The sequence below is a fragment of the Zoogloea sp. genome (assembly GCF_028689785.1).
Lineage (GTDB): Bacteria > Pseudomonadota > Gammaproteobacteria > Burkholderiales > Rhodocyclaceae > Zoogloea.
In genome coordinates, this window is record NZ_JAQVCN010000007.1 from 1 (window position 1) to 56963 (window position 56963).

Sequence of the window (56963 nt, forward strand, 5' to 3'; positions counted from 1 at the left end):
CAGCTGGTCCAGCGTCACCATTTCCAGTTCGGTCTGAGCGGAGGCGGCGGCAGGCTTGAGCATGCCGCTATTATAAAAAAACGAAGCCCCCGACGGGCGGGGGCTTGGGGCTTTGTCAGCAGTCTGACGCCCCTTTCGGGGCGTTTTTGCTTTCTAGTTCCGACTGTTGCAATCGCGCAGCCTCTGTTAGGTCTGCGCGGTCCTCGTCGTCACGAACTTCGTACCATCTTCGTCGAGACCGGGGCGAAGCTGCTGCCAGAGATTTGCGCATCGGAACGCTGCGGCAACAGAATTCTGTCTAAAATATCAGCTCGTTTTTTTAGTTGATTTTCTATTCATTTTTTCATGCGTCAACGAGACCTGCGCCCAGATGCCATCCGGCGAAGCCTTTCCGCGGGTCTGCGGTCTGCTAGGCAACTTGCTGATATTATTGAAGTAAGTCAGCCAACCATTTCTCGCATACTCGCCGAGTTAAGCGATGAAATTGTACGAGTCGGTGCCACGCGATCTATTCAGTACGCGCTTCGCGACACCGTGCGCGGGCTGCCTGATATCCCGATCTACCGCGTCGACTCTGCGGGCCTGATCCGGAGGCTGGGGGTGCTCATCCCTGTTCGTCCGGAAGGGTTCGTGATGCGCCAAGACAACGGAGTCACCATTCATAGTGATGGACTTCCGTGGTGGCTGTTTGACATGCGCCCACAAGGATACGTAGGCCGGGCTTACGCGACTCGACATGGCGGCGAGCTTGGGTTGCCTGAGCGGCTCAACGATTGGACGGATACGCATGCATTGCGCGCGCTGCTTGCACACGGACATGATGCTGTGGGAAATCTTCTACTCGGAGATGCCGCGCGAGACTGCTTTCTGAACGTAGCGCCTCCGTATCTGATTGCAGAAGAGCTCAAGGCTGAGGCGTATTCCCGTCTGGCACGCGAAGCAGCATATGGTGAGCTGCCTGGGTCTTCAGCTGGCGGTGAGCAGCCCAAGTTCATGGCTTTTGCCATGACTTCGAGCGGGCCACGGCACGTCATTGTGAAGTTCAGTGAGTCGGAGGAAGGCCCGGTGACCGAGCGCTGGCGTGACCTGCTGCTGGCTGAACACCTCGCATTGAATACGCTGCGGGAGGCAGGCGTCCCCGCAGCCACAACGCGGATTCTTGACCACGGGAACCAGCGCTTTCTTGAGGTCGAGCGTTTTGACCGCAGTGGCGAAAGGGGGCGGAGTGCGCTCATTTCCCTGGCGGCGATGGATGCCGAGTTTGTTGGCTCCGGTGGCGACTGGTCGTCGATTACGCATCAACTTGTGGCGGGCGGACAGGTGCATCCGGGCGCCGCCGATGGAGCAGATCTCCTGTGGGCCTTCGGAACATTGATAGGCAACTCTGACATGCACAGCGGCAACCTGTCCTTCGTTTCCGAGCATGGCCGTCCCTATCATCTGGCGCCGGCCTACGATATGACACCGATGGCATTTCAGCCTCGAAGCGGCGGGGGGCTTCCGGACGCCATCCCTGAGGCATCAATCCGGAGCGGCATACCCAACGAAATATGGCGGCGTGCCCACGAACTGGCGCGCATCTTTCTTGGCAGTGTGTTGGCGTCTACTGCGTTCAGTCATCGATTCGGACCCTGTATCGATGCGCTGGCGCGGCACATTGATACAGCCTCCGTCAAGATTGCTCGGCTGGGCTGAATGTCATGCGGCAGTCGGGGCAAGCTTCACCAGCATGACTGTTGCCCAGAATGTACTCCCCTGGCCCGGGGTGCTCTCACAGCCTGCATTGCCGCCCATCATTCTGGCCAACTGCCTTGCGATGGCCAGACCGACCCCCGCACCACCGTAACGTCGGGAGTTGGCGTTGTCTGCCTGCTCGAAGTGTTCAAACAGGCGGGCGATGTGCTCCTGCGCCACGCCGATCCCCTCGTCATGTACTTCGAGGCGAATCAGTGCGTTGCCGGCTTCTTCCCGCAGGCAGGAGACGGTGAGCCGGATGATGCCCTTGTCGGAGAAACTGATGGCGTTGTTACAGAAGCACTCGAGAATCGTGACGATGTGATCCGGATCGCCCTGGAGAGGGGAGGGCAGTTCCGCCACCTGATGTTCGATGCTCAGTCCCTTGGCCATGGCCTTGTCCATCATGGTGCTTGCCACACCCTGGATCAGGGTTTCCATGTCGATCATTCGCAACCGGACGTCGGTCGAACCCGATTCGATATCTACCAGGGTCAGGATGCCTCCAATGACCGTATCAAGCCGCTTTACACCCGCCTCCAGCATGGTGAGGCGCTTGGCCTGCTTGTCGGTGAGCGGATCCCGGCGGAACAGGCTGGCTGCACTGGCAATGTGGTGCAAGGGCGTCCGCATCTCGTGGGACATGTTTCCAAGGAACAGGGTTTTGGCACGGTTGGCGGCCTCTGCCCTTTCCCGGGCGACTTCAAGGGCTGCCATCAGTGTGCGGCGCTGGGTAATGTCCTCGATCACCGCGGATGTGAACTTGATCGTACCCGCGCTGTCCCGCACCGCGTTGGCGAAGACATGCACCCAGATGGTGATGCCAGACCGGGAGATCATGCGTTTTTCGATGTCGAGGACATTGCTCTCTCCGGCCAAGAAAGCACGCCGTTTGCTGAGTTCAAGCTCGATGTCATCCGGGTGGGTCAGGTCGGACGGGCGTTTCTTTCCCAATAGCTCCTCGGCGGAATAGCCCGTCATTTCACAGTAGCGCTCATTGACCAGTTGAAACAGGCCATTCGCGTCGAGTTGTACCGCCCCCACGGCAAGGTTGTTGAAGTAGGCCCGGAACTGCTCGTTCTTCTCCTGAATCTGCTCCTCGGCTCCTTTTTCGATGGCCGCCTTTTGGGCATGCAGGTCTTTCAGGGCATGTTTTCGCCTGCCGAGGAGGATGAGTCCGGCGGTGGTGCCTGCAATACAGATTGCGTAAAGAACGCCAACTTCGATGGCTGTGCGGTACCACTCGGCAAAGACGCCATTCACGCCCCTGCTGACACCGAGTACCAGGGGTTTGTCGGCAAGCGCACCGGTTGGAAGAACCGTGTGAATTGCGAAGAAGCGTTCATCACCGGTGGCGGTTGCCTTGTTCACCGTGAAACTGTTCTGGCGCCCACTTTGCAGGTGTCTTCGAAAGGGTGAGTCGGCCTTCTTGGCGAGATCCACGCCACGGATATCCGGGACCGTCTGCGTGCTATAGATAATCTGTCCATCCCCGTGTGCGACGGAGAGGCGCATGTCCGGTGCATAGAGCATGGACTTCATCAGCACGCCAAAGAAATCCGGGTCTACGATGGCAAGTAGATACCCCTTGAAGGGGCCGGGTTGGGTATTCAGCGTTTTGCCGAGGCTGATCGTGAAATTGCCCAGTGGTGTGACGAAGGGGCGTGAGACGTAGAGCTTTTCAGGCTGATTGTCTTCCCGGATGGTGGTGTAGCGTTCGCTGTGGAGAAAGTTCTTTCCGATCAGGCTGGGTCTGTTGCTTGCCACCACTTCGCCGTCAGGGGCGACATAGACGAGGGTCTTGATGCCGCTTACCGCCTCGGCCAGTATTTCCATGCGCCTGTTGATGCGCTGAATGCCTCCCGGCATGCTCAGCAGGGTTGGCGTATCCTCCCGCAGGGCGTCCAGCATCCGGGAGGTCGAGCGTAGTTGCTCACCGATATTGGCATTCAATCCGGCGGCAAGCAGCGAAAGTCGCTCCTGCTCTTGCTCTGCCGTGATCCGGTAGTCAAGGAAAAGTTTACTGCCGCTAAGGATGCCGAGGACGGCAAGGGTGGCTGCGCTGACTTTCCAGGATCGCGACATGTGGTCTGACTTTTTGCTCTGCGTAATACAGGCGTGGCTGTCGGGCCCTAACTATATCGTCGGAGTGGCGTCTGATGAGCACCGTGAGTGGCTGAGGCGTCGTTGCCAGGGGAGAGGCTGCGTCTTTTTGGGTGCGGTTCAGCGCCGCCCTGCCAGATAGCGAACGCCGTCTGGCCCGTAGGATTCTGAATGGGCTTCTTCGGCGGCCAGATGGAAGGTGTCACCTGCCTGGTAGACCCGGGTCTGCCCTTCCGTCTCGATGGCGATCCAGCCGTTCAGGATCAGTGCCTTGGCTTCGAAGGGGTGGGTATGGCGGCCAAGGCGGCCGTTGGGCTCCCGTTCGACAATGACAGGCTGTTGGTAGCCTTCATCGCGCAGCAGATTCTCGAATGTGCGTTGGTCCATGCGAATCATCCCGGCGATGAAGGCCGGCGCCGGAAAGGCGCCTGCGGGATGGGACGTCAGTTGCGCAGCAGGGCGTCCAGCATTTCCACCATCTGGTCGATCTCGCCCTCGCTCACGTTGAGCGCCGGCATGAAGCGCAGCAGGTTGGGGCGGGGGGCGTTGAGGAGCAGGCCGACCGGGGCTTGTTCGAGCGCGGCTTTGACCAGCGCTGGGCCGCGGTCGCTGTCGAGCACCAGCGCACGCAACATGCCGGTGCCCCGTTCACCGCCCAGGCTGTGGCGGGCCGAGAGCGCCTGCAGGCGGCTGGAAAGATATTCACCCCGGGCGCGCACGCCGGCCAGGAAACCATCGGCCAGCAGGGTGCGCAGGACCGCTACGCCCACGGCAGTCATCAGTGGGTTGCCGTTGTAGGTTCCACCCTGATCGCCGGGCACGAAGCAGCAGACATCCTCGCGGGCGAGGAGGGCGGCCAGGGGCGCGCCGCCGCCGATGCCTTTGCCCAAAGTCATGATGTCGGGCTCGATGCCGGCCTGTTCGTAGGCGAAAAGGGTGCCGGTGCGGCCGACGCCGGTTTGAACCTCGTCCACGATCAGCAGCAGGCCGTGTTCCCGGGTCAGTTGGCGCAGGGCCTGCAGGAAGGCAGGGCTGGCGGGAATCACGCCGCCTTCGCCTTGTACGGGCTCCAGCATGACGGCCACGGTGCGCTCGTTGATCAGGGCCTTCACCGATTCGATGTCATTCAGCCCGGCCTTGGGGAAGCCCGGCACCTGGGGCGCAAACAGGGTGTCCCAGCCGGCCTTGCCGGAGGCCGACATGGTGGCCAGGGTGCGGCCGTGGAAGCTGTGGTCAAAGGTGATGATCTCGTAGGCGCCGCCCTTGTGTACCTGCCCCCACTTGCGGGCGAGCTTGATGGCGCCCTCGTTGGCTTCGGCGCCGGTGTTTGCGAAAAACACCCGGTCGAAGACGGAGTTGGCAGTAAGGATGCCGGCCAGCTCGATCATCGGGCCGTTGTAGAAGGCCGGGCTGGGGTTGAGCAGGGTGCTGGCCTGGTTTACCAGGGCGTCGCGGATCTGGGGCGGACAGTGGCCGAGGCAATTGACCGCCCAGCCCTGGATGAAGTCCAGGTAGCGCTTGCCCTGATGGTCGAACAGCCAGCTACCTTCGCCTCGCACGAAGACGAGGTCTGGCCGGTTGGTGATGGTCATGAGGGCGTCGGTACTGTAATCGCCGTAGTGCACTGTTTTACTCCGCGTTCTTGGGGGGTTGAGGGCGATGGGGCGCCCGGAGCCGAAAAGTGTAAACCTTAAGGCTTGGCCGTTGCGCGCGTATTGCTGCGGGGCGCGCGTTTGCGCTTCTCCGCCGTGGCCGGGGCCGGGCTGGCCGGCGGCAGGGTAATACGTTCAACGGGCGCACGGGTGCCGCTGATGACCTTGTCGAGCACGGTGTACAACTCGTCGATCAACTCACGTCCGAGGGCTTCCTCAAGCTTGTGGTACTGGGCCTGGATCAAGGGGGCGATCTCTTCTACCAGTGCGCTGCCCTGGGGGCTCAGCCGCACGATCACCCGGCGCTGGTCTTCGGGCACGCGGTTGCGGCTGATCACCCCCATGTCGTCCATGCGCGACAGCACTCCGGCCAGGCTGGGGCTGAGGATCTGGCAGATGTCGCAGATCTCCCAGGGTTCGAGCTGCTCGCGTTCACTGAGCACGCGCAGGATGCGCCACTGTTGCTCGGTGAGCCCGAAGTGGTTGAGGATGGGGCGGAAGTGGCAGATCAGCTCCTCCCGGGCTTTCAGGAAAAGCTGGGGCAGGTTGCGGTAGGAAATCCTGCTCTGCATGGGGTGTCGTGCTCCTGTGATGGGGGAGCGGAGGCTCCGGTGTCCAAGGTTCAATGATACCTGTTGACTCCCTAACATCGAAGTGATCTTCTTGCGGGATGTCCGTTGCCGACCCTGCAGGCCGCTCCGTGGAGCGCCCCCAGTCCATCCCCGATATCCATATCACCCGGATCTATGAGGGGGATCCTGAGTGCGACGTGCATTACGAGACCTTCGGCCGGCTGGCCGAGATTTTCGGCCGCAACACGCCGGCCCACCGCCATTCGCGCTTCTTTCAGGTGCATCTGTTGGTGCGCGGCAGCATCAGCCTGCAACTGGATGACCAGGCCTATTGTGCCGAGGCGCCGCTGGTCTTCATCACCCCGCCGGCTATCCCTCACGCCTTCTATTCCGAAGAGCACACCGACGGTCATGTCATCACCGTGCGCCAGGATGTGGTGCGGGCCTGGTACGCGTCCCTGCCTGGGCAGTGGCCCGATGCCCAACTGCGTGAGCCGGCATTCCTGCCCCTGGGCGGGGCCGCCGACGAGGTGCAGGCCGAGGCGGCCCGCCTGATCCAGCTGGCCGAGCTGCTGCAGCAGGAGTTCGGTGGGCGGGGCAAGGGGCGTTCCGCGGCGGTGCAGGCCCTGGGCCTGTGCTTCTTCATCAGCCTCAACCGCTTGGTGGCCAGCCACGTGCCGGCAGCCCCCCTGAAGCGTGAGCGGGGCGAGGATCTGCGCATTTTCCTGAGTTTCTGCGACCTGGTGGAGCTGCACTTCCGTGACCATTTGACCTTGCCCGACTACGCCCGCCAGCTGGCCATCACCGAGGCCCGCCTCAACGACGTGTGCCGGCGCATGGCCAACCTGCCGTCCAAGGAGGTGGTGCACGACCGCCTGCTCCAGGAGGCGCGGCGCCTGCTGCGCTTCTCCACCACGCCGGTGGGCGAGCTGTCCTACCAGCTGGGTTTTGCCGACCCGGCCTATTTCTCGCGCTTCTTCACCCGGCGGGTGGGGATGACGCCGAGCCAGTTCCGTATCCAGCACCAGGATCAGATTCGCTGATCCACCCATCAGCCGGGCTTTGAAAAGTACAAGCCAAGGCGCTGATCGTCCATTCACTAATATATTACTGTTTGGTGTAATGCCTCCCACGCCGGCCCGTGTTGCCGCCGGCCGCATAACCAGGAGGCGGGGCCATGGAAGATCAGCAATTCGACGTGACGCGCAAGTTCGTGCGGGTGACTGGCGAGCGCGAAGGTGGACTGATCGAGTTCGAGTTTTCGGTGGGCGACCCCGAGCTGGTCGTGGAACTGATCATGCCCCGCGCCGCCTTTGCCGCCTTCTGCGCCGACAACCGGGTGACGCTACTGGAAGCGGCCTCGGCCCGCTCCGACAGCGACTTCGCCTGGACGCTCCACGACGCCACCCACCAGCGTTTCCGCTGAGCCCGCCGCAGGCCCCGCGCACCCGACACCCGAGGAAGAGGAGAACACAATGAGCATGGATCTTCGCACCATCACCATCGAGCCCCTGCGGCAGACCTTCGGCCACCTGGCCCGGCGGATGGGGGCGGACAAGCCGGCCTCCCGCTACATGGAAGGCACCATGGACCTGCAGCCGGTGGAGAACTACCACTACCGCCCCACCTGGGACCCGTCCCACGACATCTTCGACCCGGCCCGCACCCGCATCACCATGAGGGACTGGTACGCGCTGAAGGACCCGCGCCAGTTCTACTACGGTGCCTGGACCCTGGCCCGGGGCCGCATGCAGGAAACCGCTACCGCCGACTTCGACCTGGCCGAGGAGATGGGGCTTGCCGCCGGCTACCCGGGGGCCGGCAAGGTCGTGGTCAACCAGGTGCTGCTACCCCTGCGCCACGTGGCCTGGGGTTCCAACATCAACAACTCCTACATCGCCGCCTACAGCTACGGTATCGCCATCTCCCAGGCCGCCGCCTACGCCTGCATGGATCAGCTGGGGATTGCCCAGTTCATCACCCGTCTGGCCATCTCCCTCGACGAGATCGACGCCCTGGCCGAGGCCAAACAGGCCTGGCTGGCGGCGCCGACCTGGCAGGGCTTGCGTCACTACATCGAAGACCAGATGGTCATGGACGACTGGTTCGAGCTCTTCGTGGCCCAGAACTTCGCCCTCGAAGGCCTGCTCTTTCCACTCATCTACGACAAGCTCACTGACCGCCTCAATGCCGCCCATGGCCCGGTGCTGACCCTGCTCACCCGCTTCCAGCGAGAGTGGTACGCCGAGAACGTGAAATGGGTGGATGCCGTGCTGAAGGCCGCCGCTGCCGACAACCCCGCCAACAAGGCTCTGCTCGCCGAGTGGGTCCGCGCGGCCCGCCAGCGCTCCATTGAGGTGCTCGCCCCGGTGGCGGAGCTGGGTTTCGGTGCCGAGGGCGCCGCCGTCCTGGACGAAGTCGTCCAGCAACTTGATGCCCGCGCTGCCAAGGCCGGCATCCCCCTTTAAAGAGGCTCGCCCATGACATCCAACGCCTTCATTGCCTTTCAGAAGAACGAAGAAACCCGCTGCATCGTCGAGGCCATCGTCGACGACAACCCGGCTGCCGTGGTGGTGGATCAGCCCGCCATGGTCAAGGTGGATGTGCCCGGCCGCCTGGTCATCAAGCGCGCCACCGTGGAAGAGAAGATGGGCCGCGATTTCGATCTGCAGGAGCTGCAGCTGCACCTGATCACCATCTCCGGCCACCTGGACGAGAGCGACGACGAATTCACCCTGAGCTGGGAAGCCTGACCCGGACACCCAAGGAGAGACAGCATGGACATGAAAGTATCCAAGAAGCTCGGCCTCAAAGAGCGTTACACCATGATGACCCGGGACCTGGCCTGGGACACCACCTTCCAGCCTATGGACAAGGTTTTCCCGCAGGTAGGCTACGAAGGCATCAAGATCCACGACTGGAACGCCTGGGAAGACCCCTTCCGGCTGACCATGGACGCCTACTGGAAATATCAGGCCGAGAAGGAGCGCAAGCTCTACGCCATCCTCGACGCCTTCAACCAGAACAACGGCCACCTGTCGGTGACCGACGCCCGCTACATCAACGTGCTCAAGCTCTTTCTGGGCTCCACCCCGCCCCTGGAGCTGATGGCTGCACGCGGCTTCAGCATGGTGGCCCGGCAGATGGTGGGCGCCGGCCCCCGTGTGGCCTGCATGATGCAGTCGGTGGATGAGTACCGCCACTTCCAGACCCAGATCCACTCCATCAGCAACTACAACCGCTTCTACAACGGCCTGGACGAGTTCGCCCACCAGCAGTCGCGCATGTGGTACCTGTCGGACGGCAAGTCCTTCTTCGACGACGCCATCACCGCCGGCCCCTTCGAGTTCATGGTGGCCATCGGCTTCGCCTTCGAGTACGTGCTGACCAACATCCTGTTCGTGCCCTTCATCTCGGGCGCCGCCTACAACGGCGACATGGCAGCCATGACCGTGGGTTTCTCGGCCCAGTCTGACGAGGCCCGCCACATGACCCTGGGCCTGGAGTGCATCAAGTTCATGCTTGAGCAGGACCCGGACAATCTGCCCATCGTGCAACGCTGGATCGACAAATGGACCTGGCGCGGCACCCGCAAGCTGGCCTCGGTGGGCATGATGATGGACTACATGCTGCCCAAGCGGATCATGAGCTTCAAGGAAGCCTGGGAGATCTACTTCGAGCAGAACGGCACCGCCCTGTTCACCGACCTGGCCCGTTACGGCGTCAAGGTGCCCAAGTGCTTCGACCAAACCATCGAAGAGAAGGAGCACATCACCCACCAGTCGTGGATCGGCTTCTACATGAAGCCCGACGCCACGCCCTTCCACACCTGGATGCCCCAGCCCGAAGAGCTCGACTGGCTGTCCGAGAAGTACCCCAACACCTTCGACACGTATTACCGCCCGGTGTACGAGCACTGGATCGCCCAGGAGAAGGCCGGCAAGCGCTTCAACAACAAGACCCAGCCCATGAACTGCCAGGTCTGCGTGTCCACCATCAAGTTCAACGAGCCCGGCGACCCGATGGAGATGTGCTTCCGCGAGACGGTGTACAAGGGCGAGAAATTCCATTTCTGCTCGGACCACTGCAGGGAGATCTTCGAGGACGAACCCGAAAAGTACGTGCAGACCTTCATCTCCTCCCACGCCGCCCTGCAGGGCAAGTGCGAGCCAGAGGGCACTGACGTCAACGCCCACGACTACCGCCCGGGTGCCCGCATGCACGCCTACTGGCGCATGGACAAGCGCGCCAGCGGTGACTTCAACGGCTCGGAAGATCAGAAGAACTTTGCCAAATGGCGTGCCCAGGCCACCCAGAACTGAGGAACGGATCATGACCCTGCTGAAAACCCTGGCCCCTTACGATTTTCCCTCCAGCGACGCCGTCGAGAACTACGCCGGCCGCCAGCTCCTGTACATCAATTGGGAGCGCCACCGCATGTTCTCCCGGCCGTTCGTGCTGGCCCTGGCGCCCGAGACGCTCTTTGGCGAGATCATCGACACCCACATGACCGACTGCTTCAGCTACCACCCCGACTGGGCGCAGATCGACTGGCGCGCGGTGCGTTGGCTCAACGGCAGTCGCCCCGTCGTGCTCGACCGCAACAAGAGCCTGGCCGACAACGGCATCGGCCACAAGGACCTGATCCGCCTCATCACCCCGGGGCTGGACGGCATCGCTGGCTCGGGCTATTGAGGACGGCGCCATGAGCTACGAGCTGACCATCGAACCCCTCGGCCGCAGCATCGAGGTCGAGGAGGGCCAGACCATCCTCGACGCCGCCCTGCGCGCCGGTATATTCCTGCCCCACGCCTGTGGCCAGGGCTACTGTGCCACCTGCAAGGTCACCGTAACCGACGGAGAGGTGGACCACGGCAACGCATCCAACTTTGCCCTGATGGACTACGAGCGGGACGAAGGCAAGGTGCTGGCCTGCTGCGCAAGGCTGGAGTCCGACCTGGTCATCGAGGCCGAGATCGAGACCGACGACGACGCCCGCGACATCCCCGTGCGGGACTACCACGGCGTCGTCAGCCGCATCGAGAACCTCACCCCCACCATCAAGGGCATCTGGATCAAGCTGGATGAGGGCGAAACCCTGGATTTCCAGGCCGGCCAGTACGTCAACCTCAACCTGCCCGGCGAGCTGGGCTTCCGCGCCTTCTCCCTGGCCAGCCCGCCCTCCGCCGGCAACGAGATCGAGCTGAATATCCGCATCGTTCCCGGTGGTGCCGGCACCACCTGGATACACCAGACGCTGCAGGTGGGGGACCGCCTGACTCTGACCGGGCCCTATGGCCGCTTCTTCGTGCATCGCTCGGCGGGCCTGCCGTCCCTGTTCATGGCCGGCGGCTCGGGGCTGTCCAGCCCACGCGCGATGATTCTCGGCCTGCTGGAGGAGGGCTCGGTCTTGCCCATCACCCTGGTCTACGGCGCCCGCAACCAGGCCGAGCTGTACTACCACCAGGAGTTCGTCGAGTTGGCCGCCCGGCATCCGCACTTCAGTTATGTGCCCGCGCTCTCCGAAGAGCCGGCCGGCAGCGATTGGCAGGGCTTCCGCGGCTATGTGCACGAGGCTGCCAAAGCCCACTTCGACAATGACTTCCGCGGTCGAAAGGCCTATCTGTGTGGTCCCCCGATCATGATCGAAGCCTGCATCTCGACGCTGATGCAGGGGCGCCTGTTCGAGCGGGATATCTACACCGAAAAATTCTTCTCCGCTGCCGACGCCCAGCAGGTGCGCAGCCCGCTGTTCAAACGCGTCTGATCTCCCTTCTTCCCTGTGTCGTCCCCTCCCGGGGGGCGGCTTGAATCGGGTATCCGCCCTGGTGGCGGGTACCCGCTTTTTTTTGGTTCATCGCGGGATCTGGGGGAAGTAGTGGTTGGCGGTTCGCTGCTTCCGTCCCTCACTGAAGGCCTTTCGCACCGCCCCCGATGTGGGCGCTGCGGCAGCGACTGTGTCCTGCTTCGCGAGCGCCAGCAAGGCTTGGTGCGCGATCGAGACTGGTTCGATCGACGCGTTTGGCTGGATGTGCCACCGAGGGGCTTTTACGTGCATTCCGAAGTCCTCTGCAGCTCCTTCAGAAAGCAGTCCTGCCGCCGTAAATGGATCATTCCCAACGAGGAGTGTTGTCATGCTGCAGGCTGCCCAGACCGCGACCGGTCAGGAGTCGGATGAGTCCGGCTTCGCCCAGGAACTCCTGACTTTTACCCTTGGTGCCGAGGAGTATGCGATCGATATCCTGAAGGTTCAGGAGATTCGTGGCTACGACGCCGTCACAACCATCGCGAATGCTCCAGGCTTCATAAAGGGCGTCATCAATCTCCGCGGCACCATCGTCCCAATCGTTGATCTGCGTATCAAGTTTGCCGTCGGCGTGGCGGAGTACACGCCCTTCACGGTCGTGATCATCCTGAACATCGGGGGGCGGGTCGTCGGCATGGTCGTGGATGCCGTTTCTGATGTGATCGCCCTTAAGGCGGATCAGATCCGTCCTGCGCCAGATTTTGCGTCTTCTGTCGATACGGCGTACATCATGGGCCTGGGGGCGCTTGGGGAGCGGATGCTGATCGTCGTGGATATCGAGCGACTGATGCTTTCTAGCGAGATGGCGCTGGTTGACGAAGCGACCCACTGAGCGCAGGTGCAACCATGAGTGCATTTTTCTCTCCAGCAGTTGGCGTAATGAACCGGCTGTCTGTTCAAGGAAAGCTTTTCCTGCTCGGGCTGATTGCTTTGATTCCCGTTGTGGTACTGGCTTTCATGCTGCTTGGTCGGATCAATACCGACATCGATTTCACCGTTAAGGAAACCCAGGCGGTTCCAATGGTGATGCCTGCACGGCAGTTGATGCAGGCTGTGCAAGCCCATCGGGGTGTATCGCAGAGCGTCATTGGCGGTGATACATCTCTTTCGGCCCGGCTTGGAGATCTTCGCGCACAGGTTGAACAGGCTCTCCAGGCGGGTGATTTGGTGAACGAGCGCTTGGGCGTGGCCCTTGGGACGACGTCTGAGTGGAGCGCGATCCGCAAGGGGTGGGCTGAGCTCCAGGCAAAGGCGGTGGCCGTTGGTGCTGTCGATAGTTTCCGCCTCCACTCCGACTACATCCAGGCTGTCAGGGCCTTCGTTGCGCTCGTTGCGGACAATACCAACGCGACGCTGGATCCTGAGCTGGAAAGCTACTACCTGATGGATCTCTTCGTCAGTCGTCTTCCTGATCTGACCGAAGATGCGGGGCGCTTGCGAGCCTTGGGTACGGCTTTGGCGTTTCGGCGGCAGAGTACGGAGAACGAGCGCATTGAGATGCATGTGCTGCTCCGGCGCATCTCGGACGGCCGTGGTGCGATTGATTCCTCGGCCGTGAAGGCGGGTGCCAATGATGCGGTTCTCCGTGCGACTCTTGAGGCGCCTCGGAAGCAGGTGGATGCCGACGTCCGCGCATTGGTGTCGCTGGTTGAGGAGCGCCTTCTCAAGCCGGCGGAGATCGCCGTTGCTCCTCCACAGGTGTTTGAGGTGGGTTCGAAGGCAGTCGATGGCGCCTACGCCTTCCTTGATGTGGCTGCCAGGGAGTTTGACCAGCACCTCGCCCGTCGCCTTGCACGCCTGGAGAATGCCCGCCTGACGGCGATTGGCGTGATTGTGGGGAGCATCGTGCTGGCGCTCTACCTCTTCCTGGGCTTTCGCCGCGCGATGCTCCACGGCATCGAGCAGATCCAGGGGGGGCTGGAAAGGATGGGGCAAGGGGCTCTCGACGTGCCTTTGGCTGTTGTGTCCCGGGATGCCTTTGGCGAAATTGCCAATTCCCTGAACGAGATGCAGACCAATCTGCGCGTGCGCCTGAACGAAGAGTACGAAGCTGCTGCGGGGAATTTGCGAATCCGTAACGCCCTCGACAAGGCGTCAACCAACATCATGCTGGCCGATAACGACGGTCAGATCGTCTATTGCAACAACTCCGTTCTTGCGATGCTCCAGGATGCTGAAGGCGATATCCGCAAGGAACTGCCGGAGTTCTCGGTCAAAGAGCTGCTCGGGCGCAATTTCGATTCCTTCCACAAGAATCCTGCCCACCAGAGGGGCCTCCTTGGCGCCCTGAAGGCTGAGCATCGGGCTACGGTGCGTGTCGGGGGGAGAGTCTTTTCCCTGGTGGCGAACCCGGTGATGAACGCGCAAGGCGTACGTCTTGGGTCTGTGGTCGAGTGGCAGGATCGGACTGGCGAGGTGCGTATCGAGCAGGAACTGGCGGATCTCCTCACGGGCGCTTTGGGGGGGGACTTCGCGCGCAGGCTGAGCCTTGAGGGCAAGAGCGGCTTCCTGGCTACCTTGTCGGAAGGCATGAACAACCTGATGGGGATTGTTTCCACCAATCTCGAGGACATCGCCCGAGTGTTGAATGCGATAGCGCGGGGCGATCTGACGGAGAAGATCACGGCGGAGTACGGAGGAACGTTCGGGCAGTTGAAGGACGACACGAACACGACGGTTGAGCGGCTGCGGGAGGTAGTGGGTCAGATCAAGGAGGCGTCGGAGTCGATCAACGTTGCGGCGCAGGAGATCTCTGCGGGGAACTCGGATCTTTCGTCACGTACGGAAGAGCAGGCCAGTAGCCTGGAAGAGACGGCGAGCTCGATGGAGCAGCTGAACGCGACGGTACGTCAGAACGCGGACAACGCTCGGCAGGCGAAGGAGCTCGCGGGTTCGAGCAACGAAGTGGCGGAGCAGGGCGGTGCGATGGTGGGTCGTGTGGTCGAGACGATGGGCTCGATCCAGGAAAGCGCGAAGAAGATCGCCGACATCATCGGTGTGATCGATTCGATCGCGTTCCAGACGAACATTCTGGCGCTCAACGCGGCGGTGGAAGCGGCGCGTGCGGGCGAGCAGGGGCGCGGGTTTGCGGTGGTGGCGAGCGAAGTGCGTAGCCTTGCCCAGCGCAGCGCGCAGGCGGCGCGTGAGATCAAGGCGCTGATCGCCGACAGCGTGGACAAGGTGGAGGATGGTGCGAAGCTGGTGAATGAGGCGGGTCAGACGATGGAGGAAGTGGTGTCGAACTTCCAGAAGCTGTCGTCGCTGGTGACGGAGATAGCGGAGGCGAGCTCGGAGCAGAGCAGCGGGATTGAGCAGGTGACGCAGGCCGTGGGCCAGATGGACGAGGTGACGCAGCAGAATGCGGCGCTGGTCGAAGAGGCCGCGGCAGCAGCCGAGAGCCTTGAAGATCAGGCTCAGAATCTGGTCCGTGCGGTGAGCCGTTTCCGTCTGGTGCCTGCTACAGGGGCTGCCAGCGCGGGAAGTCTCGATTTTGACGGCGTAATCCAGGCCCACATGGGCTGGAAGCACAAGCTGCGCAGTTTCCTGGCCGGCGAGGGCGAAGCTCTGGATCCAGTTGTGGTTTCCCGGGACGACAAATGCGTGCTGGGGTGCTGGATCCATGGAGAAGGCAAGCGTTATGCCGACGATTCCGGCTTTGTCCAGCTCAGTACCAAGCATGCAGACTTCCATCGCTGCGCCGGTGCGGTGATTCGTGCCAAGCAGGCCGGAGATGCGGCTGCCGCCGAGCGGCTGCTGCTCAATGATTTCGCCATCCTGTCCGACGAAACGATCCAGGAAATCCGGAAGCTCAAGCAGCGCCAGACGGCTGAGCAGCCGCCTGCTCCTGTGCCTCAGCCCGCGCCGGCTGAGAGGGAGCGTATGGCCGGGCCGGCAAAAACAATGAAGGTGGCCAAGCTTGGAGCGCCGTTGCCGAAGGTCAAACGCCATGCCTCGAATCTTGCTGAGGCGGAGTGGGAAGAGTTCTGATTCGTCGAGCTTGTACGCATGGCGATCGTCAGGTCAAGTGGGAGTAAGCAATGAAAATCAACATGCCCGTTACCCAGCGTGAGTGGGAGTTGGGTGATGCCGATCTGATCGTGTCAAAGACCGACCTCAAGGGGCAGATCACCTACATCAACCAGGATTTCGTCCGCATCAGTGGCTTCAGTGAGGATGAACTGATCGGCCAGCCGCACAACATGGTGCGCCATCCGGATATGCCCGTAGAGGCGTTTGAGGATATGTGGCGGGCCCTAAAGGCCGGGCGTCCTTGGGTGGGGTTGGTGAAGAACCGTTGCAAGAACGGCGATTTCTACTGGGTGGTGGCCCATGCGACTCCGATTATCGAGAACGGGCAGGTGATCGGCTACATGTCGGTTCGGCGCAAGGCCGAGCCGGCACAGATCAAGGAGGCTGAAGCGGCCTATGCGCTCTTTCGCAATGGAAAGGCCGGGGGCCGGAAGATCATCAACGGTCAGGTCTGCACTCCGAGTGTGCTGTCCAGGCTGGGGGAGCGTCTGGCGGGCCTGTCCTTGGCAACCCGGGCGGCTGTTGCGGCAACCATCGCACTTGCCGTGATCCTCGGGGCAGGCTCTCTGATCATGCGGGATCGTGCGACGGATGCACTTGAAAGTCAGGGGCTGGCCGTCGTCTCTGAAAAGGTCCGCCTGGTGCGGGCGATGGTTGAGTCCAAAGCCCAGGGGCTGCGTGTCGAGACTGAGCGGCTCAACGACATGTTCGCCTCCGGCTTCACCGAAAATTTCTCGGTGAATGCGAGCACTGAGGGGGTGCCCGTGCTCATGCATGGTGGGACGGTGATGAACCTGCGGAGCCAGGAGGTTGATCGGTTTACGGCTGGCAGCGGAGCCGTTGCGACACTGTTTGCCCGTAAGGGTGATGATTTTTATCGTGTCGCCACCTCAGTGAAGAAGGAGAGCGGCGAGCGGGCCGTCGGGACTACCCTCGCTCATGAAAACCCCGCCTATGCGCGCTTGCTGGCCGGTGAGCGCTACGTTGGGAAGGCCCTGTTGTTTGGCAAGGATACGTACACCGGCTATGCCCCGATCAAGGATGCGGCGGGAAAGGTGATTGGGGCGACCTTCGTCGGGCGGAATTTCTCGGATGAGCTTGCGGCCCTGCGCAAGGCCATAAAGGAGGTTCGTTTTGGTGAGTCGGGCTACGCTTATGTGCTCGATTCCACGCCGGGCAAGTCGTTCGGAACTCTCGTTGCCCATCCGGCCAAGGAAGGCCAGAGCGTGATCGACTCAAAGGATGCCAACGGACGTACCTTCATCCGCGAGATCCTAGAGCGCAAGAGTGGAGTGATTCACTACCCCTGGCTGAACGCCGAGCTCAACGAGAGCGTCTCGCGGGAAAAGGTGGTGGCTTTCGATGCCTTCCCCGAGTGGAACTGGGTGATCGCCGGTGGCACTTATGTGGATGAGTTTGAGGGCGTAGCCCGAAGCATCGGCTTGATGCTGCTGGTAATGGGGTTGAGCGCTGCGCTGGTGTTGGCCGTGCTGATCTTCACCCTCATGCGCACCCTCGTGGCACGGCCTCTGAAGGCCATGGTGGATACGGCCCAGAACGTCGCAGCCGGGAATTATCGCAATGCCATCGATGTGGGGCGCAATGACGAGATCGGCCGGGTCTTGCAGGCGCTGGAGTCGATGCAGGTGCGGCTGTGCAGCGATATCGCCGAGCAGAAGCGGGCCAGCGACGAGAATGCGCGTATCCGTCAGGCCCTGGATTGCGTCGAAACGAATGTGCGGATTGCAGATCCCTGCGGCCGGGTCATTTACGCCAACCCGGCACTTCTCAAGACCATCCGGAGCATCGAGGCGGAAATCCGCAAGGAGGCGCCGGGATTCAGTGCCGACAGCTTTGTGGGAAGCAGTATCGGGCGGCTCTACGCGGACCCCGAGGCAGCCCTCAAGCGCCTGGCTGCCTTGGTCCAGACCACCCGCACCCAGATGGTGATCGGCGGGCGGACCTTCGACGTGGTGACCAGCCCCATTCTGAATGCTGCCGGCGAGCGTCTTGGGTCGGTTGGCGAATGGCGCGATCGTACCGACGAGCTGCTGGCTGAGAAGGAGGTGCAGGCCCTGGTGGCTTCTGCTGCAGATGGCGATTTCTCGGTAAGGCTGGCGGCAGAGGGCAAGCTTGGGTTCTTCCGCGATCTGTCCGAGGGGCTCAATCGCCTCATGCAAGGTGTGGCTGGCAGTCTGCAGGACATCGCCCGAGTGTTGAATGCGATAGCGCGGGGCGATCTGACGGAGAAGATCACGGCGGAGTACGGAGGAACGTTCGGGCAGTTGAAGGACGACACGAACACGACGGTTGAGCGGCTGCGGGAGGTAGTGGGTCAGATCAAGGAGGCGTCGGAGTCGATCAACGTTGCGGCGCAGGAGATCTCTGCGGGGAACTCGGATCTTTCGTCACGTACGGAAGAGCAGGCCAGTAGCCTGGAAGAGACGGCGAGCTCGATGGAGCAGCTGAACGCGACGGTACGTCAGAACGCGGACAACGCTCGGCAGGCGAAGGAGCTCGCGGGTTCGAGCAACGAAGTGGCGGAGCAGGGCGGTGCGATGGTGGGTCGTGTGGTCGAGACGATGGGCTCGATCCAGGAAAGCGCGAAGAAGATCGCCGACATCATCGGTGTGATCGATTCGATCGCGTTCCAGACGAACATTCTGGCGCTCAACGCGGCGGTGGAAGCGGCGCGTGCGGGCGAGCAGGGGCGCGGGTTTGCGGTGGTGGCGAGCGAAGTGCGTAGCCTTGCCCAGCGCAGCGCGCAGGCGGCGCGTGAGATCAAGGCGCTGATCGCCGACAGCGTGGACAAGGTGGAGGATGGTGCGAAGCTGGTGAATGAGGCGGGTCAGACGATGGAGGAAGTGGTGTCGAACTTCCAGAAGCTGTCGTCGCTGGTGACGGAGATAGCGGAGGCGAGCTCGGAGCAGAGCAGCGGGATTGAGCAGGTGACGCAGGCCGTGGGCCAGATGGACGAGGTGACGCAGCAGAATGCGGCGCTGGTCGAAGAGGCTGCGGCAGCAGCCGAGAGCCTTGAAGATCAATCGCGCAGCTTGGTGCGCTCGGTGGCCATGTTCAGGCTCCAGGCTGGGAGTCCGCAGATTGCGCAGCCTGCCCCGGTTCCCGACAATGTTGCCCGTCTGCCTGAACGTGCTCGCCCGGCCACGCCCCGCCCAACAGCCGCGCCTCTGCCCAAGGTACGCAGAGCCGGTGGCGGGAGCGAGATCGACGACGAATGGGAAGAGTTCTGATAGGGGGTGAGTCATGTCTGAGAAGCTGCCTCTCCGCCCCTCCCGAGCACCCGCCACATCCTTGGGGAGTGCTCGCCCGGGGCTTTCTGCGCAACAAGCGCCCACCGTTCCGGCGCGCTCGTCTTCCCTCTCGATGCCTGAGCGGGAGTTCGAGTTTTCCAGTCGTGACTTCGAACGTGTCCGGGAGTTGATCTACAAGCATGCCGGCATCTCACTTTCACCCATCAAGCAGGACATGGTCTATAGCCGGCTGGCGAGGCGGTTGCGGGCCCGGGGGGACCGAACCTTTGCCGAGTACCTGGACCGCGCCCAGCGGGAGCCGGATGAGTGGGAAACCTTCGTCAATAGTCTGACCACCAACCTGACCTCCTTCTTCCGGGAGGCGCACCATTTCGACATCCTGGCCGAGCGGCTGAAGAAGCACGTGTCGAGGACGCCGTTCCGCATCTGGTGCAGCGCGGCGTCCACCGGCGAGGAGCCTTACAGCCTGGCCATCACCGCCTGCGAGGCCTTCAATACCCTGACGCCGCCGGTGCAGATCGTCGCGACCGACATCGACACCAATGTGTTGGCGACGGCGCAGAGAGGCGTGTACGGCATGGACCGGGTCGAGAGGCTGTCGCGGGAGCGCATGCAGCGTTTCTTCCTGAAGGGCACGGGCAGCCAGGAGGGGCAGGCGAGGGTCCGTCCGGAGTTGCAGCGTCTGATCGAGTTCAAGCGCATCAACTTGCTGGACAAGAGCTGGGCCGTTCAGGGGCCGTTCGACGCCATGTTCTGCCGCAATGTGATGATCTACTTCGACAAGCCGACCCAGCACGCCATCCTGGAGCGCTTTGTGCCGCTGCTCAAGCCGGATGGCCTGCTATTCGCGGGGCATTCGGAGAGCTTCCTGCATGCCGCCGACCTGTTCCGTTCCCTTGGACGGACGGTGTATGAAAGGACGGTCGTTCGTGCTCGCTGAAGCTGGTTATGTGGAGCACCTAGCCACCAACCGCTACTTTGACCGCACTTTTGGGTGTGATGCGGTCAAGGTGCTCCCTGGAGAGTATTTCGTAACCACCTCCGATATCGTGCTGGTCACGGTGCTGGGGTCGTGTGTGACGGCATGCGTCCGGGATCGGGACAAGGGGCTGGGGGGCATGAACCACTTCATGTTGCCGGATAACGGTGGCGAGTTGGGCGTGCTTTCGTCCTCAGCTCGCTATGGCGCCTACGCCATGGAGGTGCTGCTCAATCATTTGCTCAAACTGGGCGCCCGACGCAGCAGCCTTGAGGCCAAGGTGTTCGGGGGCGGAAGGGTGCTGGCCAGCCTGTCCCAGGCGCAGGTCGGCGAGAAGAATGTGGAGTTCGTGCTCGATTATCTGCAGACTGAACGCATACCCGTGGTGGCCCAGGATCTCCTCGACATTTATCCCAGGAAGGTATATTTCTTCCCTGTCAGCGGACGGGTGATGATGAAAAAGCTGGTCCGCGTGAAAAATGACACGCTTATTGCCCGTGAGCGCGAATATGAAGCCCGACTTCGACGCGACAATGTTCAAGGTGACGTTGAGCTATTTGGATGACGGGGCCTGGCTCCGTACGCAACTGGAATGAAGCATGGCCATCAAGGTTCTCGTTATTGATGATTCTGCGCTGATGCGCAGTGTCCTGAGCGAAGTGATCAATTCAGCGCCCGACCTGGAAGTGGTGGGTACTGCGCCTGATCCTATCGCGGCCCGGGAAATGATCAAGACCCTCAATCCGGACGTGCTGACCCTGGATATCGAGATGCCGAAGATGGATGGCCTCGATTTTCTGGCGCGTCTGATGAGACTCCGGCCAATGCCTGTCGTCATGATTTCAAGTCTGACCCGGCGTGGTTCGGAGGCCACCTTGCAGGCGCTCGAATTGGGTGCGGTCGATTTTGTTCCGAAGCCCCGGCTCGATTCATCTGCCGGGATCGAAGCCTGCCGTGTAGAAATTTGTGACAAGGTTCGAGGTGCCTTTGGCGCCCGGCCGAGGGTTCCTGTGGTGTCGTCGCCAAGCCCGAAACCCTTGCTGCGCGAGCCTCCCGGGCAGGTTGGGAGTGCGCTGGGTAGTGTCTCGGAACGCGCCCTGCAAGAGCGTCTGGTGCTGATCGGTGCCTCCACCGGAGGCACCGAGGCGATCAAGGAAGTGCTATGTTCCATGCCGGAACACATGCCTGCGATCCTGATGGTCCAGCATATGCCGGAGATGTTCACCGCGTCCTTTGCAAAGCGTCTGGATGGTCTTTGCCGATTGCGCGTAAAAGAGGCCGAGCATGGCGAGCGCGTGGTGCCCGGCACCGCCTATCTCGCCCCCGGGCATTCTCATCTGTCGGTGCGGCGCGTGGCCGGTGGCTATCAATGCGAGCTTGCCCAGTCGGAGCCGGTCAATCGGCATCGGCCGGCGGTGGATGTGCTCTTCCAGTCAGCGGCGACGCAAGTGGGCGCCAACGGCGTGGGGGTGATCCTGACCGGAATGGGTAAGGATGGGGCCCAGGGTTTGCTGGCAATGCGTCAGGCCGGTGCATGGACGATCGGTCAGGACCAAGAGTCCTGCGTGGTTTATGGCATGCCGCGTGAAGCGGCGGCCATCGGAGCCCTTGATGACGTGGCTCCTCTCCGGGAGGTAGGGCTGCGTGTGTTGAATCGCCTGCGGATGACGGAAAAGCGGGGCATCAAGGCATAGGTTGTTATGGGGTAGCGGCCGGTTGATTCCGGCAGAGTCGCATGAGTCAGTGAAAAATAGAGGCAACAGAAATGGATACCAGCGTCAGCACCCAGCAGAGTCAGGCCAGGATTCAGCTCTCCGGACGATTTGATTTCAACTCTCATCGTGAGTTTCGCGATGCGGTCGACCGTGCCCTGGGCAGCCCGGGAACGACCGAGGTGGCCGTGGATCTTGGCAACGTGGCCTATCTGGACAGCTCGGCTCTCGGCATGTTGCTGATGCTGCGGGACAAGGCCAAGAGCTCTGGCAAGACGGTTTGTCTGGCCAATGCCAAAGGCAGTGTCCGGCAGGTCCTCGACATCGCCAACTTCGGCAAGCTCTTCCCGATCGTCTGAAGGTGGCGGAGTACGACGCCGAATCCCTCTTCATCCTTGTAGTTGATGACAATCCCGACGATCTCTACCTGATTCGTCGGGATCTTGTGGCATTGGGGCATCGTGTCGCCGGCGTCAGCACGGCTGCCGAGGCCCTCGACCATATCGCGCAGGCCTACCCGGACGTCCTCATGACGGACGTCGGTCTTCCGGGCATGGACGGTATCGAGTTACTCAAGACGGTGCGTGCCCGTACGGGGGGCAGCTGGATTCCGAGCCTGGTCTTTACCGGCAGCCTGGATGAGGCGACGCAGATGCGCGCCCTGGAGGCTGGGGCCGATGCCTATCTGTGCAAGCCCGCATCCCGCGAGATGCTGCATGCCAAACTGGGGGTGATTCTCCGGTTGAAGGCCATGCAGCGTCAGGCTGAGGCCCGTAACCGCGAACTGGCACGCTATCGCAGCCTGCAGGAAGAGGAGCAGCGCCTGGCGCGCTTCGTGATGGAGCGCCTGATCAACCGGGAGGCTCTGGGCGATCCGGCGGTGTCCCACTGGATCGCGTCGGCAGCGGAGTTCAGCGGTGACCTGATTGCTGCCGCCCGGACCCCGGGCAATGTGCTTCATGTGTTGCTGGCCGATGGTGCTGGGCATGGTCTGGCTGCGTCGCTCAATGTGCTCCCCGTAACCGCACCGTTCTACCGTATGACCGAGCGTGGCTTCGGCATTGACGCCATCGCCCGGGAAATCAACAGCAAGGTGCGGGCCTTGCTGCCGGTGGACCGTTTCATTGCAGCCACGCTTGTCGCCGTGAATTTCCGTGAGCGTTACGTTACGGTCTGGAACGGTGGTAATCCCGGGCCGTTGCTGGTCCGGCCGGATGGCGCGGTGCGCCTGCATTTCAACCGGCATCACTTCCCTCTGGGCGTTGTTGACGACGACGAGTTTGACGGCACCGTGGATGCCCATGTCGTCAATCCCCACGATCACCTGCTGCTATTCTCCGATGGGCTGATCGAGCTTGAGGATGCCGCCGGACAGGCCCTTGGTGTGGACGGACTGGGTACTACGCTGAATGGCCTGCACGCTGGGTTGCGGCTGCCCCGGCTTACCGAGATCGTGCATGATCTGACCGGTGGCAGCCCACCGCGGGATGACATCTCCATCGCCCAGATCGCCCTGACCGATACACCGCAGCCGGTGCCTGCGGTGAGCTCCGGCGAGTTTCCGGCGGCACCGACGGCCAGTGACTGGCGCTTTGTGCTGCGTCTGGGCGCCGCCGACCTCAAGCGCCTTGACGCGGTGCCCTTGGTGCTCGGGGCCATTGAGCAGTTCGAAGGCGTAAGGCCGTTTGCCGGGCGTCTTTTTCTGGTGCTTTCCGAGCTCTTCAACAACGCCCTCGATCACGGTCTCCTGCGTCTGCCCTCGTCCCTCAAGGCTGGCGTCGAGGGGATGGATGTGTTTCTCGACGAGCGGAGCCGCCGGCTTGCACGGCTTGAAATGGGGGCTGTGGAGTTTGAGCTCTCGCTGCGCCAGGGTGACGGCCAACCGCCCGTGCTGCATATCAGCTGCGCTGATACCGGCCCGGGGTTCAACCACGAGGAGCAAATCCGTTCGGCAGGCCTGGAGCCGACCGGTGAGGACATCCTGAAGGGCCATGGCCGTGGCATTCCGCTCCTGCTCCGGGTGTGCGAAGAGGTCCGCTACAGCGGGGTTGGCAATCGTGTAGACGTCCTCTTCCGCCTTGCCGAGCGAACGTCATAAAGTCGTGAAATAGTGCTTTTTGCACCGGTTTCCGCGGCCTCAAGTTAGGTCGGGCTGCGCCGATAATCGCCTCGAAGCCTTTGACGCCCGCAGCCTGTGGGCTCAAGGGCAAGGTGTCGGCGATTGATTTTCCGCCGATTCCGGGGGGCGGGTTCCAAGGCTCGCTTTCCTTCTCTTGACGAGCGGGGATCGCCGAACATCATGCAAGTTTCCATTGTCTCCATTCTGGCCGGTCTGGTTGCCGGCGGCGGTGCCCTCGGAGCGGGCCTGGCGTTTGGGCTGTCTCTGTCTGCAGGTTTTGCCGGTGTCTGCGCGGCCCTTGGGGTGACGGTCGGCGTCATTCTCCTGGTATCGGCCCGGGTGCTGTTCATCCACCCCCTGACCGAGCTGCGCGACACCATCCAGGCCATGCACAAGGACGGTGACCTGTCCCGCCGTGTGGCGGTGTCTTCCGGGCAGGTGGGTGAGGTTGAGTCGGTCTTCAACGCATTGATTGGCAGCTTTCAGGGCATCGTCGGTAAAGTGATCTTTGATGCCCAGCGGGTGCACGAGGCGGCGGACCTGCTTTCCGGGCATGCGGGGCGCGTTGCGGAAGGGTCGAGCAGCCAGCAGGGGGCGGCGGAGAGCATGGTGGTGGCCATCGAGCAGATGACGATCGGTGTGAGCGCCGTTGCCGAGCATGCCAGCCAGACCGCAAGCAACGCCCAGGTCGCTAGGGAGTTGTCGGTCAAGGGGGCGGAGGTCGTCACCAGTGCCTCCCGGGAGATCGAGCAGATTGCCCGCTCGGTGGAGGATTCGGCAAAAGTCATCTCCGCGCTTGGCGAGCGTTCGGAGGCTATCAGCGGCATTGTGAAGGTAATCCGTGAGATTGCCGATCAGACCAATCTGCTGGCCCTCAATGCCGCCATCGAGGCTGCCCGGGCGGGAGAGCAGGGGCGTGGTTTTGCGGTGGTGGCCGACGAAGTGCGCAAACTGGCGGAGCGGACTTCCACTGCAACGACCGAGATCGGCACCATGATCGCGGCCATCCAGATGGAGACTCGCAGTGCTATTGCCTCCATTGATGCGGGCAGCTCCCAGGCTCATGCAGGCGCTGAGCTGGCCCAGAAGGCGGCCGGCTCGCTGCAGCAGATCAACGATGGGGCGCGTCAGACCATGGAGAAGGTGGACGCCATTGCCGCGGCCATCAATGCCCACAGCCGCGAGGCAGACCAAATCGTGGGCCATGTGCGACAGATCATGGATATGGTGGGGCGCAACTCTGCCGGCGCCCGGGAGACGCTGGATGAAGCCACCAGTCTGAGCGGGCTGGCGGTGAACCTCAAGGAGATCAGCCGGGTCTTCAAGCTGGGTGCAGCAGGTGAACAGGCCATGCTGGTGCACAAGAAGATGCCGGACATCGTGCGCGATGGCGCGCGTCAGATGGGCATGCTCCTGGAGCAGGCCGTGACAAGCGGGCAGGTCAGCGAGGAGGATCTGTTCGATGATGCCTACAAGCCGATCGCCAACACCCGGCCGCAGAAATACAGCACCCGTTTCGACAGTCTGACCGACCGTATCTTCCCGATTCTGCAGGAGCGCCTGCTCGACGGAAATCAGGAGGTTGTCTACGCCATCGGGACCGATCGGAACGGCTATGTGCCGACCCATAACAAGCGTTTTTCCCAACAGCTGACCGGGGATTACGAGAAAGACTTCGTCGGCAACCGCAGCAAGCGGGTCTTCGACGATCCGGTGGGCAAGCAGTGCGGGAAGCACGAGATGCCCTTCCTGATCCAGACCTATCGCCGCGATACCGGTGAGATCATGCACGACATCTCGGCCCCTGTTTACGTCAATGGTCGCCATTGGGGGGGCTTCCGGATTGGCTACAGGGCCTGATCCGTCCTTGTCTGCCCTGCTTCAGTGTGAGTGTGTTCGGCCCGCCTTTCCGCGGGCCGTTTTTTCTTGCGCAGGCCGCGCCCCATAAGGCCCCGGAAGCCTCAAGATTGTTTGCCCCCCGCCGATATTGCTTCCAGATCGGAGCCTGCGCCATCGGGTCGGCAGGGGGCTGAGACGGAGATTGAGTATGTCCGAACTTCTCAAGAACATTGACGCGCGAACCAGACTGGCAGGGACCAACAAGCTGGAAATCCTGCTCTTCACCCTGGGCCTGGATCCGCGCACTGGACGACGTGAAACCTTCGGGATCAACGTCTTCAAGGTCCGCGAGGTGATGCGTACGCCGCCCATTACGGCTGCCCCGGAAATGCCTTCGTCCGTGGAGGGGATGGTCAGCCTGCGGGGCGTCCTGGTCCCTGTCGTCGACCTGGCGAAGTATGCGGGGATGGGCTCCGACAGCCCCCGCGAGATCATGATCGTGACCGAGTACAACGGTCACACCCAGGGCTTCCTGGTCGAAGCCGTCGACACCATCCTGCGCCTCGACTGGTCGCAGATGCGGGTGCCGCCCGACATGCTGACGGCCAATCTGGGCGGCCTGGTGACGGCTGTCACCGAGCTGCCGGGACCCAAGCTGGTCATGCTCCTGGATGTCGAGAAGGTGCTGTCCGAAACCACTCGCTACGACGACGAATTCCTGTTCAAGGGCATCGAGCCGATCGAGGCCGAAGAACCGATCACCGTGTATTTTGCGGACGATTCCTCGGTGGCCCGCAAGCAGATCGAGCGCACCTTGGATGTGCTGGGGGTGCGTTACGTCGGAACGGTCAATGGCCGTGCGGCCTGGGATGAACTCGAGAAGCTGGCCTCCTATGCGGCCGCCTCGGGCCGCAAGGTCAAGGATCTGGTGGCATTGGTCCTTACCGATGTGGAAATGCCCGAGATGGACGGCTATATCCTCACCAAGAAGATCAAGTCCGACCCGCGCTTTGAGGGCGTGCCGGTGATCATGCATTCATCCTTGTCCGGCATGTCCAATCAGCAACTCGGTCGCTCCGTCGGTGTCGATGAATACGTCGCCAAGTTCGAACCCCAGCGTCTTGCCGAGGTGTTGCGCCGCCTGATCACCCAGCGCGCAAACCTGACCAAGACCGTCTGAACGCAGAGGAGCATCATGAACATGGATCGTGTCGATCGTGGGCTGCTTGAGGCCGTCGATGCCCGCACCAAGCTGGCAGGTTCGAACCGCATGGAGATCCTGCTGTTCTCACTGGGTACCCAGGAGATCTTCGGCATCAATGTCTTCAAGGTGCGCGAGGTGTCACGCACGCCCTTCATCACCAAGGCGCCGAACATGCCCGACGGTGTGGAGGGGCTGATCTCGTTGCGGGGCAACGTGATTCCGGTGCTGGCCTTGGCGAAGGTCATGGGCATTTCCGCATCGGGCGATCCGCTGGGCGGCTCAATGATGGTGACCGAGTACAGCAAGCGCACCTTGGGTTTTCTGGTGCACGAGGTGGACCGCATCATCCGTGTCGAGTGGGACAAGGTTCGGGCGCCGGACAACGTCACCTCCGGCGGGCATCACTTCATCACCGCCATTACGGAGTTGCAGGATGGAAAGCTGGTTTCCATCCTTGATGTGGAAACCATCCTGGCCAGCACATTTGGTGAGGCGGTGGTGGGGCAGATTCATCCTCTGGAGGGCGGGCATGACGTGAACCTGTTCTTTGTGGATGATTCGGCGGTGGCCCGCAAGAAAATTGCCGAAACCCTAGACAAGCTCGGTGTGCGCCACAAACATGCCCTCAATGGGCTTGAGGCCTGGACTCGTCTGGAGGGCATGGCCAATCATGCGCAGCAGCGTGGTGTGAGCCTGCGCGACGAACTCAACCTTATTCTGGTGGATGCAGAAATGCCTGAGATGGATGGCTATGTGCTCACCCGCAACATCAAAGCGGACAGCCGCTTCGAAGGTATTCCGGTAGTCATGCATTCATCCCTGTCGTCCGAGGCCAACCGGGCCATGGGCAAGAGCGTTGGCGTCGACTCCTATGTCGCGAAGTTTGACGCCGACGTTCTGGCAGATACCCTGCGCCCCCTCCTGATGCGTGCATACCGGGATTGAACGGAGATCAACAACATGTCGGACCCCAAGATGAAATTTCTCGTTGTCGATGATTTTTCGACCATGCGGCGCATTGTCCGCAACTTGCTCAAGGAGCTCGGCTTCACCAACGTGGATGAGGCCGAAGACGGCCAGATCGCTCTGCAGAAGCTCAACTCCCTGCCTTTCGATTTTGTCGTCACGGACTGGAACATGCCCAATATGGATGGTCTGACCCTGCTGCAGAACATCCGGGCAACACCGTCTCTGAAGCATCTGCCGGTTTTGATGATCACTGCCGAAGCGAAGAAGGAAAACATCATTGCAGCGGCGCAAGCCGGGGCCAGCGGGTACATCGTCAAGCCTTTCACGGCTGCCACCCTGTCCGAGAAGCTCGAAAAGATCTTCGAAAAGATGGGCCAGAAAGCTGCCTGAGGCAGCCGATCAGACGGAGCTCCAGCATGGCAAAACGTCTTAAATTCGATGAGTCGGGCGATAGCGACGATCTGCAGTCCCTGTTTGACAGTATCGCCGGAGGGGCTGCGGCGGCGCCCGCCGCAACCCCACACCTTGAAGTTGTCTCGCCGGCCGTCTCCGCGAGCGGTGATGACGATGAACTCCAGGCCCTCTTTGATTCCGTGGCCGGTGAGTATTCAGCGAGCGATCATGCCGGCGACGATGAGCAGACCCACAGCTGCGACAAGGTCTTCAACCGGATCGGGGTGATGACCCGCCAGTTGCATGACACCCTTCGCGAACTCGGCTACGACCGGAGTCTCCAGGAGGCTGCTCACGCCATTCCCGATGCCCGGCAGCGCCTGACCTACATCGCCGAGATGACGGAGCAGGCCGCTAGCAAGGTGCTGAACGCCACGGACATCGCCAAGCCCATCCAGGATCGGGCCGAGACCGACGCGGCAGCCCTCAAGGCGCGCTGGGATCGTCTGTACGCACAGCAGTTGTCACCGGACGAGTTCCGGGTTCTCGCGGGTGAAACCCGTGAGTTCCTCGGACACGTGGTGACGGGGAGCCGCGAGACCAGTGCCCAGCTGATGGAAATCATGATGGCGCAGGATTTTCAGGATCTCACCGGCCAAGTCATCAAAAAAGTGGTGGATCTGGCACAGGGGCTGGAGCAGCAGCTGTTGCAGGTCCTGATAGAGGCAATGCCCGCCGAGCGCAAGGCAGAGGCACCGGATACCTTGATGAATGGTCCTGTGATCAATGCGGTGGGCCGGGATGACGTGGTGTCCAGCCAGGAGCAGGTGGATGACCTGCTGGAGAGCTTGGGTTTCTGATCCGGGTGGAAGCGGGCAAGCCCGCAAGGAGCGAATGCAATGAGCGATTTTTCCGGGATGGATGACCTTCTGCAGGACTTCCTCGTGGAGGCGGGAGATCTCCTGTCGGGTGTGGACAACAAGCTGGTGGATCTTGAGCGGGCGCCCAACGACAAGGGGCTGCTCAATGACATCTTCCGGGGTTTTCATACCATCAAAGGGGGCGCTGGCTTTCTGAACGCTGCCGAGTTGGTCACCCTGTGCCACCTGACCGAAAACCTCTTCGACAAGCTGCGCAATGGCGAGCTGGCGATCACGCCCGAAGTCATGGATGTGATCCTGTCCTCCACCAGCGCGGTGCGTGACATGTTTGGCTATCTGGAGCAGGGAGTTCAGCCGGCGGCGGCCGACCCACACTTGATCGACAGCCTGCGCCTGGCGATTGCCGGCAACCTGTCCGCAGGCGCGACCACACCTGCGGCTACGCCGGCCCGTGTTGCTCCGGTGGCCTTGCCGCCAGCACCTGTCGCCCCAGCCTCTCAGGATGGACTGGACTGGAATGCGCTGTTTGAGACCGTGACCGGCGCCGCTCCTGGTGCTGCCGTGCCCGTTGACGTCCCAGCCGCGCCACCGGTGCCCATGCATCAGTCCGACGAGGAGCTGGCCCAGAAAACGCCCGAGCAGATCATCAAGGCTGCTGTCGGCCGGCGCGTCACCGACAAGCCGGGGGCTTCTGGTCCGGTCGGGCGGCGCGACAGTGAGAAGCAGCGGGACAACTCGATCCGGGTCGATACCGCCCGACTCGACCAGGTGCTCAACCTGTCGGGTGAGATTGGCCTCACCAAGAATCGTCTCAATGCCCTGCGCAGCGACATCCTCAATGGGCGCAGCGATACCGAAACCCTGCATGCCCTCGATCTGGCTGTGAGCCAGCTCGACCTGCTGGTGTCCGACCTGCAGAACGCGGTGATGAAGACCCGCATGCAGCCCATCGGGCGTCTGTTCCAGAAGTACCCGCGGATCGCCCGCGACCTGGCTCGCAACCTGGGCAAGGACGTGGAACTGGTGCTCTCCGGTGAGGAGACTGAAATCGACAAGACCATGATTGAGGATCTGTCCGATCCGATCATCCACCTCATCCGCAATGCAGTGGACCATGGTGTCGAGGAGACCCAGGATCGGCTCGCCAATGGCAAGCCCGAAAAGTCCATCGTGCGTCTGGAGGCACGCCAGGAAGGCGATCACATCGTGATCCTGGTCGCCGATGACGGCCGCGGCATGAACGCCGAACGCCTGCGCGCCAAGGCTGTGGAGAAGGGCCTCATCACCGATGAGGAGGCCAACACCATGGACGAACGCCAGAGCTACAACCTGGTCTTTCTGCCTGGCTTCTCCATGGCCAGCCAGATCTCCGACGTGTCTGGTCGCGGTGTGGGCATGGACGTGGTGCGCACCAACATCCAGAAGCTCAACGGCTCCATCGAGATCCGTTCCAGCCTCGGCAAGGGCACCACCTTCGTCATCAGCCTGCCCCTGACGCTGGCGATCCTGCCGGTGCTGCTGGTCCGCCTCGGCGAGCAGCCTTTCGCGGTTCCGCTGTCGATGGTCCGCGAGATTCTGCCGATCGAGCCGGCCGAAGTGCAGGAAGTCGGTGGGCGAGCAACCATGGTGGTGCGCGGTGAAGTGCTGCCCATCATGCCCCTCTCGTCCCTGCTGGGCTGGGAGCCTGTCCAGACGCCCGAGTACGGCGTACTCATGCAGAGTGCGGAGCAGAGCTTCATCCTGGCCATCGACAGTTTCGCTGGCCGGGAAGACGCGGTGATCAAGTCCCTGGATGACTTCCGGCCGAAGGGCGTTGCCGGTGTGACCACCTTGTCCAACGGGCAGATCGTGCTGATCCTCGACATGAAGGAACTGTTGGGTGCCCTGGGGGACAGCCGTGGTGGTGGCGTCTCGCGGCGTGCCTTGCTGGCCAAGATGGAGCTGCCTGCTCTCGCTGCCTGAGGCACCCGGCTGCGACTTATGCCACGCCGACGCACCTTGAAACAGCAGGGTGTGACGTAGACCGCTCATCGCCATGCAAGGGCCGGTTAGGATCGTTCCTGACTGCCCTTGCCCGTGCTTTTTTTACCACGGTCCCGATCCGGCAGGGGGAGGGCACATGGGCGGCTTTGACTTCGATTACTGGAAAAACCTTGCCGAGCGCGATCCCGTAGCCTATTTCGAAGCCCGGGAGCGTGCCTTGCGCCAGTTCATTGCCTCCCATCCGGGCCAGGAGGCGATGCTTTCCGAACTCCAGGTGCACATCGACTCCACCCGCGTGCTGGCGGGTGGTCCCGTCCAGGCCTGCCGCGAGCTTCTCGGCCACGTGGAGGACCAGTTGATGCTGCTGAGCTTCAAGCTGTTGGAACTGCAGCGGGAGGCCATCGCCATGCAGAAGCTGGTCGGCAGCAACACAGCCGTCCGCTGAGCGGTACAGCTGGCGCGGAATAGCCCTGGCAAAGCGGGTCTGTTCAAGCCGTGATGGATGGTGGTCGCCGCGTATCCTGAGCCGGTCTGAACAACCGTCGAGTCGTCCGTGGCTGAAGACAGCGACCTCGAAAAAACAGAATCAGCGTCACCGCGAAGGCTAGAGCAGGCCCGGGAAGAAGGCCAGGTTCCCCATTCCCGGGAGCTGGCCACCTTCATCTCGCTGATTGTCGGGGTGACGGCCCTGTACGTTCTCGGCCGTTGGGGCGGGCATCGCATGATGCAGATGGTCAAGTCGGGCCTTAGTTTCGAGCGCAACCAGGCCTTTAGCCCCACCGGCATGCTGCAGACCCTGGCCGACCTCTCCACTAGCGGGCTGCTCACCATCACCCCTCTGTTGTTGGCGCTGATCGCTGCGGCGCTGTCGGTGCCTTTCGTGATGGGGGGGTGGGTTTTCTCGGTCAAGGCCTTGCGCTTCGATCTCACCCGCCTCGACCCCATGCAGGGGCTGGGCCGGATGTTCTCAACCCACGGTCTGGCCGAGATGGTGAAGGCCAGCCTGAAGGCTGGCCTGGTGGGGAGCGTGGGTGTGTGGGTTGTGTGGCGTGAGCGGGACCATCTCTTTGCCCTGATGCTCCAGCCCATCGAGGCCAGCATGGACGACTTTGCCAGCCTCGTGCTGTTGGCAACCTTGTTCATCGTGGGCAGTTTGGCCCTCATCGCGGCCATCGACGTGCCCTACCAGCTCTGGGAATATCACCGCAAACTGCGCATGAGCAAGGAAGATGTGCGCCAGGAAATGAAGGAGCAGGAGGGTGACCCGCAGATCAAGGCGCGCATCCGCGCTGCACAGCGGGAGATGTCCCGCCGCCGCATGATGACCCAGGTGCCGACGGCGGATGTGGTGGTGACCAACCCGACCCACTACTCGGTGGCCCTCAAATACGACCCCGAGCGTTCCGGTGCACCGGTGGTGGTGGCCAAGGGCATGAACCTGATCGCCCACAACATCCGCGATCTGGCCCGGGAGCACGGCGTCCCCATCCTTGAGGCGCCGCCGCTGGCCCGGGCGCTGTACGCCCATTGCGAGCTTGAGCAGCAGATCCCCGCCCAGTTGTACACCGTGGTGGCCGAAGTGATGGCTTGGGTGTTCCAGCTTAACCACTGGATTGCCGAAGGGGGGCTGCCCCCAGAACAGCCCAGTGGTCTGGCTGTTCCGCCGGGGATGGATCCGGCTGCGGCTGCCCCTGAAACCTGAGGGGGCGTTGAATTGACCCCGAAATCCCGGTTTCTTCCGGCCTTTCTCCCGGCCCGAAACGGGAGACCATGGCAGCCATGAACGGTAGCCTGAACCTGCGTACGCTCTTCGCCCCGGGCAACATCCGCACCCTGGCCGGCCCGCTGCTCATCATCCTGATCCTCTCGATGATGGTGCTGCCGCTGCCGGCCTTTGTGCTGGATCTGATGTTCACCTTCAACATCGCGGTATCGGTGATGGTGATGCTGGTGGCGATGTACACCCGCAAGCCTCTGGATTTTTCGGTCTTTCCGACGGTGCTGCTGGTTACCACCCTGCTGCGCCTGTCCCTCAATGTGGCGTCTACCCGGGTCGTGTTGCTGGAGGGCCATACCGGCCCCGATGCCGCCGGCAAGGTGATTGAGGCCTTCGGCCACTTCCTGGTGGGCGGCAACACGGCGGTCGGCCTGGTGGTGTTCATCATCCTGACCCTGATCAACTTCGTGGTGATCACCAAGGGCGCGGGGCGGATCGCTGAAGTGGGTGCCCGTTTCACCCTCGACGCCATGCCTGGCAAGCAGATGGCCATCGATGCCGACCTCAACGCCGGCCTCATCGATGAAAAGGAAGCCAAGCGCCGGCGCGCGGAGACCTCTCAAGAGGCCGATTTCTATGGCGCCATGGACGGTGCTTCCAAGTTCGTGCGCGGTGATGCCGTGGCAGGCATCCTCATCATGGCCATCAACGTGGTCGGCGGGCTGGTCGTCGGCGTGCTCCAGCACAACATGGAGCTGGGCCAGGCTGCTACCAACTACACGCTGCTGACCATTGGCGACGGGCTTGTCGCCCAACTGCCGGCCCTCATCATCTCCGTGGCCGCCGGCCTGGTGGTGTCGCGGGTGGGCGATGATGGGGATATGGGCTCCCAGGTCATCGGGCAGGTTTTTTCGAATCCGCAGGTGATGGTGCTCACTGCGGCAATCCTCGGCATTCTGGGCTTGATCCCGGGTATGCCCAACTTCGTCTTCCTGCTGCTGGCCAGCGGCCTGGGCTATCTTGCCTGGCGGGGTGGTGCGCGCCAGGCCGAGCTGGTCGAAGAGGCTGAAGCGCCGAGTGCCGCGCCGGTGGTGCCGGCCGAAAGCCAGGAGGCCAGCTGGTCCGACGTGACGCCGGTCGATGTGCTCGGCCTGGAAGTGGGCTATCGCCTGATTCCCATGGTGGACAAGGGGCAGGACGGTGAGCTGCTCAAGCGCATCCGCGGCCTCCGCAAGAAATTCGCCAGGGATATCGGCTTCCTCGCGGCGCCCGTGCACATCCGCGACAACCTGGAGCTCAAGCCAAACGCCTACCGCATCGTTCTCAAGGGGGTTGAGATCGGGGTTGGTGCGGCTTTCCCGGGGCAATTCATGGCCATCAATCCGGGGCGGGTGTCCGGCCCCCTCAGTGGCCGTGATACCACCGACCCGGCCTTCGGGCTGCCCGCAGTGTGGATCGATGCCGCCCAGCGTGAGCAGGCCCATGCCCTCGGCTACACCGTGGTGGATGCCAGCACGGTGGTGGCGACTCACCTTAATCACCTCATTCTCAGTCATGCCTCCGAGCTGCTCGGGCGCATCGAAACCCAGGCGCTGCTCGATCATATCGCCAAGGACACACCCAAGCTGGTCGAGGATCTGGTGCCGAAGCTGTTGCCCTTGGCCAGCGTCCAGCGGGTGCTGCAGAACCTGCTCGACGAGGGGGTCAATATCCGCGACATGCGCACCATCGTCGAGGTGCTGGCCGAGCACGCCCCGCGCATTCAGGATCCTCTCGAGCTCACCACCCGGGCGCGTCAGGCCCTGGGGCGGGCGATCGTCCAGGGGCTGTTCCCAGGCAATGGCGAGGTCCAGGTCATGGCCCTCGATCCGGGCCTGGAGCGGGTGCTCATGCAGGCCATGGCTGGCGGTGGGCCCGATGGCGGGGCCATCGAGCCGGGGCTGGCCGACGCTTTGCTGCGGGAGACTGCGGCCGCGGCCCAGCGCATGGAGGATACCGGTCTGCCCCCGGTCCTGCTGGTGCCGGCCCCGTTGCGCTGGCTGTTGTCGCGTTTCCTGCGTCGGGCAGTTCCGACCCTCAAGGTGGTGGCCAACTCGGAGGTGCCGGAGACGCGCTTGATTCGCGTATCGGCCATGATTTCCGTCTCATCCTGAGTTTCTCTGCCCCTGTCGGGGGAATAGCGCCCTAAAACCTGTCTTTTCCCGGCCATCGAAAGCATGGCTGCTGGTGATAATCGAAGCTACCGAAGTGCCCATCGTGGGCCCATGAAAGCCTTCGTACCCCGGAGACAGGAGCATGAACGTCAAGCGCTACTTTGCCAAAACCGCCCGCGAGGCCCTTCGCATGTTGAAGGACGAGCTCGGGCCGGACGCGGTGGTGCTGTCCAATCGCGCGGCCAACGGCGGAGTGGAGATCCTTGCCCTGCCAGCGGGCGATGTGGCCACCCTCCAGCGCGCGCGCGCGCAGGCCGCCCAGAGCGTGCCTGTGGCGCCGCCGCCGGCTGCATCGACCGCTCCCGCTCCTGCTCCGCGCCCCAAGGTTGCCGAAGATTTCTTTGACGACGATTTCCGGCTTAGCTTGTCCCGTGCGGCAGCTTCCCGCCCGGCGGCTTCCCCTGCGCCAGCCCCGGCCGTTCAGCCCCGGCCTGCGGCTCCTCGGTCGCCGGAGATGCAGCCTTTTAGCCCGCCTCGGGTCGAGCTTTCCCGGGATGTCTTCAACGCGGCCTCCACCCAGGCTCGCCGCCCGCCCGCCGAGCCTGCCGCCCCTGCGCCGCGTTCGCCGCTACGTACCGATGCCGCTCCTGCTCGCGAGGCGCCACCGCGTCAGCGCCCCGCGGGGGGCGAGGAGGAAGCCCGAATCCGCGCCCTTGAGTCCGCTAATTCCCAGATGGCCAATGAGCTGGCGGCCATTCGCGAGATGATCGAGCGTCAGCTCGCCGGTTTTGCCTGGGGTGAGATGGGGCGTAGCGCCCCCGGGCGCACCCGCCTCATCGGCGATCTGCTGGAGGCTGGCTTTTCTGCCGTGCTGGCCCGGGAGCTGGCCGAGAGCGTGCCCGAGGACGAAGCCCCCGAGGATGCCCACCGCCTGCTCCACGAAGCCCTTGATCAGCGTTTCCGTGCTATGGCCAGTGATGCCGACATCATCGATCGGGGCGGCGTGTTTGCCCTGGTCGGCCCGACCGGGGTCGGCAAGACCACCACCACAGCCAAGCTGGCCGCCCGTTGTGTGGTTCGCCATGGCGCCGACAAGCTGGCCCTGATCACTACCGACGGTTACCGGATCGGCGCCCATGAGCAGTTGCGCATCTACGGCCGCATCCTGGGGGTGCCGGTGTTTGTTGTGCGCGACGCTACCGATCTGCGGGAAACCCTGGCCGGTCTGCGCGACAAGCACATGGTGCTGATCGACACCATGGGGATGAGCCAGCGCGACAAGATGGTGACCGAGCAGGCCGCCATGCTAACGGGGGCTGGCAAGGTCTCGCGCCTTCTGCTGCTCAACGCCACCAGCCGCGGAGACACCCTGGACGACGTGGTCAGGGCTTACGCCGGTGATGATCTGGCCGGTGTCATCCTCACCAAGATGGACGAGGCCATGTCCCTCGCGCCGGTGCTCGACGTGGCCATCCGGCACCAGGTTGAAGTGTTTTACGTGGCGAATGGCCAGCGTGTGCCGGAAGATCTGCATTTGCCCAAGCGTGACATGCTGTTGAGCCAGGCCCTCCAGGAGCTGCCGGCCGCATCGCCCTTTCGCCTTGAGCCCCTTGAGGCCGGCCTGCTGATGGCGTCTGCCGCCAAGCCGGCCACGTCCAGCCTGCGCGGAGGCCTCTGAGATGTTGCACGCATCCGATCAGGCCGCCGGCCTGCGCCGCCTGTTTCGTCGCACTCCGTCGGCGGTGGTGGCGTTGTTCACCGCCGGCCGTTTGCCCAGGGCTCTGGCCCTGCAAACCCTCGTGGCACTGACTGAAGGTGCCCGTCGGGTCGTGGTGCTCGACGAGCACGCCCCTGAGGACGGCTCGCTGCTGAGCGCCTTCGGTTTTCCCGAAGGAGGAGATCTGCTCGGAGCCCTGCAGGGCCAGCACGACGTAACCGAAAACATGCGCGAGGTCGCTGACGGGCTGTGGGTCGTTCCGGCGGCCGCCACCGTGCACGCCGTTTCGCTGCTTGATGACGCCCATCACGCCCGTCTCGAAGCGGGGATTACCGAGTTGCAGCGTCGCGCTGATCTGCTGGCCATCCATGCGGTGGGTGATGCCCGGCGTTTGACCCCTTTCGCCCGGGCTGCCGGGCGCCGGCTGCTCGTCGTCGAGGCTAGCGGCGTGGGTGCGCGGGGAGCCTGCCAGTGGATCAAGGGGTTGGCTGCTGCCGGTGCGGGGTCCCTTGAAGTGGCGGTCAGCGGCGCTCGCGACAGGGCCGATGCCACGGCGCTGTTTGCCAGCCTCAACGACTTCACCGGACGCCATGTGGGTTTGCCGCTGGTATGGCGGGGCGAGGTGGAGCGCGATGGCCTGGCTGATTCAATGACTGCTCCCCTAGGGGAGCGCCATCCGGCCGAGGGTGCGAGTGCCTTCATCCGGCGTCTCCGGGCCTGGTCGGCCCAGGCCGGCGTGGCCGGTTGAATGCATCTTTGTGAGATATTGTTACGTAGATCACGTAGAAGCCTATCGGTGCCGATGAGACTCTTGTGACGTCTTGCACCGTCCGGAAAACCAGACCAGAAAGCTGAGCAAAGATGTACACCGCCTCCGGTACCCTCGACAAGGAACAGCTCGTCGTCCAGTACGCCCCGCTGGTCAAGCGCATTGCCTATCACCTGATGGCCAAGCTGCCAGCCAGCGTGCAGGTTGAAGACATCATCCAGAACGGCATGCTCGGATTGCTCGATGCCATCAACCGCTATGAGGAGGGTCTGGGGGCCCAGTTTGAAACTTATGCCGTGCAGCGCATTCGCGGGGCTATGCTGGATGGCCTGCGCGAGAACGACTGGTTGCCGCGCAGTTTGCGCCGCGATATGCGACGTATCGAGGCTGCCGTGCATCAGCTTGAGCAGCAGCACGGCCGGCACCCGACCGAGACGGAGCTGGCCGAATCCCTGGGTCTGCCCCTGGCCGATTACCAGCACATGCTGCAGGAGGCGCGGGGCTACCAGCTCGTGTACTTCGAAGATTTTTCCGGCGAAGGCGAGGACGATTACCTGGAGCGTCACATCACCATCGAGGGTAACGACCCTCTGACCTTGCTGCTCGAAGGGAACATGCGCGATGTGCTGATCAAGGCCATTGATGATCTGCCCGATCGGGAAAAGACCGTGATGGGCTTGTATTACGAACAGGACATGAACCTGCGCGAGATTGGCGAAGTGCTCGGAGTCTCCGAGTCCCGGGTGTGTCAGCTGCACAGCCAGGCCATCGCCCGCCTGCGCTCGCGCATTTCCGGGGCCATCCAGAATGCGCCGAAAGTGAAGGGTGAAGGTCGGGGGCGGGGTCGCCGCGCAACCGCCTCCTGAGACGCTGAGCGGATATTCCCATGGATAGCATCAGTCTCATTGGCATCACTCTGGCCCTCGCGGCCATCCTGGTCGGGCAGGTGCTTGAGGGGGGGCATGTGGGCTCCCTTATCCAGCCCACGGCCTTTCTCATCGTCATTGGCGGCACCCTTGGGGCGGTGATGTTGCAAAGCTCCGCCGCAGTCTTCCGTACCGGAATGCAAATGGCCAAGTGGGTCTTTGTGCCGCCGATGCAGGAGCATTCAATCCTTATCGAACAGGTCGTGAACTGGAGCCAGGTGGCCCGCAAGGAAGGGTTGTTGTCCCTGGAGAGCCAGATTCCGGCGATTGATGATCCCTTCATTCAGAAGGGCTTGCAGTTACTTGTCGATGGGGTTGAGCCAGAGCGCTTGCGCGAGGTGCTTGAGGTGGAGATCGACACCTGGGAAGGCCAGCTGAAGCAGGGAGCCAAGATCTGGGAGGCCGCGGGCGGCTATGCCCCGACCATCGGCATTCTCGGTGCGGTAATGGGGCTGATCCATGTGATGGAAAACCTCTCCGATCCGTCCAAGCTCGGGTCGGGGATTGCGGTCGCTTTCGTGGCCACCATCTACGGGGTGGGCTCGGCCAACCTGATCTTCCTGCCGGTGGCCAAGAAGCTGCTGGGCGTCGTTGGCACACTGGTGTCCATGCGCGAGATGGTGCTGGATGGACTGGTTGGCATCGCCAACGGTGATAACCCGCGCATCATCGAAAGCCGCCTCAAGGGCTACGGGGGCTGAGGTATGGCGCGGCGTCGCAAGGGCGAGGAGGAGCACGAGAACCACGAACGCTGGCTCGTTTCCTACGCGGACTTCATTACCCTGTTGTTTGCCTTTTTTGTAGTGATGTATTCCCTTTCGTCCCTAAATGAAGGCAAGTACCGAATCATGTCCGATTCGGTGGTGAGCGCCTTTCGCAACATCTCCGACAATAAGGACAGCCCCAGCATCATCTCCAGCCCCATTCCATCCATCCGCCCCCATGTCACGCCGCCGCCGTCAGACGTGCCGGAGACCGAGGAGATTCGCAAGTCCAGGGCTGAGAGGGTCAAAAATATGGCTGAGGAAATCCGCAAGGTGCTCGCCCCCCTGGTGGCTGACGGGCAGGTGCGGGTCACCGAGGGCGCTTTTGGGATTACTGTGGAGATCAATGCCAGTGTGCTGTTTGCTCCCGGCGGTGCCCAGCTCGGGGCCGATGCCGTGCGTGCTCTGCGTGCCGTGGCCGAGGTGGTGGCCGGGGCTGAGTTTCCGATCACCGTAGAAGGCCATACCGACGTCACGCCTATCGCCACGGCGATGTTTCCGTCCAACTGGGAGCTCTCGGCCGTGCGGGCGTCGAGCGTGGTGCGCCTGTTTGTTGATGGTGGCGTCAAACCGTCACGCCTGACCGCGGCGGGCTACGGGGATCAGCGTCCCGTGGCCGACAATGCCACCGCAGAGGGGCGGGCGCGCAATCGCCGGGTCACCATCCTGATCGAATCTCGTGTGGTCGAAGCAGAGGTGGTCAAGCCGGTGAAGGCTTCCGGTGTCACGGACTCCATCCTCCCGGCAGATGCCGTACCCCCCGTGCCATCGTCGGCACTGGCCGATCCGGCTTCTCCCGTGCGTTAACGCTTGCCGTTGGAAGTGGCGTGATGGGGTGCCAGTGGCCTAGTATTCGAGATGGGGGCGAAGAAGAGCATGCCTAGACCGAGCCGAAGTGACGGCTTGAGGCTGTGGGGCGCGATTGGCCATCAGGGCCGTAGATCTGGGGGTGCTCGGCAGCGGCCAGCAGCGTACTCAGTGCCTGCTGGTTGTTCTGGAGGCGTTCGGTGATCAATTGGCCATTGACTCGGTTGCGCTCTTTGGCCTCGCCGGCCAGGGCTACAACCACATCCCAGGCCGCTAGCGCATCTGGGGAGTTCGTCAGGACGATGCGGATGTTATCGTTGCTGACCTTGGCCCCAAGGCGGGCAAACATCGCCGTGCGGTCGTCGGAGAGGCGCTGCAGTGCGCGGTAAAGGCTGGTCTTTTCTTCCGCCAGGGCGGTGAGGGCGTCGATCTGGCCTTCCACGAGCAAGGCTTCTTCCCGCTGCAGAAGGGCAATGAAAGCCTTCAGGCCAGCCTGTTCGTCGTGAATCAGGTGAGCCAGGCGCTGCGTGAGGCCGGGATCGACAGCCACTTCAGGCTGGCCCCGGCTGTGCGGTCAGCATCTGGCGAACGCTTTCGATCAGGCCGTCGGCAACCTTGCCGGTATCCACCTTGAAACGACCTTCGGTGATGGCCTGCTTGATTTCGTCCACCTTGGCGCTGTCCACCACGGGGGTGTTGGCGATGGTCTCTTCCATCTGCTGCAGCCGTGCAGAGAGGGAGGACAGTTCAACCTTTTCTCCGCCACCGCTGGCCGATTCGGTCTTCGGGGATTCCTTGGCAGAGCGGGTTCGGCCGTCGTTGGGCGGCAGGCCCGCGGCTGATTTGACAGAGTTATCAATCTTCATGGCATTGCCCTTTCTTCCACATGTCGAGGGGGTCAACGACTCATGGAAGCGAAACTTTAACCGATTCGGGCTGTGGGGGCAGGCCCCTGTTCAGGGGAGCGTGATTTCCACTATACCGCCGTTGCGGGCAGTGCCCCGCACCACCTGGCCATTGCCCAGGCGGACCTGGGCCGGCTGCCCATCTGCGGCGCTGCTCAGGGCTAAGCCATCATTGGCCACCTGGAAGCCGGCGCCGCGGGAAACCACCTTGACGGGTTGCCCCTGGAGGACGGCCGGGGGTAGGCGCAGATGGCTGGCGGCCAGGGGGCGGCCGCCGGCAAGGCTGATCCGCGCGGCGTACCCAACTGCCTGGCTCGGGTCGGTGAGCACGTCTGCAGCCTGGGCTGTGAGCTCGCCGGACTCCCTGAGGATATCCGCAGGGCCAAGAACCTGGCCCGCCGTGATCGGCCCGGCGCTGACCAGATACAGCCCCTTGACCCGGACCTCCGCTGGCACATAAGCCGTCCAAGGGCTGGGCGCGAGGCAGCGCACTCCCACCGACACTCGTCCCCAGGCCCGTGCCCCTGCTGGCAGAAAGGCCTCCAGCTGTACGCAGGGGGCCAGGCCATTGTCGCCGTTGAACTCACCCACCTGGATGCGTACCTCTCCAGGCAGGCTGCGGCTTTGCAGGTCAAGGAAGCGGTTGACTTCGGCCCGTACCGGCGCCGGCTCCTGGCGGGCCTGAAGCGGCAGGGCATGCAGCAGGAGGAGGGTGAGGCCGAACAGGGGAGCGGAGCGGAGCATGGCGGTGGCCGTTGGGGGAGATGGCTATTCAACCATGTTGGTCCCTCTTGTGCCGGGAGAAACAGAGCTTCTTTCCCGGGTCATTTCGAGTTGGCCGGGAAAGAAGGGTGGGGCGGCAAACTTTGCCGGCAACTTGCCGGAGCGGCAGCATGCGCTGGGTGGGAGGAGGGCAAATTGGCGTGGGAATTGCCGCCTGTTCGGCCCTTCTGTCGGGTCTCCGCGCCCTTAGGATGGCTGGCATGGAAGGTGCAAAGGAGTGGACGCAAACCACAGCGCACCCCAGGCAGGAATGACGGTACGTGTGGCAACAAACTTTAGAGGTGATCCGAATGAGCAGCCGACTTGACGAAGCGATGCGTTTCCACCAGACCGCCCTGAACACGCGTGCCTACCGTCAGCAGGTCATCGCTTCCAATATCGCCAACGCCGATACGCCCAACTACAAGGCACGGGATGTGGACTTCAAGGCAGCCCTGAACGGTGCCCTGGCTGGCAAGAGCGGCAACCTGGCTCTCAGTGCCACCTCGGCCCGTCACCTGGCCGCCACGGGCGCCAGCCCCCTGGAGGCCAACCTGAAGTTTCGCAATGAGGAGCAGGGGGCTGTCGATGGCAACACGGTCAACATGGACGTGGAGCGTAGCGCCTTCGCCGAGAATGCCGTGCAGTACCAAGCCAGTGTCACCTTCATCAACGGCCTGATTTCCGGCATGCAGCGCGCCATCCAAGGCCAGTAAGGGAATCGATCATGAGCATGATGAACGTCTTCCAGGTGGCCGGCAGCGCGCTCCACGCGCAGTCCACCCGGCTCAACACCACCGCCAGCAACCTGGCCAACGCCGACAGCATCACCTCTAGCAACGGCCAGCCTTACAAGGCCAAGCAGGTGGTGTTTGCCGCTACCCCCATGGGCAACCCGGCCGCCCAGGGCGTGCGTGTTACCCAGGTGGTCGAAAGTGCCGCGCCGATGCGCATGGTGTACGACCCGAAGAGCCCCGCCGCCAACGGTGAGGGCTACGTGACCATGCCCAACGTCAACGTGGTGGAGGAGATGACCAACATGATCTCCGCCTCCCGGGCCTATCAGACCAATGCTGAAGTGATGGGCACGGCCAAGACCCTGATGGAACGAACTCTGGCCATCGGCCAGTAAGCACCGGACAACGATCATGAGCACCGTCAATTCCTCGACGTCCGCCGACGTCATCGCCGCCCTGCAGAAGTCCTCGACCAGCTCAACCTCGAAGACCGAAGAGGCCCAGACCCGCTTCCTCAAGCTGCTCACCGAACAGCTGAAGAACCAGGATCCCCTCAATCCCATGGACAACGCCCAGATGACCTCCCAGCTGGCCCAGATCAGCACTGTGGATGGCATCGACAAGCTCAACAAGACACTGACGTCCCTGCTTGAGGGGAGTCAGTCCAGCGAGGCCTTGCAGGCTGCTGCTCTGGTGGGTAAGGGGGTGATGGTCGAGGGTACCGCCATGACCCTGTCGGGCAGCAAGGCTTATGGTGGTTTCGAGCTGGCCACCGCTGCCGACAAGGTCACCGTGACGATTAAGGATTCCAAGGGCCTTGAAGTGCGCAAGATGGAGCTGGGCTCCTCGGATGCCGGTGTTTTCAACTTCGCTTGGGATGGCATATCCACCAACGGCACTCAGGCCGTGGATGGCAAATACACCATCAGTGTCAGCGCTACCCGCGGAAGCGACACGGTCAAGACCACCCCGCTGCAACTGAGCACTGTCAATAGCGTGCTGCGTACCAGCAGCGGCAACGTATCCCTCGACGTGGGCTCCGGAAATCTGGTGAGCCTGTCCGATATCAAGCAGATTCTGTAAGCGGAGGAAAAAATGGCATTCCAACAAGGTTTGAGCGGTCTTTCCATCGCTTCCAAGGCCCTTGATGCGATCAGCAACAACGTGTCCAACTCGGGCACCGTCGGTTTCAAGCAGTCTACAGCTCAGTTTTCGGACGTGTTTGCCGCGTCTCTGGCCGGGGGCGGTACCCAAGTGGGTATCGGCGCGTCCATCGACAAGGTGTCCCAGCAGTTCAACCAGGGCAACATCTCCAGCACCAGCAACGCGCTCGATCTGGCCATCAACGGGCAGGGCTTCTTCCGCATGAGTGATGCCGGCACGATCACCTACAGCCGTAACGGCCAGTTCCAGACCGACAAGAACGGCTACATCGTCAACGCTGCAGGTCTGCGCCTGACCGGCAAGCTGGCGGATTCCAATGGTGTGCTCACCGGCACCACCGGCGACATCAAGCTCAACTTCAGCGACGCCAAGCCGGCCTCCACCACCAGCGCCGGCTACAACGTCAACCTGGATTCACGTTCGGCCACGCCGTCGGCCATGGGCAAGGCCGCAGTGTTCGGTACGGCTGCGCCGTCCCTGACGGTAGGGGCTTCACCGGCCAATACCCTGTCCATCCTCGTCGATGGTGCGACCACTCCCGTCACCGTCAGCATCGCACCGGGGACTTACGCGGACACGGGTTCCCTGGTGACAGCCATCCAGACAGCCATTGATCAGACTTCTCTCAAGGGTCGGGTCAAGGTGGCCAGTGACAGTACCGGGGTCATCAACTTCGCCTCTGCCCGTAGTGGTCGTCTCTCTGACATCAACGTCACGGGCACGGCTGCCGCTGCGCTGAACGTGCCTGGCACCACCGGCACGGCCACCAATAGTGCTTTCAGTATTTCGGACCCGACCAGCTACACCAGCACGACCTCGCAGACGGTGTACGACTCTCTGGGCAATGCTCACACTCAGTCGATGTACTTCGTCAAAACAGCCCAGTCCAACATCTGGGACGTTTACACCAGCCTTGATGGCGGCTTTCCGCCCGAAATCGATCCGGTAACCGGGGTTCATACGCCGAACACCATCAGCTTCGACGCCAACGGTGTGCTCCAGACACCGACCTCTTTCACCACGTCATACTCCGTATCCACCGGTTCGGTGACACCCCTGGCTTTCACCGTCGACCTCGATGGCACTACCCAGTTCGGCAACAGCTTCGGTGTCAATCAGAACACCCAGGACGGCTACACCACCGGCAAGCTCTCCGGTCTCACCGTTGATGCCGATGGCACCATCCAGGGCAACTTCAGCAATGGTCAGTCCCGGGTGATGGGGCAGGTGTGGCTGGCGTCCTTCCAGAACCCCAACGGCCTGCAGTCCCTTGGCGGCAACCAGTGGGCCGTCACCAATGCCTCCGGCCCCGAGCAGCCCAACGCTCCGGGCACCGGCAGCCTGGGAGTGCTGCAGTCGGCGGCAGTGGAAGACTCCAACGTGAACCTTACCTCCGAGCTGGTGAACATGATCACCCAGCAGCGCGCCTACCAGGCCAACGCCCAGTCCATCAAGACCCAGGACCAGATCTTGCAAACCCTGGTCAACCTGCGTTGATCCTGAAGGAAGCCTGAGCCATGGACCGTCTCATCTACACCGCAATGACCGGCGCCGCCGCCACCATGGGGCAAGAGGCGGCCGTGGCCCACAACCTGGCCAACGCCACCAGCACGGGCTTCAAGGCCGAGTTGCATCGCCTGCGTGCGGTACCCATCCAGAACGCCCAGCTGCCCACCCGGGCCTTTGTTGTGGATGCCAGTGTGGCGGACGATTTCACCCCCGGGCCGCTGCAGCACACCAACCGTTCCATGGATGTGGCGGTGCAGGGCAAGGGCTGGCTGGCGGTGCAACTGCCCGATGGTACCGAGGCCTACACCCGCAATGGCAGTCTGGAGGTGAGCGCCAACGGCATCCTGCAGACCCGCAGTGGTCTCCCGGTGGTCGGTGGCGGCGGCCCCATTACCGTACCGCCCGATGTGGAGGTCGTCGTGGGTTCCGACGGTACTGTCTCTGCGGTTCCGCGTACCGGAGCACGCAACAACACCACAACCGTGGGCCAGCTCAAGCTGGTCAATCCACCCGAGCAGGACATGCGCCGGGGCGGCGACGGCTATTTCCGCCTTGCCGACGGCAATCCGGCACCGGCAGATCCTGCCGTTCGCGTGGCTTCCGGCTATCTCGAAGGCAGTAACGTCAATGTGGTCGAGCAGATGGTGACCATGATCTCTCTGGCCCGGCACTACGAAACCCAAACCAAATTGCTGTCCGTCGCTCAGGAAATGGACCGCTCGGCGGCGCAACTGGTTGCCAAGAGCTGATCTGGCGCTGACCTGATGACCCCCGGGCCTGCGGGCCCGATCAGGAAATGACGGGGCTTTCCCCCGCTGCTCTGCATCTGGAATGCCTCTTGCTGTGTCTAGTATGGAAACCGCCCTTTTCTCCGCCGCTCGGCGCGGCACGCCCCTGACACACTGGAGCCCCCCATGATCCGCTCCCTCTGGATTGCCCGTACCGGCCTTGACGCCCAGCAGACCCAACTTGACGTCATCTCCAACAACCTCGCCAACGTCTCCACCAACGGCTTCAAGCGTGCCCGGGCGGTGTTCGAGGATCTGCTCTACCAGAACCTGCGGCAGCCGGGCGCCCAGTCCACCCAGCAGACGACCATCCCCTCCGGCCTGCAGATCGGTACCGGTGTGCGCCCCATAGCTACCGAGCGCATCCATACCCAGGGCAATCTCAACCAGACCGGCAATGCCCTCGACGTAGCCATTCAGGGCGAGGGTTTCTTCCAGATCCTGCTGCCCGACGGCTCCACCGCCTACACCCGCGACGGCGCATTCCAGCGGGACGCGAATGGTCAGATGGTCACTGCCAACGGCTATGCCCTGCAGCCGGCCATCACCATTCCCGCCAACGCCTTGTCGGTGACCATTGGCAAGGACGGCGTGGTGTCGGTGACCCTGCCCAACCAGGCTGCGCCGGCGCAGATCGGCAACATCCAGCTGGTAGGCTTCGTCAACCCGGGTGGCCTTCAGAGTGTGGGTGAAAACCTCTACCTGGAAACCGCGGCCAGCGGCGCACCCAACCCCAACACCCCGGGCACCAACGGTGTCGGGTCTCTGGCGCACAAGTACCTGGAAACCTCCAACGTCAATGTGGCCGAGGAACTGGTGTTGATGATCCAGACCCAGCGCGCCTACGAGCTCAACTCCCGTGCGGTGTCCACCTCCGACAACATGCTCGGCAAGCTGACTTCCCTGTAAATGCCCGCCGGGCGGAGAACGATCATGCATGCGTTCCGCATTCTGTCCCCCCTGTTTCTGGCTGCGCTGGCCGGCTGCTCGGCCCTGCAGACCACCCCGCCGACGGCGGTGCACCAGCCCCTGAGCGTCCGCCCCGAACCGCGTACCGCCCAGGCCGCCCAGCCTGGCTCGATCTTCCAGCCGAGCTTCTCGCGGCCCCTGTTCGAAGATCGGCGGGCACGCTTTGTGGGCGATGTGATCACCATCAACCTGGTCGAGCAGACCCAGGCGAGCAAGTCGTCCTCGGCCAACGCCGAGCGCAACGCCACTCTCAGCGCCTCCATCTCGGCTCTCGCCAAGGTGCCCCTGGCGGCCTTGGCCGGGCTGGGTGCCACCGCCTCCGACGCCAACAAATTTGAAGGCAAGGGCGATGCTGCGGCCAACAACGCTTTTCGCGGCACCATCACCACCACGGTCATCGAGGTGCTGCCCAACGGCAATCTGCTGGTCTCCGGCGAAAAGCAGGTGGCCATCAACCAGGGCAACGAGTTCATCCGTTTCTCCGGCGTGGTCAATCCGGTCTATGTCACCGGCGGCAACACCGTCCAGTCCACTCAGGTGGCCGATGCCCGGGTCGAATACAAGGCCAACGGCTACATCGACGAGACTCAGCGCATGGGCTGGATGCAGCGCTTCTTCACCAACGTGCTGCCCTTCTGAGGAGACCGGTCATGAAGCGGATCTCCAGACTCTGTGTGACCCTGATGGCCTGCCTTGGTGTGCTGACGAGCACGCCGGTTTGCGCCGAGCGCCTCAAGGATCTCGCTTCCATTGGCGGGGTGCGCCAGAACCAGCTCATCGGCTACGGTCTGGTGGTGGGCCTGGACGGCTCCGGCGACCAGACCACCCAAACCCCTTTCACTGTGCAGAGCATCATCAACATGCTCGGCAACCTGGGCATCACGCTGCCGCCGGGTCAGTCCCTGCAGTTGCGTAATGTGGCTGCGGTGATGGTCACCGCCAACCTGCCGCCTTTTGCCCGGCCGGGCCAGCAGATCGACGTTACTGTCTCGTCCATGGGCAACGCCCGCTCCCTCAAGGGCGGCACCCTGGTCATGACGCCGCTGAAGGGCGCTGACGGCCAGATCTACGCCATGGCTCAGGGCAATCTGGCAGTCAGCGGCGCCGGCGGTGCTGCGGGCGGTACCAAGGTCACCGTCAATCACCTGTCGGCGGGGCGCATCCCCGGCGGGGCAACGGTCGAGCGGGCCGTGCCCAGCCCGGTGGGGCAGGGGGGCTCGGTTTTCGTCGAGCTCAACGACGCCGACTTCGGCACCGCCCAGAACGTGGTTGATGCCATCAACCGCATTGCTCCGGGCAGCGCCCAGGCTGTGGATGGCCGGCAGATTCAGGTCCGGGCGCCAGAAGACCCCAACCAGCGCGTGGCATTTCTTGGCCGGCTCGAAAACCTCGATGTGACCCCGGCCATGCAGGCAGCCAAGGTCATCGTCAATTCCCGCACCGGCTCGGTGGTGATGAACCAGAAGGTGGCCCTGCAGAACTGCGCGGTGGCCCACGGCAGCCTCACCGTCACGGTCAGCAATGACCCGCAGGTCAGCCAGCCCGGCCCCCTCTCCGGCGGCCAGACGGTGGTCACCAACAAGGGCTCGGTCGATATCAAGCAGGAGGGCAGCTCCCTCTTCAACATCAAGGGAGGCACCAACCTGGCCGATGTGGTCAAGGCCCTCAATGCCGTGGGCGCCAACCCCCTTGAGCTCATCTCCATCCTGCAGGCCATGAAAGCCAGCGGTGCACTGCGTGCCGAACTGGAGGTGATCTGATGGCGGCCCAGGATTTCAGCCAGATCAATGCCCTCGACCCCAACACGCTGTCGGGGCTGCGCCGCCTGTCCAAGGAGAACTCCCCCGAGGCCACCCGTGAGGCGGCCAAGCAGTTTGAGGCCCTGTTTCTCCAGCAGGTACTCAAGTCCATGCGCGACGCGAGCCCCAAGAACAGCATGTTCGATAGTGAAGAGTCGCGCATGTACCAATCCATGCTCGATCAGCAGATGTCCCTCCAGCTGGCCACGCGGGGTGGCGGCATCGGCCTGGCCCGGGTGATCGAACGCCAGCTGTCGGCCGGCCAGGAGCCGGTGCTGCAGCCAGAGGGGAGCGTACCGCTGGATGGGGCGATCCGTCGCGGCTTTGCAGCGGCTGTATCTCCGGGCGCGACGGAAGCTTCGGCAAGTGGAGCGGCAATGTCGACGGCAAAAACTGCCGCGCCGCTGCCGGCTGCCGCTTCGGCGGGTACTGCACCGGCAAGCCTGCCCAACATGCCGGCGGGGGCCGGCCCCCGCGCCTTTGTAGACAAAGTGTGGCCCCAGGCTGTCGAGGCCAGCCGGGTCACGGGCATTCCGGCGCGCTTCCTGGTGGCCCAGGCGGCCCTCGAAACCGGCTGGGGCAAGCATGAGCTGAAGAACGCCGATGGCAGCCCGAGCCACAACCTCTTCAACATCAAGGCCAGCCGCAGTTGGACTGGCGGTACCGTGAACACGGCCACCACCGAATACAGAAATGGCGTCGCAACCCGCGAGAATGCGCGCTTCCGGGCCTATGGCTCGTATGCCGAATCCTTCCAGGACTACGCCCGTCTGATCCGCAACAACCCCCGCTACGCCGGGGTGGCGGGGCAGGACGATGCCGTGGCCTTTGCCCGCAGCCTGCAGTCGGCCGGCTATGCCACCGACCCCCAGTACGCCGACAAGCTTGCCCGAATCATCAACGGCAACACCCTGCGTACGGCGCTTGCCGCCAGCGCCACCCGCAGCGCCTGAGGACTTTTCGGCGGGCCGGCGTGAGCTGGCAAAGTTCTTGCACTGCCTTCCTTGAACTCCCCCGAACCAAGGAAGCGGATCATGGGCAGCAGCCTCTTCAACATCGGTCTCACTGGCCTCAACGCCGCCCAGGCGGGCTTGGTGGTGACCAGCCACAACATCTCCAACGCCGGCACGACGGGCTACAGCCGTCAGAGCACCGTGCAGAGCACCAACCCGGCCTTGTTTACCGGTGCGGGCTTCTTTGGCGAGGGGACCAAGGTTGATACCGTCAAGCGTGCCTACAACGGTTTTCTGAGCAGTCAGGTGCTGTCCGCCGAGACCAAGTTCAACGAGTACGACACCTACAGCACCGAGATCAGTCAGATCGACAATCTGCTGGCCGATCCCACGGTGGGTCTGACGCCGGCGGTCGCATCTTTCTTCGAGGGTGTGCAGGAGGTGGCGGCCAACCCCTCCAGCATCCCAGCCCGGCAATCCATGATCTCCACGGCCCAGAGTCTCGTGGCCCGCTTCCAGAACCTTTCCGAGCGCCTCAACGATGTGCGCGCCGGCCTGGAGAGCCAGATCAAGGACACGGTAAGTGCCATCAGCACCTACGCCACCGAGATCGCCGAAATGAACCACAAGATCGCCGTGGCCCAGCAGGCCGGTTCGGCCCAGCCGGCCAACGATCTGCTCGACACCCGGGATCGTCTCGTCAAGGAGCTCAACCAACTGACCCGCGTGTCCACCACCGAGGCCAGTGACGGCTCCCTTTCGGTGTTCATCGGCACCGGCCAGCCCCTGGTGGTCGGTACCACCGCCACCAAGCTGGCGGCCCAGGCCTCGCCGTCCGACCCGGCCCGTTTCGACGTCAACATCGTCACCCAGAGCGGCGCTGCCATCACCATTCCGGAAAGTCTGCTGGGTGGTGGCAAGCTGGGCGGCCTGCTGGGCATGCGCTCCGGTTCCCTGGACGCAGCCCAGAACCAGCTCGGGCTGATCGCTGCGGGCCTGAGCACGGCCTTCAATGCCCAGCACGCCCTCGGGCAGGATCTCAACGGTAGTCTGGGTACCAATTTCTTCACTGCGCCTCAGGTGGCCGTGCAGCGCTTCTCCAGCGCCACCACCGCCACCCCGGACGTGCAGTTTGCCGACATGTCCAAGCTCAGTGGTGACGACTACAAGCTCACCTTCACCAACACCACCGGCGGCTATTCCCTGACCCGAATCTCCGACGGCGCCTCGGTGACTGCGGCGAGCATCGGCCTTGACATCACACCGGCCGCGGTCTCCAAGGTCGGTGACAGCTTCCTGATCCTGCCGACCCGCTACGCCGCCGCCAACATCGGGGTGTCGATCACCGACACCCGAATGGTCGCCGCCGCAGCTCCACTGGCCTCGAATGCCACCACCGGCAATCTAGGCAGCGGCAGCATCAGCGCCCCGGTGATTTCCAGCACCGCCGACCTGGCCAGTTTCGGCACCAGTGCCTCCCCACTCAAGCTCACCTACTCTGGGGGCAACCTGAGCGGCTTTCCGGCTACCCTGCCGGTCACCTACACCCCCCTCAACGGCAGCCCGGTGACCCTCGCCGCGCCGGTGACTTCCATCCCCTACAGCAGCGGTATGAGCATCAGCTTCGGTGGTGCCCAGTTCACGCTTACCGGGGCTATCCAGGACAACGACACCTTCAGCATTGGCCCCAACACTGGCGGGGTGTCGGACAGCCGCAACGCCGTGCTGCTCGGCAATCTGCAGACCACCAAGACGCTGCTCTCGGCCAATGGCCAACCCTCTGCCACCTTTCAATCAGTGTATTCCCAGCTTGTCAGCACCATCGGTAACAAGGCGCGAGAGGTGGAGGTGAACCGGGATGCCCAGGAAAGCCTGGTACAGCAGGCCACCAAGGCCCAGCAATCGGTGGCTGGTGTCAATCTCGATGAAGAAGCGGCCAATCTGATCCGTTATCAACAGGCATACCAGGCCTCAGGCAAGGTCATGAGCATCGCCTCCAAGCTCTTCGACGAAGTCCTGGCCCTCGGTCGCTAATACGGAAGGAGTCCATCATGCGCGTCACCACCGGGATGATCTTTGACTCCGGCCTGTCGCAGATCCAGCGTCAGAATGCCCAGCTGCTCGACACCCAGCAGCAGGTGGCTACCGGCCGGCGAATCCTCAAGCCCTCCGACGACCCCGTGGCTTCTGCCCGGGCCCTTGAGGTTTCCCAGTCGAAGAGCGTCAACGCCCTCTATACCGCCAATCAGGGCTACGCCAGTGATGCCCTGCGGGTGGTGGACAGCAAGCTCGATGCCGCCAACGACCTGATCACCTACGTGCGCACCCGCGCCGTCGAGGCGGGCAACGGGGCGTATTCCAACTCGGAGCGTGCGGCCATCGCGTCCGATCTGGAGCAACAGTTCTCCGCTCTTCAGTCCATCGCCAACAGTCAGGACTCCTCTGGCGATTACATCTTCGCGGGCTATCGCAGCAACGCCCAGCCCTTTGTCGGCAGCATGGCTGCCGGCGTCACCTATCAGGGTGACCAGGGCACTCGCACCCTGCAGATATCCTCGTCGCGCAACCTGCCGATCACCAGTTCGGGTGACGAGATATTCAATCAGATCCGGGCCCCCAGCGGTTCGGCCTTTGCCCTGTCGGCGGCGGGCAATACCGGCACTGCGATGGCATCGGGCACCAGCCTGGCGGGTTACAACGGGCATACCTACGCGATCAACGTGAGCGCCGGCCCCACCTACCAGATCTTCGATTCCACCGCTGATCCGACCCATGCCTCGCCGATCACACCCACCGTGACGACGAGCGGCAGCGACACCACCCTGAGCTTCGGCGGCATCAGCATGACCCTCACCGGCACGCCGGCGGCGGGCGACAGCTACACCTTGTCCACGGTGGCCAGCACCTTTGACGTCATCGGCAACTTCGTCAGCGCCCTCAATTCGGGTAACGACAAGCTCAATCGCTTTGCCGTCACCCAGACCATCGCCGGCATGGATGCCTCCCAGGACAGCATCAGCCAGGTGCGCTCGGGGGTGGGGTCACGTATGGTCGAGGTTGAGACCCAGCAAAACATCAACGCTGACCTGGATCTCCAATATGCCGAAACCCTGTCGCGGCTGCAGGATGTGGATTACGCCGGGGCGGTCAGCAATCTGGTCCAGCAGCAGACCTATCTGCAGGCCGCCCAGCAGAGCTTCATGCGGGTCAGCAACCTGTCCCTGTTCAACTACCTGGGTAGCTGATCCGTGATGCGTCCGTGCTCCCCGCAGCTGCCGGCGCTGGCTGTCCTGACCAGCCTGTTGGGGGCCTGCAGCACCATCGGCGAGCCGCCCCACGACTGGTTGCTGCTTCCGACCGCGGCAGTGGTGGCTCTGGATAACGGCTATCTGAAAATTCCGGCCCTGGCGGCCGGAGTGGCCGTGTACGCCCTGGTGGACCCGTTGGCCCCCAACTGGACCCTGCAGGAGGCGCGCTTGGGTGACGAGCGTTATCGCCTTGCTCTGCGCATGAAGGCTCTGCACTCCGGTGGCGACGGCGAGGCGCGCCAGGTGTTTTCCCGGTGGGCGGCCCAACTGGCCAGCCAGCCAGGTTTTGCCGGTTACGACGTGACGGCCTGGGAGGAGGGCATTGACAGCACGCGCCCTTTCTCCCGGCGTGTGGCGTTCGGCGAGATTCGCTTGCGCCGCCTGCCCGCCCCGCTTGCTTCGAGCCCGCCATGAGCTCCTGTTGCGCTGCCTGCAAGCGTCTCTGAACCTTGCCGCGGCGGGCCGAGTTTCGTAAGGTGCGCGCTTCGACCGCAGGATTTGATCAAATGGACCGCATGAGCGAACGTCGTCGGGATCGTCGCATCCCTCTGGGTTGCAAGGTGGGTATCAAGCTCGCCGGTGCTGCCGCACCCATCGTCGGCGATTGCGTTGAACTGGGGGTTGGGGGCATGACCATCCACTCCACCCATGTCCCGCGCATGGACGAAGTTTTCGAGGTCGCGGTGCTGCCCCCGGAGCACGGCGGCCCCTTCATGCCGCTGCATGCCCGGGTGCGGGTGCGTCGCTGCCATGGCCTGGAAGGTGGCCTCTACGAGATGGGCGTCGAGATTGTCGACGTCATCCGCTGAGGCCAGTCCGGGGCACTGTGCCGGCATTCACGCCAGGATGTCGTCGCGCAGATGCATGGGGCCTGCGGCGAAGATGCGCGGGTCCATGAGCCTGGGAGGCCGGGGGATGCGGGGGCGGAAGCTCATTCGCCCAACGATGTCCTTTTCGATGTCGATCCCCGGCGCCACCTCGATCAGTTCCAGCCCGTCCGGACTTAGCTGAAATACGCAGCGCTCGGTGATGTAGAGCACCTGCGTGCCGCGCCGGACAGCCTGGGGGCCGCTGAAGGTCCGGTGCTCCACCTCATGGACGAACTTCGAGGCCTGTCCATCCGTGAGGATGGCGAGGCCACCGTCGCGCACCACCACCTCCAGGTTGCCCGCCGTGAAGGTGCCCACGAAAACCACCTTCTTGGCGTTCTGGCTGATGTTGATGAAGCCGCCGGCCCCTGCCAGGCGGGTGCCGAAGCGCGACACGTTCAGATTGCCCTCCTGGTCGGCCTGGGCCAGTCCGAGGAAGGCTATGTCCAGCCCGCCCCCGTCGTAAAAGTCGAACTGGCTGGGCTGGTCGATGATGGCCTGGGGGTTTACCGCCGCACCGAAATTGAGGCCCCCTGCGGGCACGCCACCAATCACGCCGGGCTCGGCAGTCATGGTGATCAGATCTGTCACCCGCTCTTCCGCCGCCACGGCGGCCACGCCTTCGGGCATGCCGATCCCCAGGTTGACCACTGCACCGCGGGCCAACTCCATGGCAGCCCGGCGGGCAATGATCTTGCGTTCGCTCATTTCCATGGGGGCCAGTGCCGACAGGGGCACCTTGAGCTCTCCGGAGAAGGCCGGGCTGTAGGTCTCGATGAAGGTCTGCATGTGGTATTCCGGGCTTTCCGCTTGGACAACGTAGTTCACGAAGATGCCGGGGATCTTCACCTGGCGGGGGTTCAGGCTTCCCCGTTCGGCGATCCGCTCCACTTGGGCGATGACGATGCCGCCGCTGTTGTGGGCGGCCATGGCGATGGCCTGGGCCTCCAGGGTCAGGGCCTCCTTCTCCATCGTGATGTTGCCGTCCGGGTCGGCGGTTGTGCCCCGGATGATGCCCACATGGATGGGGAAGGCCTTGTAGAAAAGGTATTCCTCACCGTCGATCTCCATCAGTCGGACCAGATCGGTGGTGGTGCGGGCGTTGAGCTTGCCGCCCCCGAAACGTGGATCGACAAAGGTGCCGAGGCCGACCCGGGTCAGGGTGCCGGGCTTGCCGGCGGCGATGTCCCGGAACAGGTGGGTAATGACCCCCTGGGGGAGGTTCCAGGCTTCGACCCGGTCGGCCACGGCCAGGGCTTGCAGGCGGGGCACCAGGCCCCAGTGCCCGCCGATCACCCGGGAGACCAGGCCGTCATGGCCCAGGTGGTTGAGGCCGCGGGTCTTGCCGTCGCCCTGGCCGGCAGCGTAGACCAGGGTCAGGGCTGCGGGGCCGTCTGCGGGCGGCAGGTCCTGGGCCTGGTTGTCCAGATACAGGGCCTCCAGGGCCACGGCGATGTTTTCGGGAAAGCCGATGCCGACGAAGCCGCCGGTGGCCACAGTGCTGCCCTTGCGGATGTGCGAGACGGCAGTCCGGGCCGAGACGATCTTGCCCTGCCCGGCGGGGGTGGGAGTCATGGTGTCCATGTGTGCTCCTGTTGGCGATGGGGTCAGACCAGACCGGTGGCGTAGTAGGTGGCGATCACGAAGAAGACCGCGCTGGTCTTGATCAGGGTGATGGCGAAGATGTCCTTGTAGGCCACCTTGTGGGTCAGGCCGGTGACGGCCAGCAGGGTGATCACCGCGCCGTTGTGGGGGAGGGTATCCATGCCGCCCGAAGCCATCGACGCCACCCGGTGGAGTACTTCAAGGGGAATGCCAACGGCGTTGGCGGCATTGATGAAGGTCTCCGACATGGCTGCCAGGGCGATGCCCATGCCCCCCGACGCCGAGCCGGTGATGCCGGCCAGGGTGGTGACGGTGATGGCTTCATTGATCAGCGGATTGGGGATCACCTTGAGGGCATCGGCCACCACCAGGAAGCCGGGCAGGGCGGCGATCACGGCGCCGAAGCCGTACTCGGAGGCGGTGTTCATGGAGGCCAGCAGCGCCCCACCGACGGCGGCCTTGGTGCCGTCCGCGAAGCGTGTGGCGACGGTGCGCCAGGCAAACACCATGACGGTCAGGATGCCCACCAGCAGCGCGCCTTCCACCGCCCAGATGGCGGCGATCTTGGAGACATCCTGGACCACCGGGGTGGCCTTGCCGATCACCGCCGGCACGAAGGAATGGCTTTTGCCGTAGATCTGGGGGATCAGGTCGGTGAACAGCTTGTTGGTCACGCCGACCAGTACCAGGGGCAGGATGGCCAGCACCGGGTTGGCCAGCTTCTCCTTGTCGTCGAAGGGCTCGGGCTCATTCACCAGCTCGGTGCCATAGCCCTCGCCGGCGGCCCGGGCGGCACGGCGACGCCATTCCAGGTAGGCCATGCCGGCCAGGAAGATGAAGATCGAGCCCAGCACGCCCAGCACCGGAGCGGCGTAGATGTTGGTCTTGAAGAAGGTGGTGGGGATGACGTTCTGGATCTGCGGGGTGCCCGGCAGGGAGTCCATGGTGAAGGAGAAGGCGCCCAGGGCGATGGTGCCGGGGATGAGGCGCTTGGGAATGCCGCCCTGGCGGAACATCTCGGCGGCGAAGGGATACACCGCAAAGACCACCACGAACAGGGACACACCGCCGTAGGTGAGCAAGGCGCACACCAGTACGATGGAGAGCATGGCCCGCTCGGCGCCCACCAGCTTGATCACCGAGGACACGATGGACTTCGAGAAGCCTGACAGCTCGATGACCTTGCCGAAGATGGCACCGAGCAGGAAGACCGGGAAGTAGTTCTTCACGAAGCCGACCATCTTGTCCATGAAGAGGCCGGTGAACATCGGGGCGACCAGTGTTGGGTCGGTGAGCAGCACCGCGCCGAGGGCCGCTACCGGGGCGAACAGGATGACGCTGTAACCCCGGTATGCGATGAACATCAAGAAGCATAGCGAGGCAAGGACGATCAGGAACGACATGGTTTTTATCTCCTCCGTTGATTGAATGCGGAGAAGACATGGCAGCTTTCGTGCCAAAATGTTTCTTATTGTTTTATAAGAATAATTTTATT

Annotated in this window: 53 protein-coding genes; 44 read left to right on the top strand and 9 right to left on the bottom strand. The window is 63.0% G+C overall.

Features of this window, described 5'->3' with window-relative positions; translation table 11 throughout:
* Positions 1–327 (top strand): hypothetical protein (locus PHI64_RS05340; RefSeq protein WP_299879743.1); only part of this gene is annotated, 327 nt, incomplete at its 5' end.
* 18 nt (positions 328–345) lie between these two features.
* Positions 346–1695: a type II toxin-antitoxin system HipA family toxin YjjJ gene (gene yjjJ, locus PHI64_RS05345; RefSeq protein WP_299879746.1), complete on the top strand. Its 1350-nt coding sequence runs from the start codon at positions 346–348 to the stop codon at positions 1693–1695.
* 3 nt (positions 1696–1698) lie between these two features.
* Here yjjJ and PHI64_RS05350 read toward each other — a convergent pair whose 3' ends face one another.
* From PHI64_RS05350 to hpaR, 4 genes are all read right to left on the bottom strand, one after another.
* The gene (locus PHI64_RS05350; RefSeq protein ID WP_299879749.1) at positions 1699–3819 is read right to left on the bottom strand and encodes a PAS domain S-box protein; all 2121 of its coding nucleotides are present in this window, start codon (positions 3817–3819) and stop codon (positions 1699–1701) included.
* Between the two features lie 138 nt (positions 3820–3957).
* The gene (locus PHI64_RS05355; RefSeq protein ID WP_299879752.1) at positions 3958–4224 is read right to left on the bottom strand and encodes a cupin; all 267 of its coding nucleotides are present in this window, start codon (positions 4222–4224) and stop codon (positions 3958–3960) included.
* Between the two features lie 56 nt (positions 4225–4280).
* Positions 4281–5462, bottom strand: a complete 1182-nt coding sequence (locus PHI64_RS05360; RefSeq protein ID WP_299879755.1) for an acetylornithine transaminase — start codon at positions 5460–5462, stop codon at positions 4281–4283.
* 65 nt (positions 5463–5527) lie between these two features.
* Entirely contained in the window at positions 5528–6061 is a 534-nt protein-coding gene (gene hpaR / locus PHI64_RS05365; protein WP_299879758.1) for a homoprotocatechuate degradation operon regulator HpaR, read from the bottom strand.
* A 98-nt stretch (positions 6062–6159) separates the two neighbouring features.
* On the opposite strand from hpaR, the gene hpaA reads away from it, so the two are divergent.
* The 29 genes from hpaA (at position 6160) to motD (ending at position 40100) form a co-directional block, all read left to right on the top strand.
* The gene (gene hpaA, locus PHI64_RS05370) at positions 6160–7104 is read left to right on the top strand and encodes a 4-hydroxyphenylacetate catabolism regulatory protein HpaA (protein ID WP_299879761.1); all 945 of its coding nucleotides are present in this window, start codon (positions 6160–6162) and stop codon (positions 7102–7104) included.
* Positions 7105–7238: 134 nt separating this feature from the next.
* Positions 7239–7487, top strand: a complete 249-nt coding sequence (locus PHI64_RS05375; RefSeq protein WP_299879764.1) for a phenol hydroxylase subunit — start codon at positions 7239–7241, stop codon at positions 7485–7487.
* Between the two features lie 49 nt (positions 7488–7536).
* Complete coding sequence (locus PHI64_RS05380; protein WP_299879767.1) at positions 7537–8529, top strand: phenol hydroxylase; 993 nt, start codon at positions 7537–7539, stop codon at positions 8527–8529.
* A 12-nt stretch (positions 8530–8541) separates the two neighbouring features.
* Positions 8542–8814 (top strand): MmoB/DmpM family protein, encoded by a 273-nt coding sequence (locus tag PHI64_RS05385; protein WP_299879770.1) that lies wholly within the window; start codon positions 8542–8544, stop codon positions 8812–8814.
* 24 nt (positions 8815–8838) lie between these two features.
* Positions 8839–10383: a YHS domain-containing protein gene (locus tag PHI64_RS05390; RefSeq protein WP_299879773.1), complete on the top strand. Its 1545-nt coding sequence runs from the start codon at positions 8839–8841 to the stop codon at positions 10381–10383.
* Between the two features lie 10 nt (positions 10384–10393).
* Complete coding sequence (locus PHI64_RS05395; RefSeq protein WP_299879776.1) at positions 10394–10756, top strand: phenol hydroxylase subunit P4; 363 nt, start codon at positions 10394–10396, stop codon at positions 10754–10756.
* Positions 10757–10766: 10 nt separating this feature from the next.
* A complete protein-coding gene (locus PHI64_RS05400) occupies positions 10767–11828 on the top strand; it encodes a phenol 2-monooxygenase domain-containing protein (protein WP_299879779.1) in 1062 nt (353 codons plus the stop codon).
* A 367-nt stretch (positions 11829–12195) separates the two neighbouring features.
* Positions 12196–12699, top strand: coding sequence for a chemotaxis protein CheW (locus PHI64_RS05405; protein WP_299879782.1), 504 nt, complete (start codon positions 12196–12198; stop codon positions 12697–12699).
* 14 nt (positions 12700–12713) lie between these two features.
* A complete protein-coding gene (locus PHI64_RS05410) occupies positions 12714–15854 on the top strand; it encodes a methyl-accepting chemotaxis protein (RefSeq protein ID WP_299879785.1) in 3141 nt (1046 codons plus the stop codon).
* 50 nt (positions 15855–15904) lie between these two features.
* The gene (locus PHI64_RS05415; protein ID WP_299879788.1) at positions 15905–19147 is read left to right on the top strand and encodes a Cache 3/Cache 2 fusion domain-containing protein; all 3243 of its coding nucleotides are present in this window, start codon (positions 15905–15907) and stop codon (positions 19145–19147) included.
* A gap of 133 nt (positions 19148–19280) precedes the next feature.
* Entirely contained in the window at positions 19281–20108 is an 828-nt protein-coding gene (locus PHI64_RS05420) for a CheR family methyltransferase (RefSeq protein ID WP_299880040.1), read from the top strand.
* A complete protein-coding gene (cheD, locus tag PHI64_RS05425) occupies positions 20098–20712 on the top strand; it encodes a chemoreceptor glutamine deamidase CheD (protein WP_299879791.1) in 615 nt (204 codons plus the stop codon). Before PHI64_RS05420 ends, cheD begins: the two co-directional genes overlap by 11 nt.
* A gap of 34 nt (positions 20713–20746) precedes the next feature.
* Positions 20747–21841 carry a chemotaxis response regulator protein-glutamate methylesterase gene (locus tag PHI64_RS05430; protein ID WP_299879794.1) on the top strand — a complete coding sequence of 365 codons (1095 nt, stop codon included), beginning with the start codon at positions 20747–20749 and terminating at the stop codon, positions 21839–21841.
* A 71-nt stretch (positions 21842–21912) separates the two neighbouring features.
* The gene (locus PHI64_RS05435; RefSeq protein ID WP_296408655.1) at positions 21913–22218 is read left to right on the top strand and encodes an STAS domain-containing protein; all 306 of its coding nucleotides are present in this window, start codon (positions 21913–21915) and stop codon (positions 22216–22218) included.
* Between the two features lie 2 nt (positions 22219–22220).
* Complete coding sequence (locus tag PHI64_RS05440) at positions 22221–23957, top strand: fused response regulator/phosphatase (RefSeq protein WP_299879799.1); 1737 nt, start codon at positions 22221–22223, stop codon at positions 23955–23957.
* A gap of 201 nt (positions 23958–24158) precedes the next feature.
* A complete protein-coding gene (locus PHI64_RS05445) occupies positions 24159–25838 on the top strand; it encodes a methyl-accepting chemotaxis protein (protein ID WP_299879802.1) in 1680 nt (559 codons plus the stop codon).
* Positions 25839–26025: 187 nt separating this feature from the next.
* Positions 26026–26997, top strand: coding sequence for a chemotaxis protein (locus PHI64_RS05450; RefSeq protein ID WP_299879805.1), 972 nt, complete (start codon positions 26026–26028; stop codon positions 26995–26997).
* 21 nt (positions 26998–27018) lie between these two features.
* Positions 27019–27966 (top strand): chemotaxis protein, encoded by a 948-nt coding sequence (locus tag PHI64_RS05455; RefSeq protein ID WP_299880043.1) that lies wholly within the window; start codon positions 27019–27021, stop codon positions 27964–27966.
* 15 nt (positions 27967–27981) lie between these two features.
* Positions 27982–28380: a chemotaxis response regulator CheY gene (gene cheY / locus PHI64_RS05460; RefSeq protein ID WP_296574159.1), complete on the top strand. Its 399-nt coding sequence runs from the start codon at positions 27982–27984 to the stop codon at positions 28378–28380.
* A 26-nt stretch (positions 28381–28406) separates the two neighbouring features.
* Positions 28407–29243 (top strand): protein phosphatase CheZ, encoded by an 837-nt coding sequence (cheZ, locus tag PHI64_RS05465; protein WP_299879810.1) that lies wholly within the window; start codon positions 28407–28409, stop codon positions 29241–29243.
* Positions 29244–29282: 39 nt separating this feature from the next.
* Positions 29283–31226, top strand: coding sequence for a chemotaxis protein CheA (locus PHI64_RS05470; RefSeq protein WP_299879813.1), 1944 nt, complete (start codon positions 29283–29285; stop codon positions 31224–31226).
* 157 nt (positions 31227–31383) lie between these two features.
* On the top strand, positions 31384–31692 hold the full coding sequence (locus tag PHI64_RS05475) for a DUF3135 domain-containing protein (RefSeq protein WP_299879816.1): 309 nt from the start codon (positions 31384–31386) through the stop codon (positions 31690–31692).
* A gap of 108 nt (positions 31693–31800) precedes the next feature.
* Positions 31801–32949, top strand: a complete 1149-nt coding sequence (flhB, locus tag PHI64_RS05480; RefSeq protein WP_299879819.1) for a flagellar biosynthesis protein FlhB — start codon at positions 31801–31803, stop codon at positions 32947–32949.
* Between the two features lie 77 nt (positions 32950–33026).
* Positions 33027–35117, top strand: coding sequence for a flagellar biosynthesis protein FlhA (flhA, locus tag PHI64_RS05485; protein WP_299879822.1), 2091 nt, complete (start codon positions 33027–33029; stop codon positions 35115–35117).
* Positions 35118–35259: 142 nt separating this feature from the next.
* Positions 35260–36795, top strand: a complete 1536-nt coding sequence (gene flhF / locus PHI64_RS05490) for a flagellar biosynthesis protein FlhF (RefSeq protein WP_299879825.1) — start codon at positions 35260–35262, stop codon at positions 36793–36795.
* Between the two features lies 1 nt (position 36796).
* Entirely contained in the window at positions 36797–37582 is a 786-nt protein-coding gene (locus tag PHI64_RS05495) for a flagellar FleN (protein ID WP_299879827.1), read from the top strand.
* Positions 37583–37695: 113 nt separating this feature from the next.
* A complete protein-coding gene (locus tag PHI64_RS05500) occupies positions 37696–38469 on the top strand; it encodes an RNA polymerase sigma factor FliA (RefSeq protein ID WP_299879830.1) in 774 nt (257 codons plus the stop codon).
* A gap of 20 nt (positions 38470–38489) precedes the next feature.
* Entirely contained in the window at positions 38490–39230 is a 741-nt protein-coding gene (locus tag PHI64_RS05505) for a flagellar motor protein (protein WP_299879833.1), read from the top strand.
* A 3-nt stretch (positions 39231–39233) separates the two neighbouring features.
* On the top strand, positions 39234–40100 hold the full coding sequence (gene motD, locus PHI64_RS05510; protein ID WP_299879838.1) for a flagellar motor protein MotD: 867 nt from the start codon (positions 39234–39236) through the stop codon (positions 40098–40100).
* A gap of 73 nt (positions 40101–40173) precedes the next feature.
* Here the strand turns inward: motD and PHI64_RS05515 are convergent, their stop codons facing one another.
* The 3 genes from PHI64_RS05515 to flgA form a co-directional block, all read right to left on the bottom strand.
* Positions 40174–40650, bottom strand: coding sequence for a flagella synthesis protein FlgN (locus tag PHI64_RS05515; protein ID WP_299879841.1), 477 nt, complete (start codon positions 40648–40650; stop codon positions 40174–40176).
* Position 40651: 1 nt separating this feature from the next.
* Positions 40652–40966, bottom strand: a complete 315-nt coding sequence (flgM, locus tag PHI64_RS05520; RefSeq protein ID WP_296574194.1) for a flagellar biosynthesis anti-sigma factor FlgM — start codon at positions 40964–40966, stop codon at positions 40652–40654.
* Between the two features lie 90 nt (positions 40967–41056).
* Complete coding sequence (gene flgA / locus PHI64_RS05525) at positions 41057–41749, bottom strand: flagellar basal body P-ring formation chaperone FlgA (RefSeq protein ID WP_299879846.1); 693 nt, start codon at positions 41747–41749, stop codon at positions 41057–41059.
* Between the two features lie 329 nt (positions 41750–42078).
* On the opposite strand from flgA, the gene flgB reads away from it, so the two are divergent.
* The 13 genes from flgB (at position 42079) to PHI64_RS05590 (ending at position 53803) form a co-directional block, all read left to right on the top strand.
* Positions 42079–42483 (top strand): flagellar basal body rod protein FlgB, encoded by a 405-nt coding sequence (gene flgB, locus PHI64_RS05530; RefSeq protein WP_299879849.1) that lies wholly within the window; start codon positions 42079–42081, stop codon positions 42481–42483.
* An 11-nt stretch (positions 42484–42494) separates the two neighbouring features.
* The gene (gene flgC / locus PHI64_RS05535) at positions 42495–42899 is read left to right on the top strand and encodes a flagellar basal body rod protein FlgC (RefSeq protein WP_299879852.1); all 405 of its coding nucleotides are present in this window, start codon (positions 42495–42497) and stop codon (positions 42897–42899) included.
* Positions 42900–42915: 16 nt separating this feature from the next.
* Positions 42916–43587, top strand: a complete 672-nt coding sequence (locus tag PHI64_RS05540) for a flagellar hook assembly protein FlgD (protein WP_299879855.1) — start codon at positions 42916–42918, stop codon at positions 43585–43587.
* A gap of 12 nt (positions 43588–43599) precedes the next feature.
* On the top strand, positions 43600–45165 hold the full coding sequence (locus tag PHI64_RS05545; RefSeq protein ID WP_299879858.1) for a flagellar hook protein FlgE: 1566 nt from the start codon (positions 43600–43602) through the stop codon (positions 45163–45165).
* 20 nt (positions 45166–45185) lie between these two features.
* Positions 45186–45926, top strand: coding sequence for a flagellar basal-body rod protein FlgF (flgF, locus tag PHI64_RS05550; protein WP_299879861.1), 741 nt, complete (start codon positions 45186–45188; stop codon positions 45924–45926).
* Between the two features lie 165 nt (positions 45927–46091).
* Positions 46092–46874: a flagellar basal-body rod protein FlgG gene (gene flgG, locus PHI64_RS05555; protein ID WP_299879864.1), complete on the top strand. Its 783-nt coding sequence runs from the start codon at positions 46092–46094 to the stop codon at positions 46872–46874.
* 24 nt (positions 46875–46898) lie between these two features.
* A complete protein-coding gene (locus tag PHI64_RS05560; protein WP_299879867.1) occupies positions 46899–47573 on the top strand; it encodes a flagellar basal body L-ring protein FlgH in 675 nt (224 codons plus the stop codon).
* A gap of 44 nt (positions 47574–47617) precedes the next feature.
* Complete coding sequence (locus tag PHI64_RS05565; protein ID WP_299880046.1) at positions 47618–48694, top strand: flagellar basal body P-ring protein FlgI; 1077 nt, start codon at positions 47618–47620, stop codon at positions 48692–48694.
* Complete coding sequence (gene flgJ / locus PHI64_RS05570) at positions 48694–49686, top strand: flagellar assembly peptidoglycan hydrolase FlgJ (protein WP_299879870.1); 993 nt, start codon at positions 48694–48696, stop codon at positions 49684–49686. The genes PHI64_RS05565 and flgJ overlap by 1 nt, the downstream gene beginning before the upstream one ends.
* A gap of 81 nt (positions 49687–49767) precedes the next feature.
* On the top strand, positions 49768–51720 hold the full coding sequence (flgK, locus tag PHI64_RS05575; RefSeq protein ID WP_299879873.1) for a flagellar hook-associated protein FlgK: 1953 nt from the start codon (positions 49768–49770) through the stop codon (positions 51718–51720).
* A gap of 17 nt (positions 51721–51737) precedes the next feature.
* Complete coding sequence (flgL, locus tag PHI64_RS05580) at positions 51738–52931, top strand: flagellar hook-associated protein FlgL (protein ID WP_299879876.1); 1194 nt, start codon at positions 51738–51740, stop codon at positions 52929–52931.
* Positions 52932–52937: 6 nt separating this feature from the next.
* Positions 52938–53408: a hypothetical protein gene (locus tag PHI64_RS05585; RefSeq protein WP_299879879.1), complete on the top strand. Its 471-nt coding sequence runs from the start codon at positions 52938–52940 to the stop codon at positions 53406–53408.
* 92 nt (positions 53409–53500) lie between these two features.
* Positions 53501–53803, top strand: a complete 303-nt coding sequence (locus PHI64_RS05590) for a PilZ domain-containing protein (protein ID WP_299879882.1) — start codon at positions 53501–53503, stop codon at positions 53801–53803.
* A 27-nt stretch (positions 53804–53830) separates the two neighbouring features.
* On the opposite strand, the gene PHI64_RS05595 is transcribed toward PHI64_RS05590, so the two are convergent.
* Entirely contained in the window at positions 53831–55447 is a 1617-nt protein-coding gene (locus PHI64_RS05595; RefSeq protein WP_299879885.1) for a malonate decarboxylase subunit alpha, read from the bottom strand.
* A 23-nt stretch (positions 55448–55470) separates the two neighbouring features.
* Entirely contained in the window at positions 55471–56871 is a 1401-nt protein-coding gene (locus PHI64_RS05600; protein WP_299879888.1) for a GntP family permease, read from the bottom strand.
* Positions 56872–56963 lie beyond the last annotated feature (92 nt).

What these genes read in the sequence shown, in the direction of transcription:
- yjjJ (WP_299879746.1), top strand. Translation starts at nt 346, where the DNA reads ATGCGTCAACGAGACCTGCGCCCAGATGCCATCCGGCGAAGCCTTTCC.
- PHI64_RS05350 (WP_299879749.1), bottom strand. Translation starts at nt 3,819, where the DNA reads ATGTCGCGATCCTGGAAAGTCAGCGCAGCCACCCTTGCCGTCCTCGGC.
- PHI64_RS05355 (WP_299879752.1), bottom strand. Translation starts at nt 4,224, where the DNA reads ATGGACCAACGCACATTCGAGAATCTGCTGCGCGATGAAGGCTACCAA.
- hpaR (WP_299879758.1), bottom strand. Translation starts at nt 6,061, where the DNA reads ATGCAGAGCAGGATTTCCTACCGCAACCTGCCCCAGCTTTTCCTGAAA.
- hpaA (WP_299879761.1), top strand. Translation starts at nt 6,160, where the DNA reads ATGTCCGTTGCCGACCCTGCAGGCCGCTCCGTGGAGCGCCCCCAGTCC.
- PHI64_RS05375 (WP_299879764.1), top strand. Translation starts at nt 7,239, where the DNA reads ATGGAAGATCAGCAATTCGACGTGACGCGCAAGTTCGTGCGGGTGACT.
- PHI64_RS05380 (WP_299879767.1), top strand. Translation starts at nt 7,537, where the DNA reads ATGAGCATGGATCTTCGCACCATCACCATCGAGCCCCTGCGGCAGACC.
- PHI64_RS05385 (WP_299879770.1), top strand. Translation starts at nt 8,542, where the DNA reads ATGACATCCAACGCCTTCATTGCCTTTCAGAAGAACGAAGAAACCCGC.
- PHI64_RS05390 (WP_299879773.1), top strand. Translation starts at nt 8,839, where the DNA reads ATGGACATGAAAGTATCCAAGAAGCTCGGCCTCAAAGAGCGTTACACC.
- PHI64_RS05395 (WP_299879776.1), top strand. Translation starts at nt 10,394, where the DNA reads ATGACCCTGCTGAAAACCCTGGCCCCTTACGATTTTCCCTCCAGCGAC.
- PHI64_RS05400 (WP_299879779.1), top strand. Translation starts at nt 10,767, where the DNA reads ATGAGCTACGAGCTGACCATCGAACCCCTCGGCCGCAGCATCGAGGTC.
- PHI64_RS05405 (WP_299879782.1), top strand. Translation starts at nt 12,196, where the DNA reads ATGCTGCAGGCTGCCCAGACCGCGACCGGTCAGGAGTCGGATGAGTCC.
- PHI64_RS05410 (WP_299879785.1), top strand. Translation starts at nt 12,714, where the DNA reads ATGAGTGCATTTTTCTCTCCAGCAGTTGGCGTAATGAACCGGCTGTCT.
- PHI64_RS05415 (WP_299879788.1), top strand. Translation starts at nt 15,905, where the DNA reads ATGAAAATCAACATGCCCGTTACCCAGCGTGAGTGGGAGTTGGGTGAT.
- PHI64_RS05420 (WP_299880040.1), top strand. Translation starts at nt 19,281, where the DNA reads ATGCCTGAGCGGGAGTTCGAGTTTTCCAGTCGTGACTTCGAACGTGTC.
- PHI64_RS05430 (WP_299879794.1), top strand. Translation starts at nt 20,747, where the DNA reads ATGGCCATCAAGGTTCTCGTTATTGATGATTCTGCGCTGATGCGCAGT.
- PHI64_RS05435 (WP_296408655.1), top strand. Translation starts at nt 21,913, where the DNA reads ATGGATACCAGCGTCAGCACCCAGCAGAGTCAGGCCAGGATTCAGCTC.
- PHI64_RS05445 (WP_299879802.1), top strand. Translation starts at nt 24,159, where the DNA reads ATGCAAGTTTCCATTGTCTCCATTCTGGCCGGTCTGGTTGCCGGCGGC.
- PHI64_RS05450 (WP_299879805.1), top strand. Translation starts at nt 26,026, where the DNA reads ATGTCCGAACTTCTCAAGAACATTGACGCGCGAACCAGACTGGCAGGG.
- PHI64_RS05455 (WP_299880043.1), top strand. Translation starts at nt 27,019, where the DNA reads ATGGATCGTGTCGATCGTGGGCTGCTTGAGGCCGTCGATGCCCGCACC.
- cheY (WP_296574159.1), top strand. Translation starts at nt 27,982, where the DNA reads ATGTCGGACCCCAAGATGAAATTTCTCGTTGTCGATGATTTTTCGACC.
- cheZ (WP_299879810.1), top strand. Translation starts at nt 28,407, where the DNA reads ATGGCAAAACGTCTTAAATTCGATGAGTCGGGCGATAGCGACGATCTG.
- PHI64_RS05470 (WP_299879813.1), top strand. Translation starts at nt 29,283, where the DNA reads ATGAGCGATTTTTCCGGGATGGATGACCTTCTGCAGGACTTCCTCGTG.
- PHI64_RS05475 (WP_299879816.1), top strand. Translation starts at nt 31,384, where the DNA reads ATGGGCGGCTTTGACTTCGATTACTGGAAAAACCTTGCCGAGCGCGAT.
- flhA (WP_299879822.1), top strand. Translation starts at nt 33,027, where the DNA reads ATGAACGGTAGCCTGAACCTGCGTACGCTCTTCGCCCCGGGCAACATC.
- flhF (WP_299879825.1), top strand. Translation starts at nt 35,260, where the DNA reads ATGAACGTCAAGCGCTACTTTGCCAAAACCGCCCGCGAGGCCCTTCGC.
- PHI64_RS05495 (WP_299879827.1), top strand. Translation starts at nt 36,797, where the DNA reads ATGTTGCACGCATCCGATCAGGCCGCCGGCCTGCGCCGCCTGTTTCGT.
- PHI64_RS05500 (WP_299879830.1), top strand. Translation starts at nt 37,696, where the DNA reads ATGTACACCGCCTCCGGTACCCTCGACAAGGAACAGCTCGTCGTCCAG.
- PHI64_RS05505 (WP_299879833.1), top strand. Translation starts at nt 38,490, where the DNA reads ATGGATAGCATCAGTCTCATTGGCATCACTCTGGCCCTCGCGGCCATC.
- motD (WP_299879838.1), top strand. Translation starts at nt 39,234, where the DNA reads ATGGCGCGGCGTCGCAAGGGCGAGGAGGAGCACGAGAACCACGAACGC.
- flgM (WP_296574194.1), bottom strand. Translation starts at nt 40,966, where the DNA reads ATGAAGATTGATAACTCTGTCAAATCAGCCGCGGGCCTGCCGCCCAAC.
- flgA (WP_299879846.1), bottom strand. Translation starts at nt 41,749, where the DNA reads ATGCTCCGCTCCGCTCCCCTGTTCGGCCTCACCCTCCTCCTGCTGCAT.
- flgB (WP_299879849.1), top strand. Translation starts at nt 42,079, where the DNA reads ATGAGCAGCCGACTTGACGAAGCGATGCGTTTCCACCAGACCGCCCTG.
- flgC (WP_299879852.1), top strand. Translation starts at nt 42,495, where the DNA reads ATGAGCATGATGAACGTCTTCCAGGTGGCCGGCAGCGCGCTCCACGCG.
- PHI64_RS05540 (WP_299879855.1), top strand. Translation starts at nt 42,916, where the DNA reads ATGAGCACCGTCAATTCCTCGACGTCCGCCGACGTCATCGCCGCCCTG.
- PHI64_RS05545 (WP_299879858.1), top strand. Translation starts at nt 43,600, where the DNA reads ATGGCATTCCAACAAGGTTTGAGCGGTCTTTCCATCGCTTCCAAGGCC.
- flgF (WP_299879861.1), top strand. Translation starts at nt 45,186, where the DNA reads ATGGACCGTCTCATCTACACCGCAATGACCGGCGCCGCCGCCACCATG.
- flgG (WP_299879864.1), top strand. Translation starts at nt 46,092, where the DNA reads ATGATCCGCTCCCTCTGGATTGCCCGTACCGGCCTTGACGCCCAGCAG.
- PHI64_RS05560 (WP_299879867.1), top strand. Translation starts at nt 46,899, where the DNA reads ATGCATGCGTTCCGCATTCTGTCCCCCCTGTTTCTGGCTGCGCTGGCC.
- PHI64_RS05565 (WP_299880046.1), top strand. Translation starts at nt 47,618, where the DNA reads ATGGCCTGCCTTGGTGTGCTGACGAGCACGCCGGTTTGCGCCGAGCGC.
- flgJ (WP_299879870.1), top strand. Translation starts at nt 48,694, where the DNA reads ATGGCGGCCCAGGATTTCAGCCAGATCAATGCCCTCGACCCCAACACG.
- flgK (WP_299879873.1), top strand. Translation starts at nt 49,768, where the DNA reads ATGGGCAGCAGCCTCTTCAACATCGGTCTCACTGGCCTCAACGCCGCC.
- flgL (WP_299879876.1), top strand. Translation starts at nt 51,738, where the DNA reads ATGCGCGTCACCACCGGGATGATCTTTGACTCCGGCCTGTCGCAGATC.
- PHI64_RS05585 (WP_299879879.1), top strand. Translation starts at nt 52,938, where the DNA reads ATGCGTCCGTGCTCCCCGCAGCTGCCGGCGCTGGCTGTCCTGACCAGC.
- PHI64_RS05590 (WP_299879882.1), top strand. Translation starts at nt 53,501, where the DNA reads ATGGACCGCATGAGCGAACGTCGTCGGGATCGTCGCATCCCTCTGGGT.
- PHI64_RS05595 (WP_299879885.1), bottom strand. Translation starts at nt 55,447, where the DNA reads ATGGACACCATGACTCCCACCCCCGCCGGGCAGGGCAAGATCGTCTCG.
- PHI64_RS05600 (WP_299879888.1), bottom strand. Translation starts at nt 56,871, where the DNA reads ATGTCGTTCCTGATCGTCCTTGCCTCGCTATGCTTCTTGATGTTCATC.